The organism is Streptomyces sp. NPDC058307, assembly GCF_042880295.1.
In the GTDB taxonomy this organism is placed as follows: Bacteria; Actinomycetota; Actinomycetes; order Streptomycetales; family Streptomycetaceae; genus Streptomyces.
Genome location: NZ_JBHVYZ010000023.1, coordinates 42,474 through 98,592 on the forward strand (window position 1 = coordinate 42,474; position 56,119 = coordinate 98,592).

A 56,119-nucleotide genomic window follows, 5' to 3' on the forward strand; every position below is an offset into this window, starting at 1 on the left:
ACGTTGCCCGCCTTGTCGACGGCCCGGTAACGCACCGTGTGGCTGCCCACCTGGTCGACGACGACCGGGGCGGTGTACGGCTGCCAGGCGCCCGTGTCCCCGATCGCGTACTCGACCCGGTCGACGCCGGAGCCGCCGGCCTCGTCGGTCGCCGTGAGGGCCACGCTCGCCGAACCGACGTACTGGCCCTGCGCGTTCTGCGTGCCGGTCACCTGCGCCCCGGTCGTCGGCGCGGTGGTGTCCTCGCCGGTGCCCTCGGTCACCACGAGGATGCCCTGCATCTGACCGTGGCCCGGGATCGTGCAGTGGTAGAAGTACCGGCCCGGCGTGAGCGTGACCTCGGCGGTGTGACGGCCGCCCATGTCGTCGTTGGGGTTGGCGAGGATGTTGAGCTGCACGTCGTTGTTGAACTCGGGGTCACTGGTCACGAAGGTCAACGTGTGCGGCATACCGGTGGTGTTGCCGGTGGCCGCGCTGTTCTCGAAGACGATCGTGGCCGTGCCGGCGACTGCGGTCGCCGGGGCGGAGCCGTACTTGGTGATGTCGTCGCCGGCGGTCCAGGTGAGTGTCCGGGCCGCCGCAGGGACCGTGTCGGGCCGTGCTGCGGACATCGACTGGAGGCCGAGCATCATCAGCAGGGCGGCCACCAGGACGGTCAGAGCAGTTCGGGGTCGGGGTCGGGGGCGCATCACTGCCCTCCTCTCGCCAGCTGTCCGGCGGCCGGCGTCGGGCCGCCGCCCGTGTAAGTGACCCGCCACAGAGCCGACTTGGCGTCCGAGGTGAAGAACCCGCGCCCGTAGTCGAGGACGTACAGCGCGCCGTCCGGACCGAACTTCCAGTCCATGAGGTTCTTGATGCCGTCGTTGCCGATCGGCACGATCTTCTTGAGCGACTCCGAGTGGACGGGCAGTCCGCCCTCCCCGTGGTTCTTCGGATCGGTGATGACCGCGTTGCGCGGCTGGTCGGCGTCGTAGAAGTCGCCGACGAACCACTTGCCGTCCCAGTAGGAGGGCCACTTGACGGTGCTGGTGGCCGAGGCGGTGTCGTAGCGGTAGACCGGCCCGTTCATCGCGGCCTGGCCGCCGCCCTTGAGCCACGGCAGCAGATACGTGGCGTCCTCCTGCTTGTAGGAGGGGACGCCGTTCGCGTCGCGGGGGTAGTCCGGGGCGCCGCCCTGGGGCGAGTACCAGATGTTGTTGCCGGTGACCGGTGGGAGATTGACCAGACCGTCGTTGTTGGGCGACTCGTTCTTCGGGTGGTCGCAGTCGTACCACCCCAGCGGCTGATTGGGATCCGGCAGATTGCGGTCCCGGTAGGGCTGCTTGTTGCCCATGCAGTACGGCCAGCCCCGGTTGCTCGCCTTGGTGATGACGGCGAAGGTGTCGTACTTGGCCGGGCCCCAGGTCGTCGAGGGCTCGCTCGCGTCCGGGCCGACCCATCCGGCGTACAGGATGTCGGTCTTCTTGTCGACGAAGATGCGGGCCGGGTTCCGGACCCCCATCACATAGATCTCGCCGCGGGTCTTGCCGCCGCCCTCGGCGGTCTCCTTGCCCGTGAAGAGGTTCCCCTCGGGCAGCGTGTACGTCCCGTCGGGCTCCGGGTGGATGCGCAGGATCTTGCCGTTGAGGTTGTTGGTGTTGCCGGCGGTGCGGCGCGCGTCCGCGAAGGAGACGCCCTTGTAGTTCGGCTGCGGGTTGTTGCCCGAGTAACCGCCGCTGAAGCCGCTGGAGTTGTTGTCACCGGTCGCGATGTACAGGTTGCCCTTGGAGTCCCAGGCCATCCCGCCGCCCGCGTGGCAGCAACTATGCACCTGGACCGGCCACTTGAGCAGGACCTTCTCGCTGCTCAGATCCAGCTTGTTCGTGGCGAGGTCGAGGGTGAAGCGGGAGACCCGCCGCTCGGCGATCCGGGTGTCGCGGTTGAGCCGGGAGTGCGGGGTGTAGTGCAGATACACCCAGCCGTTCTGCTCGAAGCGCGGATCGAGCTCGATGCCGAGCAGCCCCTCCTCGACCTTCACCAGTTCGTCGCCGCCGCCCTTGTTGCCGAAGACGGTCAACTCGCCTGCCAGGGTGGCCTTCTTGGTCGCCGGGTCGTAGACGTGGATCTGGCCCTTGCCCTTGCCGACGTCCGGGTTGTTCCAGTCGGTGATCACCGGCTGGGAGGAGTCGGCGCCACCCCGCCCGATGTACAGGACGCGTCCGTCGGGGGCGGTCACCAGCCCGTGCGGTTCGCCGATCTGGTCGTTCTGCCCCGCCTGGTTGGGCTGGGTCAGACGCTCCGCCTTGTAGTTCCCGTTGATCGTCGCCTTGCAGTCGGCCTGCACGAGCCGTGACGTCCACAGCAGCGCGCCGCGCAGATGGGTCCGGAAGTCGGTCTCGTCGTACGAGGACACCGTGCCGCCCATACCGGTGTAGAAGGACCGGCCGCCGTCGTAGTCCCGGCACCAACTCACCGGGTGGTCCCAGCCGTTGGCGCTCGCTCCCGGCCGGTACGTCGACTCGCGCACCCGGGCCACGGTGTGCACGTCACCGGACGGGTTCTTCGTCCAGTTGAACCACTGGTCGGGGCGCTTCCACTGCACCGGCAGATCCCTGGTCGCCGGATGCTGCCGGTCTCCCACCTCAACGGTGGCGCGCTGTACGGCCGTTGGACTGGAGGCGGCCGGACGGGCGCCCACCAGCCCGGTGAACCAGGCGGAGTACGGCTCGGCGCGGGCCGCGTCATGGATGCCGACGAAACCGCCGCCCGCCTCCATGTAGGCCTCCAGGCCGGCCTCCTGCTCGGCATCGAGGACGTCCCCGCCGCCGGTCAGGAAGACGATCGCGTTGTAACTCCCCAGCGCCCTCTCGTCGGTGAAGACTCTGGCGTCGTCCGTGGCCTCGGTCTCGAACCGCTGGTTCACGGGACCGGACCGCCCGATCTGCTCGACGGTGGCGATCCCGGCGTTGACGACCGGCGACTCGTCCCCGGCCGCCGCGGACCCGTAGAAGACCAGCACTCTCACATCCCCGCCGCCCGGCGGGGACTTGACGGACATCGTTGTCGCGGATCGATCGGGAGCCGGCAGGGCCCCCGCGGCGGGTCCGGACATCAGCCCGGCGGCGACGGCCCCCGCGGTCACGGTGGCCGTCCAGACCCGTCTCCTCGCGCTTCCTCCGCTTCTCGCGCTCAACCCTCGTAAGTGCATGGGCACCTCCTCGGTCACAGCAACAGCGCCATGGAAGCTAGACCCCTTTGCCTCACTCGCCAATACCTATGACCGGGATCGCACGAACTTTGTCCCGAGTGTGGATAAACGACTCGGGGGCCGGTACCGTCTCACAGGTTCATCACAGGTACGTCTCCGCAAAATCCGTATCACGGTGGGGAGTTCTGCGTGGGTGCACTGGACAGACGTGGCTTCAACCGGCGGGTGCTGCTCGGCGGTGCGGCCGTCGCGACATCGTTGTCCCTGGCGCCGGAGGCCCGCAGCGACGCGGGTCCGGCGAAGGCCGCCCCGGGCGGCGGCGAGGTCAAGCGCATCAAGCTGTACGCCGAGAAGCTCGCCGACGGGCAGATGGGCTACGGCCTCGAGAAGGGCAAGGCGACCATCCCGGGTCCGCTCATCGAACTCAACGAGGGCGACACCCTGCACATCGAGTTCGAGAACACCATGGACGTCAGGGCGAGCCTGCACGCCCACGGCCTGGACTACGAGATCTCCAGCGACGGCACGAAGCTGAACAACAGCGACGTCGAACCGGGAGGCACCCGCACCTACACCTGGCGCACCCATCTGCCGGGCCGCCGCAGCGACGGCACCTGGCGGGCGGGCAGCGCGGGCTACTGGCACTACCACGACCACGTGGTCGGCACGGAACACGGCACGGGCGGCATCCGCAAGGGCCTCTACGGGCCGGTGATCGTCCGCCGCAAGGGCGATGTCCTCCCCGACGCGACGCACACCATCGTCTTCAACGACATGCTCATCAACAACAAGCCGGCGCACTCGGGGCCCAACTTCGAGGCCACGGTGGGCGACCGGGTCGAGTTCGTCATGATCACGCACGGCGAGTACTACCACACCTTCCACATGCACGGTCACCGCTGGGCGGACAACCGCACGGGCATGCTCACCGGACCCGACGACCCGAGCCAGGTCATCGACAACAAGATCGTGGGCCCGGCGGACTCCTTCGGCTTCCAGGTGATCGCGGGGGAGGGAGTCGGGGCGGGCGCGTGGATGTACCACTGCCATGTGCAGAGCCACTCCGACATGGGGATGGTGGGCCTGTTCCTGGTGAAGAAGACGGACGGCACCATCCCCGGCTACGAGCCGCACGAGCACAGCGGGCAGGCAGCCGGGCACCAGCAGCAGCACCAGCACTGACAGATCATGGGCGGGTGACTCCTCTCCTCACGCGCGGCGATCTGGAGACGGTGCTGGAGCCGGAGGCTTGCGTCGACGCACTGCGGGACGCCTTCAGCACCGCGGACAGTGAGTTGCCGGCTCCGCCCGTCCCGGCGACGGTCACGGCGTGGCGGACGGGGCGCGCGGCCGCCGTGGGCGCCGCGCCGATCTGCTCGCCGGCCGGGGAGAAGGTGCCGGAGCGATCGGGGCGCCCGTCGGTCCTGGTCCTGGACGGCTCGTCCCTTCCCATCCCGAGAGCGCTCTCACCGGTCACCTCGTCCGGGGCTATCCTGATCCGCAGCCGCCGACGAGGAGCCCCGAAGTGACCGAGACAGCGCCACGCCCCACGCTGGAGGCCGTGGCGGCCCGGGCCGGGGTGTCGCGGGCCACCGTGTCGAGGGTGGTGAACGGCGGGGACGGAGTCAGGGAGCCGCTCGTCGAGCGGGTGCGCAGGGCCGTCGAAGAGCTCGGTTACGTGCCCAACCAGGCCGCCCGCTCTCTCGTCACCCGGCGCCACGACGCCGTCGCCGTGGTCGTGGCCGAGCCGGAGACCCGGGTCTTCGCCGACCCCTTCTTCGCACTGCAACTCCGCGGAATCAGCAAGGAGTTGACCGCCCACGACAATCAACTGGTGCTGCTGCTCACCGAGGGCCGGGACGACCACGCCCGCGTCGGACGCTACCTCGCCGGAGGACACGTCGACGGCGCGCTCGTCTTCTCCCTGCACCTCGACGACCCGCTGCCCGGACTGATCCAACGGGCCGGTGTCCCCACGGTGTTCGGCGGACGGCCCGGCTGGAGCGACGGGACGACGGACGTCGTGTACGTCGACAGCGACAACCGGGGCGGTGCCCGCGAGGCCGTACGGCATCTCGTGGGGCTCGGGCGCAGCCGCGTCGCCCACATCACCGGCCCCCTCGACCAGACCTCTGCGGCGGACCGGCTCGACGGCTACAAGGACGTCCTGGGGGACGCCGACCCGCGGCTTGTCGTGCGGGGCGACTTCACGCCGGCCGGTGGGGAGCGGGCGATGCGGGAGCTCCTCGACACGTTCCCCGACGTGGACGCGGTGTTCGCCGCCAACGACCTCACCGCGTCCGGCGCCCTGCGCGTGCTGCGTGAGCGCGGGCGCCGGGTGCCCGAGGACGTGGCGGTCATCGGCTTCGACGACATGCTGCCGGTCGCCGACCAGACCGATCCACCACTGACGACGGTCCGTCAGGACATCGAGGAAATGGGCCGGTTGATGGCCCGTCTGCTCCTCGGGGGTCTCGACCCCGAAGACGCGGGGGCCGCACCGGCCGGTGTCGTGCTGCCCACCACGCTGGTGCGGCGCGCCTCGGCGTGACCCCTGCCGCCCCTACGGTGTCTGCGGTGCGCTCTTGATCACCGCGAAGCGTGCGCCGTACGGGTCCGCCAGCTTGGCGACCCGGCCGACGCCGGGCACGTCCGTGGCGGGCAGCCGCACGCTGCCGCCGAGCTCCTGCGCCTTCGCCACCGTCCCGTCCGTGTCCGTGACCTCGAAGTACGGCATCCAGTACGCCCCGTCCCGCGCCTCCAGCGGGTCGTCGGCGAGCGGGACGATGCCGCCGAACATGCCGTCCTCGCTCTGCCCGTCCGGCAGCACGGTGGTGTACGTGCCGCCGGGGAATTCGACGCCGTAGGTCTCCAGGCCGAGCGCCGCGCGGTAGAAGTACGCGGCCATCGGCAGGTCGGCCGTGTACAGCTCGACCCAGCACAGCGAGCCCGGCTCCTGGGCGACGTCGAACCCCTTGTGCCGTCCGGGCTGCCAGATGCCGAAGGGCACGCCCGCCTTGTCGGCGAGGATCGCCATGCGGCCCTGGTCCATCACGTCCATGGGCTGCATCAGCACCGAGCCGTGCGCCTCCTCGGCCGCCTTCGCGGTGGCGTCCGCGTCCGGGGTCTGGAAGTAGACGGTCCAGGACGGCGGGCCCTGTTCCGGTGTGGTCCGCATGCCGCCCGCGGCGGTCCGGCCGGCGAGCTGGAAGAAGCCGTAACCGCCGGCTTCGGGCGGGCCCGGCTGGAACTCCCAGCCGAACAGGCCGCCGTAGAAGGTGGTGGCGCCGTCGATGTCGGGGGTGCCGAGGTCGAGCCAGTTGGGAGCGCCGGTGACGTAACGGGTCGTGAGCATCTCTGCCCTCCTCTGAGGAGTCCCGCTGCCTGTACCGCCGAGTCTCGCACCGTCCACTGACAATCGCCGCCGGTACGCCGATGCGGGCCGGTCGGCAGTCGCGGTGGCCGTGGGCCGATGCGAGCCGGGCCGAAGGGGCGCCGCGCGGTGAGTCCTCGGCCGACCAGGGTGGGGGCACGCCGAGGCGACCGGCGACCATCACGGCCGGCGGACGCCGGCACACACCGTGCGAACCGTTTCCGCGCGCCGCCGTGCACCCCCGCGCCGGGCGGAGGACCATCAAGGCGGCTGGGGCCATGAACGTCACCGTTGATCCCGCGTTGATCGAACGTTTTTCGCTGCCCGGCACGATCTCGGCCATGCACATCGACACCATCACCCCGACCGACCCCGCCTGGCAGGCGCAGGCGTTGTGCGCCCAGACCGGGGCGGAGTTCTTCTTTCCCGAGCCGGGCAGCTCGGTGCGGGAGGCGAAGCGCATCTGCGGCATGTGCGAGATGCGCTCGGCCTGTCTCGAGTACGCCCTGGCCAACGACGAACGCTTCGGCGTGTGGGGCGGCCTCTCCGAGAAGGAACGGCTGGCGATCAGGCGGCTGGAAAACCGCTGAGCCGACGGGCCGGGAGTGCGGTGAGGATCCCGGAGCGCACCCGGACGTAGCGCGGAAGCGGACTCGCCGCCTTCTCGGAGGGGCAGGATCACTCGTCGGCGGCAACCCGCCGGCGAGGCCGGAGCGTGGTCACTCGCCGCGGTGGCCTCGGCCGGCGCGGTCGACGAACCGTACGTGCCCGCGGCCCGGTTGGGCGACCGTGGGGCGCACCGCCTCGCGCAGGCGCTGGAGCGGGCGCCGCACGGACGGCTCACCCGGCTGTCCGTCGCGAGCAACGGCATCGGCCCGGCAGCCGCGGCCCGGCTGGTCGCGGCGGCCGCAGGAGCCGGGGTGGAACTGCCGGACCTCGGCCGGGTGCGGGCGGCGGCCGTGCTCGGGGCTCAGGACGACCGGGTCGACCTGCCGGCCGCGGAGGCGATCACGGGCGTCCTCGGGAGGACCGCCGGACACCGGCTCACCCGCCCTCGTCCTCACCCACACCGGTAGGCGCAGCCGGGAGCCCACCCTCTCCTCGACACGGCCCCCCGCTTCGTCCTGGGCGCGGGGGATCGCCGCCACCGTGCGCCCACCGGACTGTACGAAGCGGTGCACGGGCAGGGGGTCCTTGTGGGCCGGCACCCGAAATTCGGGAGCCCCGCGTCACGCCCCCGCGTCACGCCCCCGCGCGGGCCGCCATCCGCGCCTTGCGCGCCGCCAGCTTCTCGTCGAACTTCGACGCCTCCGAGTCCAGGCCGCTCATGTACAGGCCGAGCTCCTCCTGGGCCTTGAGGCCCTCGGGGCTGAGGCCGTCGATCTCGAGGACCTTGAGGAAGCGCAGCACGGGCTGGATGACGTCGTCGTGGTGGATGCGCATGTTGTAGATCTCGCCGATCGCCATCTGCGCGGCGGCCCGCTCGAAGCCGGGCATGCCGTGGCCGGGCATCCGGAAGTTCACGACGACGTCGCGCACGGCCATCATCGTGAGGTCGGGCGCGAGCTCGAAGGCCGCCTTCAGCAGGTTCCGGTAGAAGACCATGTGCAGGTTCTCGTCGGTGGCGATGCGCGCCAGCATGCGGTCGCAGACTGGGTCACCGGACTGGTGGCCGGTGTTGCGGTGCGAGACACGGGTCGCGAGCTCCTGGAAGGCCACGTAGGCCACCGAGTGCAGCATCGAGTGGCGGTTGTCCGACTCGAAGCCCTCGCTCATGTGGGCCATGCGGAACTGCTCCAGCTGGTCCGGGTCCACCGCGCGCGAGGCGAGCAGGTAGTCCCGCATCACGATGCCGTGCCGGCCCTCCTCGGCGGTCCAGCGGTGCACCCAGGTGCCCCAGGCGCCGTCACGGCCGAAGAGCGAGGCGATCTCGTGGTGGTAGCTGGGGAGGTTGTCCTCGGTGAGGAGGTTCACCACCAGGGCGATCCGGCCGATGTCGGTGACCTTGGACTGCCCCTTCTCCCAGGCCTCGCCGTCCTCGAAGAAACCGGGGAAGTTGCGGCCGTCGCTCCACGGCACGTACTCGTGCGGCATCCAGTCCTTGGTGACCTTCAGGTGCCGGTTGAGCTCGTTCTCGACGACTTCCTCCAACGCGTACAGCAGACGGGCGTCGGTCCAGGCCGAGGACGGGCTGCCGAGGTGAGGGGAAGTGATCGTCACAGGTACTCCAGGGGGACGCGGCGAACATTAGGAGGGGGTCGGCGAGCGGCGCCGGCAACTTACGGAATCGTAGGCTACGAAACCGTAGGTTACGAGACCGTAGGTTAAGCGCGCCGTAAAAGATCCCTGATCAGCCGTGTTCCCCGGGCATGACAAGCGACCCCGAATCGCAGGTCGGGGCCGCCGGGATGACGGGGCCGCCCGGTCAGGCGTACAGGTCCCGCAGTCGTACTGAGAGACACGTCACACAGCCTTCGAGCTTCTCGAACTCGCTGATGTCCACCACGACCGGTTCGAATCCGAGGTCGGTGAGCAGCTCCGCGGTCTTCGGCGCGCTCGCGGCCATGAGCAGCTTGGGGCCGCCGAGCAGGACGACGTGGGCGCCGGCCTCCTCGGGCACGGACAGGAAGCGCGGGAAGAGCGCGGGCCGGTCCACCTTGGGGATGTGCCCGATGACGGTCCCGTCGGGCAGCGCGGTGACCGCGGACTTCAGGTGCAGCACCTTGCTCACCGGTACGGCGACGACCCGCGCCCCGAGCGGTTCGAAGGCGGCCCGCAGCTGCTGGACGCCGGCCGCGTTGGTACGCCCGCCCCGGCCCACGTAGATCGTGTCGCCGATCTTCAGCACGTCGCCGCCGTCCAGGGTGCCCGGTTCCCAGACCCAGTTCACCGAGCAGCCCAGACGCGCCACGGCCTCCTCGACGCCGACGGTCTCCTCGCGCCGGGACTCGGCGCCGGAGCGCGCGATCAGGGCGACGTTCTTGTACATGACCACCGTGTCCTCGACGAACACCGAGTCCGGGCAGTCGTCCTCCGGGTCCACCTCGACGGTCTCCCAGCCGTGCGCGCGCAGCGCCTCGACGTACGCCTCCCACTGTTCGTGCGCGAGCTCGACGTCGACCTTCTCCCGCTCGACGTGCGTCACCAGACCTTCGGCGAGGCGGGGGCTGGGGCGGCGGACGAGGGCCTTCTTGCTGGGCACGAGGGAACTCCGTATCGGCGGGACAGGGGCGGCTCCCGTGACGGGCGCCGGTCAGCCATCATGCAGCGCCGGTCCGTGTCGACAAAACCCCCGTACTCAGGCTGTGCCCCTCCTGAGACGCTCCACGGCTCACGATTCCCGTCGCTCGGCACGCGCGCGTGCCGCCTCATGGGCCGCACGCAGCAGCCCCACGACCGTGCCGGTGGTCCGCTCGCCGGGATTCACGACGCAGATCCAGCCGAGGGCGCCGTAGACCGGGTGCGGCAGCACCACGTCGGCCGCCGCGGGGTCGTGCCGTTCCGCTCCGAGGAGTTCCGGCAGCGCCGTACGGCCGACCTGGACGTTGACCCTCCAGCGGCCCGGCGGGTCCAGGTCGGAGGCGGTGTCGTCGGGGTAGTCCTTGGTGACGATCGTCCCGTAGGGCTGGGTGTTGCGGGGCGTCCGGCCGTCCGGGGCGTAGTAGAAGAACGCGTCGCCCCACGCGATCTCGGGGGAGTCCCCACCCGGCGCGGGGACGACCACGAGTGCCCCGTCGAAGCCGCGCACCGTCGCGATGATCTGTTCCATACTCATGGTTCAAGCGTGACCTTCAAGTGCTTATGTGGGGTTGGCCGAACGATGCGCACAGCCGACGTGGCCAGGGAGTCCGGGTACTCGGTGCAGCAGGTGCGCGACCTGGAGCGGCTGGGGGTGATCCCGCCGGCCGTACGGTCGGACAACGGCTACCGCTCCTACACGCCGCTCCACGTGCACGCGCTGCGCGCCTATCGAGGGCTCGCCGCAGCTGTCGGCCCCGTCGAGGCCCGGCGGCTGCTCGCCGAGCTGCGGACGGCGACGATCACGGAGGCGGCCGCTGCGGTCGACGAGGTCCACGCCCGGCTCGCGCGGGAGCGCGCGGAGGTACTGCGCGCCCAGCGGGCACTCCAGGGCATCCGGGACGAAGGGGACGAACGGGACGATCGGGACGGTCAGGACGGTCAGGACGGCGAGAACGGTGACTTCATGACCATCACGCAGCTCGCGGAGGCGCTCGGCGTACGGTCCTCGACCCTGCGGTTCTGGGAGGAGGAAGGGCTGGTCCGCCCGGAGCGGGTGACCACCCTGCGCGCGCGTCGCTACGGCCCCGCGGCGATCAGGGCGGCGCGCCTCGTCGTCGCCCTGCGCGCCGGCGGGTACGGCATCCCGGCCGTGCGCGAGGTGATGGGCTCCCTGGAGAACCGCGACGGCCTCGACGGACCGGAGGACGCCCGGCGCATCCTGCGGGAACGGCTCGACGGGCTCGCCGCCCGCAGCGTGCTGCTGCTCCGGGCGGGCGCTGATCTGGCGGCCGTCGTCACCGCCGCGGACGCTAGCCCGGGAACTCCAGGGTCTCCGGAGTGACCTCCCGCAGCTCCCCGTCCAGCATCAGCCGGCGCGTGATGCCGATCGACTCCAGGAACGGCAGGTCGTGACTGGCCACGACCAGCGCGCCCTCGTACGACTCCAGGGCCGAGGTCAGCTGTCGCACGCTCGCCATGTCGAGGTTGTTCGTCGGCTCGTCGAGCATGAGCAGCTGGGGTGCGGGCTCCGCCAGCATCAGCGCGGCCAGCGTCGCCCGGAAGCGTTCGCCACCGGACAGCGTCGACGCCGGCTGGTCGGCCCGGGCGCCCCGGAACAGGAAGCGGGCGAGACGGGCCCGCACCCGGTTGTTGGTGGCGCCCGGCGCGAACCGCGCCACGTTCTCGGCGACCGACAGTTCGTCGTCGAGGACGTCCAGGCGCTGGGGCAGAAAGCGCAGCGGGACATGGACCGTCGCCTCGCCCGAGACCGGTGGCAGCTCCCCGGCGATCGTGCGCAGCAGCGTCGTCTTGCCCGCGCCGTTGCGCCCGATCAGCGCGACCCGCTCGGGGCCCCGCAGGTCGAAGCCGCCCTTCACCCGTGCGCCGTAGGCGAGTTCCAGGTCCATGAGCGTCAGGACCGTACGGCCTGGCGGTACGGCCGTGTACGGCAGGTCGACGCGGATCTCGTCGTCGTCCCGTACGGCCTCCACCGCCTCGTCGAGCCGGTCCTTGGCCTCAGCGAGCTTCTCCTCGTGCATGATGCGGTGCTTGCCCGCGGAGACCTGGGCCGCGCGGCTCTTGAGCTTCATGACGGCCCGGGGTTCGCGCTTGGTGTCGTACATCTTCTGGGCGTAGCGCCTGCGGTGGGCCAACTTGACCTGTGCGTCCGCCAGTTCGCGCTTCTGCTTGCGGAAGTCGGACTCGGCGACCCGCACCATCCGCTCGGCCGCCTCCTGTTCGACGGCGAGGGCCTCCTCGTAGGCGGAGAAGTTGCCGCCGTACCAGGTGACCTCCCCCGCGCGCAGATCGGCGATCTGGTCGACCAGGTCGAGGAGTTCACGGTCGTGGCTGACCACGACCATGACCCCCGGCCAGGAGGCGACAACCGCGTACAGCCGCCTGCGGGCGTACAGGTCGAGGTTGTTGGTGGGCTCGTCGAGGAGCAGGACGTCCGGTCGGCGCAGCAGCAGCGCGGCCAGCCGCAGCAGCACCGACTCGCCGCCCGAGACCTCGCCGATGCCGCGGTCCAACCCGATGTGGCCGAGCCCGAGTTCACCGAGAGTCGCCAGGGCCCGCTCCTCCACGTCCCAGTCGTCACCGACCGTCTCGAAGTGCTCCACGGCCACGTCGCCCGCCTCGATGGCGTGCAGGGCGGCACGCCGAGCGGCGATACCGAGCGCCTCGTCGACCTTCAGGCCGGTGTCGAGCGCGACGTTCTGCGGGAGGTAGCCGACCGAACCCGCGACGCGCACGGTGCCGTCGGCCGGGGAGAGTTCACCGGCGATCAGCTTCAACAGGGTCGATTTGCCCGACCCGTTGACCCCGACGAGCCCCGTCCGGCCGGGGCCGAAGGCGATGTCGAGACCGTCGAGGACGGGGGTGCCGTCGGGCCAGGAGAAGGCGAGCGAGGTGCAGGTGATGGAAGCAGACATACGGGTCTCCGCGGTTGCTCGAAGCGAGAAGGGGCAAACGCGTATCGAGACACCCGCGACCACGGGAGACGACGGAAAACCGGAGGGGCACGGACAGGGCCCTGCTCGTCGGAACGGCTCGTATGCCGAGGTCGCACGCGGCGCACACACCTCAGGTGTGTGACACGGTGTCTCAGGACCTCAGACGAGCAACGTCCTTCTCCGATCGACGGCAACAGAAGCGTTCTACAACGTACGAGGCGGCCACAGGGCTGTCAACGAGTTAATGCGCCCTAGGAGGCCCCGTGCCCGACGGCCCGCTCTCTCTGCCGACCCACCTCTACCTGCTGGCCTGGGACACCTCCAAGTCCGAGGCCGCCGGTACCGGACAGGTCCCCCAACTGGTGCGGGCCGGTGCCCTGGCCGAGCTGGCCCGGCGCGGTCTGCTCCTCGACGTGGACGGCATCGCCACCCCGGTCGACATGGACGCCGAGACGGGGGATCCCGTGCTGGACGGGCTGCTCGAACTGGTCCGTGAATCCCGGCCGCACCGGTGGCGGGGCTGGGTCACGCCGCACACCCGGATCACCCTGGACGCCGTACGGGAACAGCTCACCGCGGGCGGACAGCTGAGCGCCCGCAAGAGGCGGGCCCTCGGCCTTTTCCCCACGGTGGAGTACGACCTGGCCCGCCCGGTCGTCGTGGAGGCGCTCCAGGAGGAGGCCCGGCAGGTCCTGCGGGGACCGGCGCCGGGCGCGCACGTCTCCGACCGGGACGCGGCCCTGGTCGCGCTCGCCGCCGCGGCCGGGCTGCGGACCCTGCTGCCCCGCGGGGAACATCCCGAGGCGCGCGTCGAGGAGCTGATCGAGGACAGCGGGCCGGTGGCGCCGGTGCTGCGGGAGCTCGTCCACGGGGTGCGCGGGGCGGCGGCCTCGGTCGCGGCGCGCGCCTGAACCTCGATGTCGGATTCCTGCCAGCGCTGTTGGGGACGCGGGTGGTTGAGTGAGGCGCATGACGAACCAGGACACGCTCCGCGACCGCGCCCTCGCCTTCCGTTCCCTGCACGTCCCCGGCACCCCGCTCGTCCTGCCGAACGCCTGGGACCTCACGAGCGCCCGCATCGTCGAGGACGCGGGCGCCGCCGCCGTGGCCACCACGAGCGCCGGGCTCGCCTGGGCCCTGGGCGCGGCGGACGGTGACCGGCTGGACCGGGAGCGGGCCCTGGACGCCGTGGGGCGGATCGCCGCCGCGGTGGGCGTGCCGGTCAGCGCGGACATCGAGAGCGGCTACGCGCGGGACGCGGCGGGCGTCGGCGACACCGTGCGCGCGGTGCTCGCGGCGGGCGCGGTCGGGGTGAACATCGAGGACGCCCTGTACGAGGCCGGGGGTGAACCGCTGCGGCCGGTCGACGAGCAGGCCGAGCGGATCGCCGCGGCCCGGGAGGCGGCCGACACGGAAGGCGTGCGGTTGTTCGTCAACTCCCGTATCGACACGTTCCTGCGCGGCGCCGGAGGGGTGGACCTCACTCTGGAGCGGGCCGCCGCCTTCCTCGCCGCGGGCGCCGACGGGATCTTCGTCCCCGGGGCCGTCGACCCGGGGACCGTCAAGCTCCTCGTCGAGGGGACCGACGCTCCGCTGAACGTCATGGCCGGACCCGGCGCCCCGTCCGTCGCCGAGCTGGCCTCACTCGGCGTGGCCCGCGTCAGCGTCGGCTCGGGCATCGCCCAGGCCGCGCACGCGCTGGCCGACGGGCTCGACTACGGCGAGCTCAACGCCCTGGTGGGCGGCCGGCGTCAGTAGGCGTCGCGCATCAGCTCGGCCAGGTCGTGGTCGAGGTCGAGCTGGAGGTGCTCGAGACCGGTCGGCACGAGGTCGTTCGTCGCCTCCAGGAACCGGCGCAGCTCGCCCGTGCGCACATGCACGACGGCGGTGCCCTCGGGGGCGTGGAACTCGAGAACGGTGCGGTCGTAGCCGTACGGCCGCACCCGGACGTCGCCGTGGCCCTCGGGCTCGTGCAGGCCGGTGGTGAGCAGTTCGCGGCTGAAGGTCCAGCAGACCTCGACGCCCTCCAGGGTGGCCGGGGCGGGGAAGGTCATACGGACGGCGAACGGATCACAGCGGTCGTAGCGCAGGGTGGCGGGAATGCTCGGCATCCGCGGTGCCGCGGCGACGAGACGGGCCTCTACGGGCTGCTCGATGACGGTGGACAACGCCTTGCTCCCTTGTGACGGCTGGTTGGGCTTCCGGGGTGGGACGGGCACTGGAAGAGACGTCGGAATGAGCCAATCCGTGTACACGAAAGTCGAGTGACCTCTGTCACCGTCTTCATGCGCCGGTGTGATCCAGTCCTACTCCCGTGCCCCAGGAGGCACTTGTGACACCCCGCGCACCGCTCGGCGGGCGGCCGAGGGCATCTGGACGGCGCCGGGAGCGTGGGCTAGCTTCGCCCGCCATGAGGCGCTTGGGGAACACGCGAGGCAAGAGACGAACGGGACTGATGTTCCGGACCATCACCGCGGGAGCGGCCTGTGCGGCGGCGCTGGCCGCCCTGACCGCCGTACCGGCCGAGGCGCACGACCCGGACGGCCGTGCACCGCACTGGGAGCTCAAGGACAGCGGCGCCCCCGAGGTGCGGTTCCGCGGGCTGTCGGCGGTCAGCCGGAACACCGCATGGCTGGCCGGCACCCAGGGCACCGTGCTGCGCACCACGGACGGCGGGGCGAGCTGGCGAAACGTCTCACCGCCCGGTGCCGCCGAACTCCAGTTCCGCGACGTCGAGGCCTTCGACGCGCGCCGGGCGGTGGTGCTGGCCATCGGGGAGGGCGAGGCGTCCCGCGTCTACCGGACCGAGGACGGCGGCGCGACCTGGACCGAGTCCTTCCGCAACACCGACGCCAAGGCCTTCTACGACTGCCTCACCTTCTTCGACCACCGCCACGGCCTCGCCGTGAGCGACCCGGTGGACGGGAAGTTCCGCGTCCTGTCGACCTCCGACGGCGGCCGCTCCTGGAAGGTGCTGCCGGACAAGGGCATGCCGGCCGCGCTCGACGGCGAGGCGGGCTTCGCGGCGAGCGGCCAGTGCCTGGTCAGTTCCGGGCCCCGGGACGTCTGGCTGGCCACCGGTGGCGCCGCACGCGCGCGTGTCCTGCACTCCGCCGACCGGGGGCTGACCTGGACGGCGTCCGACACGCCGATCCCGGCGGGCGACCCGGCCAAGGGCGTCTTCGCGCTCGCCTTCCGCGACCGCGCGCACGGACTCGCGGTCGGCGGCGACTACCGCCCCGACCAGAGCTCTCCGCAGGCCGCCGCCCGGACCGGCGACGGGGGCGCGACCTGGCGGCCCGCCGCGGCCCCGGTGAGCGCCTACCGCTCCGGCGCGGCCTGGCTCCCGCACAGCCGCGCCGCCGCCCTCGCGGTCGGTCCCACCGGCACGGACCTCACCGGGGACGGCGGCCGGACCTGGCGGACCGTGGACACCGGCTCGTACGACACCGTGGACTGCACGGCCGACGGCGGCTGCTGGGCGGCCGGGGAGAGGGGACGGGTGGCTCGCCTGGAGAAATGAGTGGAGAAATGAGTGGCGGAATGCGGGTACCCGGTCGCCGACGGCGAAAGGAGTGATCCCCCATGCCAGCCGGCTCCAACTCGAAGCGCGAACGCCAGTACGAGCACATCAAGGAGAGCGCCCAGGACCGGGGCGAGAGCACCGGACGGGCCAAGGAGATCGCGGCGCGGACGGTCAACAAGGAGCGCGCCCGCTCCGGCGAGTCCAAGACCGCCAGCCGTACCTCGACCAAGGACATGTCCTCGGGCAAGCGGGGCGGCCAGCGGTCCGGCAAGGGCTCGCAGGGCCCGACGTACGACCAGCTCTACGAGGAGGCCAAGCGCAAGGGCGTCAAGGGCCGTTCGGACATGAACAAGAGCCAGCTCCAGCGCGCCCTCGGCAACAAGGGCTGACCCGTCAGCCGGGCGTCTGCCGGTACGGCTCCAGTGCCGGAGCCGTCTTCGTCGCGGCGAACTCGGTGACGCGGTACGCGCACACCCCGGCCGCGACGAACGGGTCGCCCGCGGTGACCTCCTCGATCCGCGCACGGTCCTCCGCGACGGCGATGATCACCCCGCCGTCGCGGGGGTGCTTGGCCCCGGACGCCAGGAACAGGCCCTTCTCGTACTGCGCGTCCAGCCAGGCGACATGCGCCGGCAGCACGGCGTCCACGGCATCGAGCGGGGCGGTGTAGGTCAGTTCCAGTACGAACATGATCGCGAGCCTACGCCGCCCCGCCGTACGCTCGTCCCCACCATGACGACAGCGGACATTCCCGCGGGCTGGCCCGCGACCGAGGAGCAGGCCCGCGCGGTACAGGACGAGTTGAGGGCGAGCACGGTCCTCGACGAGCCGGGCCCGCCGCCGGGCACCGGCCACGTCACCGGGGTCGACGTGGCCTACGACGACGAACGGGACGTCGTGGCGGCGGCGGCCGTGGTGCTGGACGCGGCAACTCTGGAGGTCCTCGCCGAGGCGAACGCGGTGGGCCGGATCTCCTTCCCGTACGTCCCGGGCCTGCTCGCCTTCCGTGAGATCCCCACGGTCCTCGCCGCCCTCGACGCCCTGCCGTGTCCGCCCGGCCTGGTCGTCTGCGACGGCTACGGCCTCGCCCACCCCCGCCGCTTCGGCCTCGCGAGCCACCTCGGCGTCCTCACCGGCCTGCCGACGATCGGCGTCGCCAAGAACCCGTTCACCTTCACGTACGACGATCCCGGCGCCCGGCGTGGCGCGTGGACGCCGCTGCTGGCGGGCTCCGAGGAGGTCGGCCGCGCCCTGCGCACGCGCGAGGTGGTCAAGCCGGTCTTCGTCTCGGTCGGCCACCGCGTGAGCCTCGACAACGCCTGCGCCCACACCCTCGCGCTCACGCCGGCCTATCGCCTGCCGGAGACGACGCGCAGGGCGGACGCGCTGTGCCGACGGGCGCTGCGGGAGGCGACGGCCCGGCAGGAGGCCTGAGGGGGCCTGAGGGGGTACTGAGTACGTCGTCTGAGTATCTGTACGGATGTGCGTGCCCCGGAGTGCTCGGCAGGCTGTCCCGCATGACGACGACGCACCGCGTGACCCACCACCGTTCGCCCAAGCCCCTCGCCGACCCGAACCGGCCCGTCGAGCGCGCCGTGACCGCCGCGCTGGTCCTCGGCGTGCTCGCGGGGCTCGGCTGGATCGTGGGGATGATCTACACGGTGGCGGGCTGGTCCTTCTAGGCCCGGTTCACCGGCTCGACGCCACCCGGAAGGTGATTCCGGCCCGTCGCAGCCGCTCGATCAGCGCGTTCCCCATCGCCACCGCCGTCGTGACCTGACCGGACGTCTCCGGAAGGTCGTCGAGGGCCAGGGACAGGGCCGACTCGGCGAACATCTTGGCCGTCTCGTCATAGCCGGGATCGCCGCCCGCGACCTCCGTGAACACGCGCCGGCCACCGCCCTCGCCGACGAAACGCACCGAGAACCAGCTCTTCGCGCGCTTCTGCGCGCTCGGCCCGTCCCCCGGCTCCAGCCGCGCGGACAACCAGCGTCGGGCGGGCGCCAGTTGGGCCGCCGTGACGAGCGCACCCATAGCCGCCACTCCGCCCAGCGCGACCGGCAGACGCCGTACGGCCGCGTAGTGGCGGTAGCGGAAGTCGGGGCCGTAGCGATCGAGCGCCTTCGCCGACCGGTGCACGATCTGCGGGTCGATCGTCGGCAGCGGCAGCGCCCACGCGCCGATCTCCCTGGCGAACCGGGGCGCGCCCGTCGGCGCGGCGGCACGCCGGCCCACCAGGCGCGGCTCGTGCCGCCGCCGGTCCCGCTCGGCGGCCAGCATCGGCCGCAGCCGCGAGAACTGGTTCAGCGCCGACGCGAAGGTACCGCCCGAGAAGGTGGCGTCGGCGGTGACGAACCCGTCGACCGTCAGCGGCACTCCCTCCGGCAGCTGCTGGACGGTGAAGTAGGCGCCCAGGTCGTGCGGGATCGAGTCGAACCCGCAGGCGTGCACAAGGCGTGCGCCGCTCTCCCGCGCGCGTGCGTCGTGCCGGACGTACGTCAGGTCCACGAACTCCGGCTCACCGGCCAGATCAAGGTAGTCGGCGCCGGTGTCCGCGCAGGCGGCGACGAGGTCCTCGCCGTAGCTCACGTACGGCCCCACGGTCGTGGCCACCACGCGCGCTTGTTCGGCGAGTTCACGCACCGAGTCCGGCTCGGCCACGTCGGCGCGCAGCACCCCGACGCTCTCGCCGGCCGGCAGCCGTTCGCGCAACTGCTGCAGCTTCCGCTCGCTGCGGCCCGCGACGGCCCAGCGCAGCCCCTCGGGCGCGTGCGCGGCGAGATACTCCGCGGTCAGCGTGCCGACGAAGCCGGTGGCTCCGAAGAGCACGATGTCGTACGGACGATCCGTTTCATTCAGCCTGCTCATGACACCCCTCGGTCCGCACCACGCGCCGTTGTCGGTGGCCGAGGCTAGCGTGAGGAGTGCGGAGCCCGACGACGAGCCCGGAGGTGGACGGTGGCCGTGCCCGAAAACGCCCTCAAGAAGAGGGAGAAAGTGCGTGAATTCGCCCTTGGGCTGCCGGGTGCCGTCGAGGAGTTCCCGTGGGGTGAGAGCGTAGCGAAGGTCAAGGGGAAGGTGTTCGTCTTCCTCGGCGTCGACGACGGCAGCCACCCGCCGGGCATGACGGTGAAGCTCACCGACGAGGCCGTCCACACGCACGCACTGACCTGTCCCGGCGCGGCGCCGTCCGGGTACGGGCTGGGCAGGGCCGGCTGGGTGCGCGTCCCGCTGGAGGGCAAGGGCGCTCCGCGCGCGGAGCTGCTGTGCGACTGGGTGGAGGAGAGCTACCGCGCGATCGCGCCGAAGCGGCTGATAGCCGAGCTGGACGGACGCTGACCCCCGACAATTGGCTAAGCGCTTGCTCGCTCAGCTCTTGTGCTCGGTTGAACACGTTCTTAGCATCACTGGTGTTACATCGGTTGTGTCATACCTGTGGGACTTTCTGGGGGCCGGATGGCGACGACGCCAGGACAGGGGCCGCTCACCGGCGTGCGCGTCGTCGAGCTGGCCGGGATCGGGCCGGGCCCGTTCGCCGCGATGCTCCTGGCCGACCTGGGCGCCGACGTCGTGCGCGTCGACCGGCCCGGCGGAGTCGGCCTGGCGATCAAGCAGGAGTACGACGTCACCAACCGCAACAAGCGTTCCGTGGTGGTCGACCTGAAGTCCCCGGACGGCCCCGCCCGCGTCCTCGACCTCGCCGCCCGCGCCGACATCCTGATCGAGGGCAACCGACCCGGTGTCGCCGAGCGCCTCGGCGTCGGCCCCGAGGACTGCCACGCGCGCAACCCCGCCCTCGTCTACGGCCGCATGACCGGCTGGGGCCAGGAGGGGCCGCTGGCCCAGCGCGCGGGGCACGACATCGCCTACATCGCCGTCACCGGCGCCCTCGGCCTGATCGGCGAACCTGGCCACCCCCCGGCCGTCCCCGCCAACCTCCTCGGCGACTACGCGGGCGGCTCCCTCTACCTCGTCGTCGGTGTCCTCGCCGCCCTGCACCACGCGCGCGCGACCGGCACCGGCCAGGTCGTGGACGCCGCCATCGTCGACGGCACCTCCCACCTCTCCGCGATGCTCCACGGCATGTCGGCGGCCGGCGGCTGGCAGGACCGGCGCGGCGCCAACCTCCTCGACGGCGGCTGCCCGTACTACGGCACCTACGAGACCGCCGACGGGAAGTACATGGCGGTGGGCGCGCTGGAGCCGCAGTTCTACGACCTGTTCCTGGACCTGCTGGGCCTCCCGGACTTCGCGGACGCCCGCAAGGACTGGACCCGCTGGGGCGACCTGCGCGAGGCGGTCGCGGCCCGCTTCCGCGGCCGTACGAGAGACGAGTGGACAGCCGTCTTCGAGGGCACCGACGCGTGCGTGGCGCCCGTGCTGTCGCTGCGCGAGGCCCCGCACCACCCGCACCTCGCCGCCCGCGGCACCTTCACCGACCACGGCGGCATCACCCAGCCCGTCCCCGCACCCCGCTTCTCCGCGACCCCCACGGCCGTCCGCACCGGACCCGCCCGGGCCGGCGCCCACACCGCGGACGTGGCACGCGACTGGGACGTACCGGACCTGCTGAAAGGCCCGGATGAAGGCCCGGATAGAGGCATGGATGAATGCCCGGTTGAAGGCCCTGAATGAAAGGCCCCCGATGAAGCGGCAGCTCTTCGCCCCCGAGCACGACGCGTTCCGCGCGACCGTGCGCGCCTTCCTGGCCAGGGAGGTCCTGCCGTACTACGCGCAGTGGGAGAAGGACGGCATCGTCTCCCGCGAGGTCTGGCGGGCGGCCGGCAAGCAGGGCCTCCTCGGGCTCGCCGTGCCCGAGGCGTTCGGGGGCGGCGGCACCACCGACTTCCGCTACGCGACCGTCCTGGCCGAGGAGTTCACGCGCGCGGGCACCCCCGGACTCGCCCTGGGCCTGCACAACGACGTCATCGGGCCCTACCTCACCGGCCTCGCCACCGAGGAGCAGAAGCGCCGCTGGCTGCCCGGCTTCTGCGACGGCTCGCTCGTCACCGCCATCGCCATGACCGAACCCGGCGCGGGCTCCGACCTCCAGGGCATCCGCACGCGCGCGGAGGAGCGCGGCGACCACTGGGTGCTGAACGGTTCCAAGACGTTCATCTCCAACGGGATCATCGCCGACCTGGTGATCGTCGTCGCGAGGACCACCCCCGAGGGCGGGGCCCGGGGACTGTCGCTGCTGGTCGTCGAGCGCGGCATGGAGGGCTTCGAGCGCGGCCGCAACCTCGACAAGATCGGCCAGAAGGCCCAGGACACGGCCGAGCTGTTCTTCCACGAGGTGCGCGTGCCCAAGGAGAACCTCCTCGGCGAGCGCGACGGCGCCTTCGGGCACCTGATGACCAACCTGGCGCAGGAGCGCCTGAGCATCGCCGTCGCCGCGATCGCCGCCGCCGAGCACCTCCTGGAGATCACCACCGAGTACGTCAAGGAGCGCGAGGCGTTCGGCCGGCCGCTCGCCACCAAGCAGCACATCCGGTTCGAGATAGCCGAGATGGCCACGGAGTGCGCCGTCACGCGGACGTTCGTCGACCGCTGCGTCGAGGACCACTGCGACGGGGGACTGGACGCCGTCCACGCCTCCATGGCCAAGTGGTGGGCGACCGAGCTCCAGAAGCGGGTCGCGGACCGCTGCCTGCAACTGCACGGCGGCTACGGCTACATGAGCGAGTACCCGGTCGCGCGGGCCTTCACCGACGGCCGGATCCAGACCATCTACGGCGGCACGACCGAGATCATGAAAGAGATCATCGGCCGTTCCCTGCTGAGCTGACCCTCATTGAAAGGCTTCCTCGTGAGCACCGAAGCGTACGTGTACGACGCGATCCGCACCCCGCGCGGCCGCGGCAAGGCGAACGGCGCCCTGCACGGCACCAAGCCCATCGACCTGGTCGTCGGACTCATCCACGAGATCCGCGCCCGCTTCCCGGACCTGGACCCGGCGGCGGTCGACGACATCGTGCTCGGCGTCGTCGGCCCGGTCGGCGACCAGGGCTCCGACATCGCTCGCATCGCCGCGATCGCCGCGGGCCTCCCGGACACGGTCGCGGGCGTGCAGGAGAACCGCTTCTGTGCCTCGGGCCTGGAGGCCGTCAACATGGCGGCCGCCAAGGTGCGTTCGGGCTGGGAGGACCTGATTCTGGCGGGCGGTGTCGAGTCGATGTCCCGGGTGCCGATGGCCTCCGACGGCGGCGCCTGGTTCAACGACCCGATGACCAACCTCGCCGTCAACTTCGTGCCGCAGGGCATCGGCGCCGACCTGATCGCCACGATCGAGGGATTCTCGCGGCGTGACGTCGACGAGTACGCGGCCCTCTCCCAGGAGCGCGCGGCGACGGCCTGGAAGGAGGGCCGCTTCGACCGCTCCGTCGTTCCGGTGAAGGACCGCGCCGGGCTGACCGTCCTCGACCACGACGAGCACCTGCGCCCCGGCACCACCGCCGACTCCCTCGCGGGGCTCAAGCCGTCCTTCGCGGACATCGGCGACCTGGGCGGCTTCGACGCCGTGGCCCTGCAGAAGTACCACTGGGTCGAGAAGATCGACCACGTCCACCACGCGGGCAACTCCTCCGGCATCGTGGACGGCGCCTCGCTGGTCGCGATCGGCTCCCAGGAGGTCGGCGAGCGCTACGGCCTCACCCCGCGCGCGCGGATCGTCTCCGCCGCGGTCTCCGGCTCCGAGCCCACCATCATGCTCACCGGCCCCGCGCCCGCCACCCGCAAGGCGCTCGCCAAGGCCGGGCTGAGCATCGACGACATCGACCTCGTCGAGATCAACGAGGCCTTCGCGGCGGTCGTCCTGCGCTTCGTCAGGGACATGGGCCTGTCGCTCGACAAGGTCAACGTCAACGGCGGCGCGATCGCGCTCGGCCACCCGCTCGGCGCGACCGGCGCCATCATCCTGGGCAGCCTGATCGACGAACTGGAGCGCCAGGACAAGCGGTACGGCCTCGCCACGCTCTGTGTGGGCGGCGGCATGGGCATCGCCACCATCGTCGAACGCATCTGACCCCCTCCCACGGATACGACGGATCACACGGAGCACTTCCACATGAGCACTCAGTCCACGACCATCCGCTGGGAACAGGACCGCACGGGCGTCGTCACCCTCGTCCTCGACGACCCCAACCAGTCCGCCAACACCATGAACCAGGCGTTCCGCGACTCCCTCGCGGTGATCACCGACCGCCTGGAGGCCGAGAAGGACACCATCCGCGGTGTCATCATCACCTCCGCCAAGAAGACCTTCTTCGCCGGCGGCGACCTGCGCGACCTCATCCGGGTCACACCCGAGACCGCCCAGGAACTCTTCGACGGCGGCCTCGCGATCAAGCGCAATCTGCGCCGCATCGAGACCCTGGGCAAGCCGGTCGTCGCCGCCATCAACGGAGCGGCGCTGGGCGGCGGTTACGAGATCGCCCTGGCCTGCCACCACCGCATCGCCCTCGACGCGCCCGGCTCCAAGATCGGCTGCCCCGAGGTCACCCTGGGCCTGCTCCCGGGCGGCGGCGGCGTGGTCCGCACGGTCCGCCTCCTGGGCATCGCGGACGCCCTCCTGAAGGTTCTGCTGCAGGGCACGCAGTACGCCCCGCAGCGCGCCCTGCAGAACGGCCTCGTCGACGATGTGGCCACCACACAGGACGAACTCCTCGCCAAGGCCCGCGCGTTCATCGAGGCCAACCCCGAGTCCCAGCAGCCCTGGGACAAGCCGGGCTACCGCATCCCCGGCGGCACCCCCGCCAACCCGAAGTTCGCGGCCAACCTGCCCGCCTTCCCGGCGAGCCTGCGCAAGCAGACCAACGGCGCCCCCTACCCGGCCCCGCGCGGCATCCTCGCGGCCGCGGTGGAAGGCGCCCAGGTCGACTTCGAGACCGCGCAGGTCATCGAGGCGCGGTACTTCGTCGAGCTGGCCGCAGGGCAGACCTCGAAGAACATGATCCAGGCGTTCTTCTTCGACCTCCAGGCGGTCAACTCCGGTGCGAACCGCCCCAAGGGCGTGGCACCCCGCCAGGTCCGCAAGGTGGCCGTGCTCGGCGCCGGGATGATGGGCGCGGGCATCGCGTACTCCTGCGCCCGCGCGGGCATCGACGTGGTCCTCAAGGACGTGTCCCCGCAGGCGGCGGCCAAGGGCAAGGCGTACTCGGAGAAGCTCTGCGCGAAGGCGGTCTCCCGAGGCCGCACGACCCAGGACAAGGCGAACGCGCTCCTGGCCCGCATCACGCCGACGGCGGACCCGCAGGACCTCGCGGGCTGCGACGCGGTCATCGAGGCGGTGTTCGAGGACACGGCGCTGAAGCACAAGGTCTTCCAGGAGATCCAGCACATCGTCGAGCCGGACGCGCTGCTGTGCTCCAACACCTCCACCCTGCCGATCACCGCGCTGGCCGAGGGCGTGGAGCGCCAGGACGACTTCATCGGCCTGCACTTCTTCTCGCCGGTCGACAAGATGCTGCTGGTCGAGATCATCAAGGGCAAGCGGACGGGCGAGGAAGCTCTCGCGCGGGCCTTCGACCTGGTGCGGCAGATCAAGAAGACGCCGATCGTCGTCAACGACTCCCGCGGCTTCTTCACCTCCCGCGTGATCGGCCACTTCCTCAACGAGGGCGTGGCCATGGTCGGCGAAGGCATCGAGCCCGCCTCGATCGAGCAGGCGGCCGCGCAGGCGGGCTACCCGGCGAAGGTCCTCTCCCTGATGGACGAACTGACGCTGACGCTCCCGCGCAAGATCCGCAAGGAGACCAGGCAGGCGGTGGAGGAGTCGGGCGGCACCTGGACGCCCCACCCCGCCGAGGCGGTCATCGACCGCATGGTCGACGAGTTCGGCCGCACCGGCCGCAGCGGGGGCGGCGGCTTCTACGACTACGGCGACGACGGCAGGCGCACGTCCCTGTGGCCGGGCCTGCGCGAACACTTCACGCGCGCGGGTGCGGAGAACGCCGTCGAGACGGTGCCTTTCAGGGACATGCAGGAACGCATGCTCTTCTCCGAGGCCCTGGACACGGTCAAGCTCCTGGAGGAGGGAGTCCTGACCTCGGTCGCCGACGCCAACATCGGCTCCGTCTTCGGCATCGGCTTCCCCGGCTGGACGGGCGGCGTCCTCCAGTACATCAACGGCTACGAGGGCGGCCTGCCGGGCTTCGTGGCACGCGCGCGTGAACTGGCGGACCGGTACGGCGAGCGCTTCACGCCTCCGGCGCTGCTGGTCGAGAAGGCGGAGAGCGGGGGCCGTTTCGCGGACGAGTGAGACGGACGCCGCGCACGCCGGGCGGGCGATCTCGGCCCGCCCGGCGTACGGGGGCACACCTCACCGTTTCAGGACGCCCCGCCCACCTCTGACGTCCACTCCCGCAGCTCCTCCTTCAGGGACCGCTGGAACGTCGTCAACAGGGCCTGCACGACCAGGGGCTCCATGTGCGCGGACAGCGACCTCACGTCCTGCGCGTCCCGCTGTGCCACCTCGCCCCGGAACAGCTGCGACAACTCGTGCGCGGCGGACCGGGAGTGCTCGATGAGCACCTTCCGCGAGGCGAGGATCGCCTCCTGCGACAGCGGGACGTCGAGCAGTGCGACGCCGAGCCGGAGCAGGCCCAGGTCGACGCGGTAGCCGTCGCCGTCCCGCCGTACGACGTCCATCGCGGCGAGCCGCTCCAGGTCGTCGTCGCTCAGCGCCCGCCCCGCCCGCCGCCGGAGCTCCTCGCGCGTCACCCGCTCCACGACATCCGGGGCCCAGGAGGCCACGACCGCCCGGTGGATCGCGAGGTCATGGGCGCTCAGGCCGGCAGGGAGCTGCTGCATGTACCGCTCGATCGCCGCGAGCGTCATCCCCTGGTGCTGGAGCTCCTCGATCAGCGCGAGGCGCGCGAGGTGCTCGCGGCCGTAGTGACCGACCCGGCGCGGACCGATCACCGGCGGGGGCAGCAGTCCTCGGGTGCTGTAGAAGCGGATGGTGCGGACCGTGACCCCCGCCCGCGCGGCCAGCTCGTCGACGGTGAGGGCCGGCTCCTCGGCGTCGGCGTCGGCGTCGGCGTCGGCATCGGGGGAGGGGTCGGTCGTCATGTGCAGCAGTATCGCTGTCTCACCAGTGCTGTGACACCCGATGGGCAAGCTCCTCTCCGATCATGCGAGGCGCCTCCCGCTGTGACGCCCGCCACCGTGTGCGGGGGTGCTTCCGGGGAAGGCGAGCCCTCGGCCGGTGCCTTGTGCCAGGAGGCAGGGGCCGCCGCACGTCCGGAGACCCGGGCGAGACCTGCCGGGGCGCACCAGAGAGTGGAACCACCTGTGAGCAAGGACGCCGTGCAATCGGCACAGCAGGCCGCCTCCCGCACCGATGTGGCCCAGGTGCCCGCCGACGCGGGCGACGCCGGATACAGCAAGGACCTCAAGGCCCGCCACGTCAACATGATCGCCATCGGCGGCGCGATCGGCACCGGCCTCTTCCTGGGCGCCGGAGGACGGCTCCACACCGCGGGCCCGGCGCTGGCGCTGGCCTACCTGGTCTGCGGCGTCTTCGCCTTCTTCGTCGTCCGCGCCCTGGGCGAGCTGGTCCTCTACCGCCCCTCCTCGGGCTCCTTCGTGTCGTACGCGCGCGAGTTCCTCGGCGAGAAGGGCGCGTACGTCGCCGGCTGGATGTACTTCCTGAACTGGTCGACGACCGGCATCGCCGACATCACCGCGATCGCGCTCTACACGCACTACTGGAGCCTGTTCACCGACATCCCGCAGTGGACCCTGGCGCTCATCGCTCTCGCGGTGGTGCTGACCGTGAACCTGATCTCGGTGAAGATCTTCGGCGAGATGGAGTTCTGGTTCGCCATCATCAAGGTCGCCACCCTGGTCGGCTTCATGCTGATCGGCATCTTCCTGCTGGCCACCCAGCACGAGGTGGGCGGCGGGACACCGGGCCCGAGCGTGATCACCGACAACGGCGGCGCCTTCCCGCACGGCGTGATGCCGGTCGTCCTCGTCATGCAGGGCGTGATCTTCGCGTACGCCGCGCTTGAACTGGTCGGTGTCGCGGCGGGGGAGACGGCCGAGCCGGAGAAGGTCGTCCCGCGCGCGGTGAACTCGATCATGTGGCGGGTGGCCCTGTTCTACGTCGGCTCGGTCGTCCTGATGGCCCTGCTCCTGCCGGGCTCGGTCTACTCGGCCGACGAGAGCCCCTTCGTCACGGTCCTGTCGAAGATCGGGGTCCCGGCGGCCGGTGACGTGATGAACCTGGTGGTCCTGACGGCGGCCATGTCCTCGCTGAACTCGGGCCTGTACTCCACGGGCCGCATCCTGCGCTCGATGGCGACGGCGGGCTCGGCGCCGAAGTTCACGGCCCGCATGAACCGCAGCCAGGTCCCCTACGGCGGCATCCTGCTCACCTGCGCGGTCTGTGTCCTCGGCGTGGTCCTGAACTACCTGATGCCGAGTCAGGCCTTCGAGATCGTGCTGAACGTCGCATCCCTCGGCGTCATCAGCACCTGGGTGAACATCATGGTCTGCCACCTGGTCTTCGTCCGCCGCGCGCGGTCGGGCCTGCTCACCCGCCCCGCCTTCCGCCTGCCCTTCAGCCCGGTCACTGAGATCACCACGATCGCCTTCCTGCTGGCCTGCCTGGGCATGATGTGGAACGACCCCGAGGTCGGCCGCAGGACACTCCTGCTCATCCCGGTGATCGCGGTACTCCTGGTGGCCGGCTGGTTCGGCATCCGCCGCAGGGTCGAACAGACATCGACCCGCGAGCTGACCGACCTCACGGACTGACGGGGCGCGCTGGTCGACGCACGGTGAGGACGCGCCCTGAAGGGCGCGGGGCTGTACCGAGATCCGGCTCCGCCGCGTGGGCGCGACCAGCCACAACCGACCCGGCCGCCCACGGCGTGACCGGCCCACAACACCGCGAAGCTTGACCCGCGCCGCGACATCGACGTGCTCATGCCGGGCGGCTGCCACATGACCGCCCCCTGCATCCGCACGCCCGCCGGACACACCGGACTCCAAGCCGGTCGGGACGGCCCGCACCTCGACCGGCGTCGAAGGACAGGCCGCCCCGAGCCGCCCCCAACCCCTAGTCGCCGTGCACGTCGTTCGTCGCCGCGATCTGCTTCCACGACTTCGGCTGTACGGGAGCCTGCGCCGTCCTCGCGATCGACGCGCCCCGCGCCGCGGGCGCCCCCGGCTTCGACGGCTGGAACAGCCACGTGTCGAACAGCGCGGCCAGCGGCTGTCCCGAGACCTCCTCGGCGTACTTCTGGAAGTCGGCGACGGAGGCGTTGCCGTAGGCGTGCTTCTGCGGCCAGCCCTTCAGCACCGCGAAGAACGCGTCGTCGCCGATCTCGTTCCGCAGCGCCTGCAGGGCCAGCGCACCCCGGTCGTAGACGGCGATGTCGAACTGGTTCTCCGGCCCGGGGTCACCCGGCTTCACCGTCCAGAACGCGTCGTCGGCCGGATGCGAGGCGTACACGTAGTCGGCGAGCTCCTGCGCGGTCCCCTCGTCCTCGTGCTCGGACCACAGCCACTGCGCGTACCGCGCGAAGCCCTCGTTGATCCAGATGTCCTTCCAGCCCTGCACGGACACCAGGTCGCCGTACCACTGGTGGGCCAACTCGTGCACGACCACGGAGGTGTTGGACCCGTTCGCGAACTGGCGCGGGCTGTAGAAGGGCCGCGTCTGTGTCTCCAGCGCGTACCCGGTGTTCGTGTTCGGCACATAGCCGCCGAGCGCGTCGAAGGGATACGGCCCGAAGTACCCGCTCAGCCAGTCGGCGATCTCCCCGGTCCGCTCGACGCTGGCCCGCGCCGCGCCGTAGTTGGCCCCGAGGTCCTTGCTGTAGGCGTTGACGACCGGAATCCCACCGTCTGTCGTCCCGGTGGTGAGGTCGAACTTCCCGACGGCGAGCGTCGCGAGATACGTGGCCTGCGGCTTGTCGGAGCGCCAGTTCCAGCGGGTCCAGCCGAGGCGCGAACTCGTCGACTGCAGCGTGCCGTTGGAGATGGCCTGGCTGCCGTCCGGCACGAGGACCGACACGTCGTAGGTGGCCTTGTCGAGCGGGTGGTCGTTGCTGGGGAACCACCACCAGGCCGCCTCGGGCTCGTTCGCCCCGACCCCGCCGTCCGGAGTGCGGTGCCAGCTCGTGAAGCCGTACGCCTGCTTCGACGACGGCACCCCGCTGTAGCGGACCACCACCGTCAGGGAAGTGTCCTTCGCCAGCGGCGACTTCGGCGTGATCTCCAGCTCGTGCTCACCAGAGGTGGCGAACGACGCCTTGGCGCCGTTGACCCGCACCTCGCTCACATCGAGCAGAAAGTCCAGATCGAACCGCGACAGATCCTGTGTGGTGCGCGCCAGAAGTGTCGCCGTACCCTCCAACTCGTCCGCCGCCGGCTGGTACTTCAGCCGCAGGTCGTAGTGGGAGACGTCGTATCCGCCGTTGCCGTAGTCCGGGTAGTAGGGGTCGCCGATGCCCGGAGCGCCGGGGGAGAAGCCCGCCGCCGACGCCGGGATCGCCAGCATCAGGGAGGCCGCCGCGAATGCGCCCGGTGCGATGAGTCTGCGGTGCACGAAAGCTCCAAGTCGTGGGGGAATGAAGTCTGTTCGCAGCCTATTCACCACCTGTGAGCCGCACGTGTCCACGGCCACTCCTGTCACACGATCGCCATTCGGCCTTCATGGACTCAATGGGCCCTCTTTTGTGCGGGAGTTGACCGCTGTACCGTCCGCGCATGTCGATACGCACGCGCTTCACGACCTGGAGACCGCTCGCGACAGCCGCCGCGGCCACCGCCGCCCTGCTGGCGACCTTCCTCGCGCCCGCGACCGCACAGGCACAGACCCTGACGGCCCCGCGCGAGAGCCAACCGATCTACTCGTACGACAACGCCGTCCGCGAGGCCGTCTGGGTGGACACCCGGCTCGACGGCGACGGTGACGGAAAGACCGACCGCGTCGCCGTCGACATCGTCCGGCCCCGCGAACCCGCCCAGCGGGGCCGCAAGGTCCCGGTCATCATGGACGCCAGTACTACTCCTGCTGCGGACGCGGCAACGAGAGCCAGCTGAAGACGTACGACAGCCAGGGCGATGTCGTCCAGATGCCGCTGTTCTACGACAACTACTTCGTGCCCCGCGGCTACGCCTTCGTCGGTGTCGACCTCGCCGGCACCAACCGCTCCGACGGCTGCGTGGACGTCGGCGGCCGCTCCGACATCCAGTCCGCCAAGGCGGTGGTCGACTGGCTCAACGGCCGGGCCACCGCGTACACCAGCCGCACGGGGACCGAGACGACCAGGGCCACCTGGACCAACGGCAGGACCGGCATGATCGGCAAGAGCTGGGACGGCACCATCGCCAACGGCGTCGCCGCCACCGGCGTCAAGGGACTGAAGACCATCGTCCCGATCAGCGCCATCTCCACCTGGTACGACTACTACTTCTCCCAGGGCGCCCCGCTCTACGACTCCGGCCCCGACTGGCTCTCCGACTACGTCGACAGCCCCGACGCCCGCGCCAGGTGCGCCGCCGTCCAGCGGAAACTCGTCGACCAGGCGCCCCGCACCGGTGACTGGACCCCGCTGTGGACCGAGCGCGACTACGTGAAGGACGCGCGCAAGGTCAAGGCCAGCGTCTTCCTCGTCCACGGCATGCAGGACCTCAACGTCCGTCTCCAGCACGTCGGTCCGTGGTGGGACGCCCTCGCGAAGAACGGCGTCGAGCGCAAGGTCTGGCTCTCCCAGACCGGCCACGTCGACCCCTTCGACTTCCGGCGCGCGCAGTGGGTCGACACCCTGCACCGCTGGTTCGACCACGAACTCCTCGGCTACGACAACGGCATCGACCGCGAGCCCATGGCCGACATCGAACGCCACCCCGACCAGTGGGTCACCTCCAAGTCCTGGCCCCCGCGCGGCACTTCGGCGACCACTCTGCGCCCCGCGAAGGGCACTCAGCCAGGCGTCGGCACCCTCGGCCTCACCAAGGCCAAGGGCGCCGAGACCTTCACCGACGACCCCGCGCTGAGCGAGACCGACTGGGCCGCCCGGATCGACACCCCGACCCCCGGCAAGGCGGGCTTCACCACCGGCACCCTCACCGAGGACCTCCGCCTGTCCGGCCCCTCCAAGGTCACGGTCACGGCGACCCCGAACACCTCCACGGCCCATCTCTCCGCCGTACTCGTGGACCTCGGCCCCGACACCATCCGCGACTACGCGGCCGGCGGCGAGGGCATCACCACCCTCACCGACCGCACCTGCTGGGGCGCGAGCACGACCGGCGACAGCGCCTGCTTCAGGGAGACCCGGGCGAAGACCACCGCGGTCGACTACACGGTGGTCAGCCGCGGTTGGGCCGACCTGGGCACCTACGCCTCGGCCCGCAAGGGCGTCCCGCTCACCCCGGGCAAGGCGTACACCATCACGCTCGACCTCGGCGCCACGGACCACGTCGTCCCGGCGGGCCACCGCCTCGCCCTGATCGTCGCGGGCACCGACAAGGACCTCATCGACCCGCCGTCCACCACGCCCACCCTCACCATCGACCTGACCCGCACCTCCGCCCGCGTCCCGCTGGTCGGTGGCGCCGCCGCCTTCGCGCACGCGACGAAGGGCGCCGACACGGTCGTACCGCATCAGGCACGAGCCCTCGACGGTGTCCGCGCTCCGCGCACCACCCAGCGTGTCCCGGAGGCGGGCCAGTGATCGGAGCCGTCACCGTCGGGGAGCCCGACACCGGCTGCTGAATCGGTCGAGATCTGCGGCACCTGTGGTAGGTCCTGGGGAACTGTGTGAAAACCGGCGTACCCACCGCTCCAGGGGAAGGTGCCGCAGATGACTGAAGACCTGAAGAAGAGAGGCGGCCGGGAAGGTGCGGCGGGCATCCTCGGCCACGAGACCGACCGGGTGGTGTTCGGTGTCACCGCCGTCATCACCCTGGCTTTCGTTATCTGGGGCTGGGCGGCGACGGACTCCCTGGAGGGCGTCTCCACCACCATGCTCAAAGGGCTGATCCACAACGGCGGTTGGGCCTTCATGCTGGCCGCCTCGTGCTTCGTGGTGTTCGCCCTGTGGCTCGCGATGAGCCGCTACGGCCGCATCCACCTGGGCGCCGAGGGCGAGGAGCCCGAGTTCAGGACGGTGTCCTGGGTCGCGATGATGTTCAGCGCCGGCATGGGCATCGGCCTGATGTTCTACGGCGTCAGCGAGCCCCTCTCGCACTACACGACCCCACCCCCGGGCACGAACCCCGCCAACTCCGGTGAACGCATGGAGACGGCGATGGCCACCACCCTCTTCCACTGGACCCTGCATCCCTGGGCGATCTACGCGGTGGTCGGCCTCGGCATCGCCTACAGCACCTTCCGCAAGCGCCGGCGGCAGACCATCAGCGCCGTGTTCACCCCGCTCATCGGGGAGAAGCACGCGAACGGCACCGTCGGCCGGGTGATCGACATCCTCGCGATCATCGCCACCGTCTTCGGCTCCGCGGCCTCCCTGGGCCTCGGCGCCCTCCAGATCGGCTCCGGTTTCCGGGAACTTAACTGGATGCACGACGTCAGCACCGGCCTGCTCGTCACGATCATCGCCGTGCTGACCCTGGCCTTCGTGCTCTCGGCCGTCTCCGGCGTCGAGCGCGGCATCCAGTGGCTGTCCAACACCAACATGGTGCTCGCCCTGGTCCTCGCCGTGTTCGTGTTCATCGCGGGCCCCACGATCATCGTGCTCGACCTGCTGCCCACGTCGGTCTTCTCCTACCTCGGCGACCTGCCCCAGCTCGCCGGCCGCACGGAGGCGAGCGGCGGCAAGGGCGTCGCGGACTGGCTCGGCAGCTGGACCGTCTTCTACTGGGCCTGGTGGATCTCCTGGACGCCCTTCGTCGGCATGTTCATCGCCCGCATCAGCCGCGGCCGCACCATCCGGCAGTTCGTCGGCGGCGTCATCCTCGTGCCCAGCACGGTCAGCCTCGTCTGGTTCGCGATCTTCGGCGGTACGGCCATGAAGCTGAAGGAGGGCGGCGCGCTGGCCGGCGAGTCGACTCCGGAGGGCCAACTCTTCGGCGTACTCCAGGAGTTCCCCCTCGCCACCGCGACGAGCCTGCTCGTGATGATCCTGGTCGGCATCTTCTTCGTCTCGGGCGCGGACGCCGCGTCCATCGTGATGGGCACGCTCTCCCAGCGGGGCGCCCTCGAACCCGGCCGTTTCGTCGTCGTGTTCTGGGGTGTGGTCACCGGAGCGGTCGCCGCCATCATGCTGCTCGTCGGCAGCGGCCAGGGCGACGCGCTCACCGGCCTGCAGAACCTCACCATCCTGGCCGCCGCGCCCTTCGTCCTGGTGATGATCGGCATGTGCGTCGCCCTCATGCGCGACCTGCGCAAGGATCCGCTCATCGTGCGCGGCGAGATGGGCTCCGAGGCCGTCGAACTCGCCGTGATCGAGGGCCACCGGAAGTACGACGGCGACTTCGGGATCCAGATCGGCCCGGGCCCCGGCACCGAGACGGAGGGCGACCCGCTGGGCCACGACCACAGCTGAGAGCCGCGCACGCCGAGGAGGAGGTCACACCCTCTCCGACCGGTCCTCCTTCGACCATGCGTACGCCGCTGACGCCGGGCCGCGCCGCCAACTTCCCGCATTCGCCGAGGCGTACGTCGGACGACCGCGCCGCCCGGCGTGAGCGGAATGACCCATGCCGTGCTCAGACCGGCCCAAAGCCGGGAATACTCACACCATGTCTGCCGCCTACGCGACCTTCGGCCTGGCACCGGCGATGCGTGCCGGTGGAGTCCTCGCCAACGGTGACTTCCAGGTACACCGGGACTTCGTGGACTTCATCGTCGACGGCCGTCCCCTCCTCTTCCGGCTCTCCGACCTCGACGCCGTCTCCCCGCTCGCCTCCGACGTCCCACCCGCGATCTTCACCGCCCAGGTCCGCAGCCTCCTGGGCGAGACGGACGCCCCGCTTTCGAGCGGTCGTCACGTCATCTACGGCTGCCCCGAGTGCGAGGACCTCGCCTGCGGAGCCGTCACCGCCGTCATCGAGCGGGACGGCGACGACTTCGTCTGGAAGGACTTCGCCTGGCAGAGCGCCGAGGACGTGGACCTGAGGCTCAACGGCTACCACGGCATCGGGCCGTTCCGTTTCCGGGGCGCCGAGTACCGCGCGGCGCTCGACTCCCTGCTCCGAGGAGCCACCGATCCGGAGGGCGCCCGCCGCCGTGTTCTGCTCATCGGCGCCCGCGTCGCCGTCCTCGCCAAACTCGCCGCCGCCCTGCGCACCATCGGCATCGGCGCCGACATCACCCACGAGGTGGGAGCCGTCCACGCCGACGAACTGCGCGGCTACGGCGCCGTCGCCTTCGGCCGCGCGGTCACCGAGGAGGAACGTGCCGCCGTACGCCGCTCCTTCGACCGCGCGGGCGTCGACGTGGCCTACGTCGACGGTCTCGCGCCGATCGTCCCGCTGCTCGTGGCCCAGATAGAGCACGCCCTCGACCGCAGCCCCGCCGCACAGCGCCGCCTGACCCGGCTGGTCGCCGCCGCCGGCGAGGCGGGCGTCGAGGTCAGCTCACCGTGCCGGGTGCGCCTGACGGCGTACCGCCTCGACCGCCTCTACCGCACCCACGCCCAGGAGGTCTTCGACGGCGTCCTGGAGGCGGGCCTGCACCGGATCGCGCTGGACGCCAAGGCGGTGAAGGGAGAATCGTTCGTGGTGGCGCGGACCTCGGGAAGTGTCCTGGTGGAGGCGATGGCCCGCTGAGAAACCCGCGCGCCGGGCAACCGCCACCGCCGTTAGGATCGACGGTCTGATGACTGCCACCCTCGTCGCCAAGAACCTCGCCGCCGGCCACGGCGACCGTTCCCTGTTCAGCGGGCTCGACCTCGTCGTCGCGCCCGGAGATGTGATCGGCCTGGTCGGGGCCAACGGCGCGGGCAAGTCCACGCTGCTCAGGATGCTCGCGGGCCTGCTCGCGCCGGAGGAGGGGGAGCTCAGGCTCTCCCCGCCGACGGCCACCGTCGGGCACCTCCCCCAGGAGCCGGAGCGGCGCCCGGGCGAGACCGTGCGCGAGTTCCTCGCCCGCCGCACCGGAGTCGCCGAGGCCCAGCGGGTCATGGACGAGGCGACCCAGGCCCTGGTCGACGGGGCGCCGGGCGCCGACGACGCGTACGCCACCAGCCTGGAGCGCTGGCTGGACCTCGGCGGCGCCGACCTCGACGAACGGGCCGAGGAGGTCGCCGGCTCCCTGGGCCTCGCCGTCGACCTGGACCTGCCCATGACCTCCCTGTCGGGCGGCCAGGCGGCCCGCGCCGGCCTCGCCTCCCTGCTGCTCTCCCGCTACGACGTCTTCCTCCTCGACGAGCCGACCAACGACCTCGACCTGGACGGCCTGGAGCGCCTGGAACGGTTCGTGAAGGGCCTGCGGGCCGGCACGGTGGTGGTCAGCCACGACCGCGAGTTCCTCACCCGCACGGTCACCAAGGTCCTCGAACTCGACCTGGCCCAGCAGCGGATCACCCTCTACGGCGGCGGTTACGAGGCCTACCTGGAGGAGCGCGAGGTGGCCCGCCGGCACGCCCGGGACGACTTCGAGGAGTACGCCGACAAGCGGTCCGCCCTCCAGGACCGGGCGCAGATGCAGCGCTCGTGGATGGACAAGGGCGTGAAGAACGCGCGCCGCAAGGCGAGCAACGACAACGACAAGATCGGCCGCAAGTTCCGCAGCGAGGCCAGCGAGAAGCAGGCCGCCAAGGCCCGCCAGACCCAGCGCATGATCGAACGCCTCGATGTCGTCGAGGAGCCGCGCAAGGAGTGGGAACTGCGGATGGAGATCGCCTCGGCCCCCCGCTCGGGCGCGGTCGTCGCGACCCTGCGGGACGCCGAGGTACGCCACGGCGACTTCGTCCTCGGTCCGGTGTCCCTCCAGATCGACTGGGCGGACCGGGTGGCGGTCACGGGCGCGAACGGCGCCGGCAAGTCCACCCTGCTCGGCGCCCTGCTGGGCCGGGTGCCGCTGACCTCCGGCCAGTCCTCCCTGGGCTCCGGCGTCCTGATCGGCGAGGTCGACCAGGCCCGCGCGCTCTTCCACGGCGAGGAGTCCCTGCTGGACGCCTTCTGCGCGGCCGTCCCCGACACGGAACCGGCGGAGGTCCGCACCCTCCTGGCCAAGTTCGGCCTCAAGTCCGACCACGTCACGCGCTCGGCGGCGACGCTGTCACCGGGGGAGCGGACGAGGGCAGCCCTGGCACTGCTCCAGGGCAGGGGCGTCAACCTCCTGGTCCTGGACGAACCGACCAATCACCTCGACCTACCGGCGATCGAACAGCTGGAAACGGCGCTGGACGCCTACGAGGGCACCCTGCTGCTGGTCACCCACGACCGCAGAATGCTGGACGCGGTCAGGGTGACGCGCCGCTTGGAGGTCGTATCGGGAAAGGTGACGGAGACTCCTTAGGGGCGCGGGGAACTACGCGACCAGCCACAACGGGCCCGCAGTTCCCCACGACCTGAGTCAGCGCTTGCCGTTCTTCGGATTGAGCAGCCCCGCCTTGCGCAAGGCGTCAGCCATCGCACTGTTGCCCGGGGCAGGCGCCTGCTGCTGACGCGGTTGCTGCCGCTGCTGAGGCGGCCGCCCACCCCGCTGCGGCTGACGACGCTCCCCACCGGAGGGCTTCGCCGCGGCCTCGTCATCCAGCCGCAGCGTCAACGAGATCCGCTTCCGCGGGATATCGACCTCCAGCACCTTCACCTTGACGATGTCGCCGGGCTTCACCACATCCCGCGGATCCTTCACGAACGTCTTCGACAGTGCGGAGACATGCGCCAGACCGTCCTGGTGGACACCGACGTCGATGAACGCCCCGAACGCCGCCACGTTCGTCACGACCCCCTCCAGCACCATCCCGGAGACGAGGTCGGAGATCTTCTCGACGCCCTCCTTGAAGGTTGCAGTCTTGAAGGCGGGCCGAGGGTCGCGGCCCGGCTTCTCCAGCTCCTTGAGGATGTCCGTCACCGTGGGCAGACCGAAGGTCTCGTCCACGAAGTCCTGCGGCCGGAGCGAGCGCAGCACACCGGTGTTGCCGACGAGGGAGGCGACGTCCTGGCCCGCCGTCTTCACCATGCGCCGCACCACCGGGTACGCCTCGGGGTGGACGCTGGAGGAGTCCAGCGGGTCGTCGCCGCCGCGGATCCGCAGGAAGCCCGCGCACTGCTCGTACGCCTTGGGGCCCAGCCGGGCCACCTTCTTCAGCGCGCTGCGGGACGTGAAGGGGCCGTTGGCGTCCCGGTGCGACACGATGTTCTCGGCCAGCCCGGACGTGATCCCGGAGACCCGGGCGAGCAGCGGGGCGGACGCCGTGTTGACGTCGACACCCACGCCGTTCACACAGTCCTCCACCACCGCGTCCAGGGAGCGCGAGAGCTTCACCTCGGACAGGTCGTGCTGGTACTGGCCGACGCCGATCGACTTCGGGTCGATCTTCACGAGTTCGGCCAGCGGGTCCTGGAGCCGGCGCGCGATGGACACCGCGCCGCGCAGTGACACGTCCATGTCCGGCAGCTCCTGCGAGGCGAACGCGGACGCCGAGTACACGGAGGCGCCCGCCTCGGACACCATCACCTTGGTGAGCTTCAGCTCCGGGTGCTTGCTGATCAGTTCACCGGCGAGCTTGTCGGTCTCGCGGGACGCCGTGCCGTTGCCGATCGCGATCAGCTCGACCGCGTGCTGCTTGGCCAGCCGGGCCAGCTTGGCGATCGCCTCGTCCCACTTGTTCGCCGGCACATGCGGGTAAATGACGTCCGTGGCGACGACCTTGCCGGTCGCGTCGACCACGGCGACCTTCACGCCCGTACGGAATCCGGGGTCCAGGCCCAGCGTCGCGCGCGTGCCGGCCGGGGCGGCGAGCAGCAGGTCGCGGAGGTTCGCCGCGAACACGTTGACCGCCTCGTCCTCGGCGGCCGTCCGCAGCCGCAGCCTGAGGTCGATGCCGAGGTGCACGAGAATGCGGGTCCGCCAGGCCCAGCGGACCGTGTCCGTCAGCCACTTGTCGCCCAGGCGGCCGCGGTCGGCGATGCCGAACTTCGCGGCCACGATCCCCTCGTACGAGGAAGGACCGGGCTGCTCGGACGGCTCCTCGGGCTCCAGGACGAGGTCGAGGACCTCCTCCTTCTCGCCGCGCAGCATCGCCAGGATGCGGTGCGAGGGCAGATTCGTGAAGGGCTCGGCGAAGTCGAAGTAGTCGGCGAACTTGGCGCCCGCCTCCTCCTTGCCGTCCCGCACCTTGGCGACCAGCCGCCCGCGCACCCACATGCGCTCGCGGAGCTCGCCGATCAGGTCGGCGTCCTCCGAGAAGCGCTCGGTCAGGATCGCCCGGGCGCCGTCGAGCGCGGCCTGCGCGTCCGGGACGCCCTTGTCGGCGTCGACGAACGCGGCGGCCGCGGCGAGCGGTGCGACACCCGGGTCCCCGAGCAGGCCCTCGGCGAGCGGCTCCAGACCTGCCTCGCGGGCGATCTGCGCCTTGGTGCGGCGCTTCGGCTTGAACGGCAGGTAGATGTCCTCCAGGCGCGCTTTGGTCTCCGCGCCCCGGATCTGCGCCTCCAGCTCCTCGGTGAGCTTGCCCTGCTCGCGCACCGAGTCGAGGATCGCCGTCCGCCGCTCCTCCAGCTCCCGCAGATACCGCAACCGCTCCTCGAGCGTGCGCAGCTGCGCGTCGTCGAGCATCTCGGTCGCTTCCTTGCGGTAGCGGGCGATGAAGGGAACCGTGGAACCGCCGTCGAGCAGATCCACGGCAGCCTTCACCTGCCGCTCCCGTACGCCGAGTTCCTCGGCGATCCTGCCTTCGATCGACCCTGCGCTGGTGGACCCGCTGGACCCGGGTGTCGTCACGATCCCGTACCGCCTTCTCACTGAGGTTGCGCGGCAATTGTGGCAGGTGGCACCGACAGTCGGGATCAGGGCGCGGTCATCAGGCCGTCATCGGGCCGTGGTCGTCAGGCCCTGCGGCTCCTCGTGGAGCCGGACGCACCGCCGAAGAGCCGGGCCACGGCCCGGAAGGGCAGGGTCACCACGGTGGCGATGGCGCCACCGATCTGGCGCAGGACGTCTGCGATCGCGCGGAACATGTGTATCCCCGTTCCTCTCCCGGCCGCGACGGCCGGGAGAGGAACGGGTACCTCCGAGACGGCCGGGCAATCTTCGTGGCCGCTGTGTTTCAGCGCTTGCAGACGGCGTGGTTCAGCGCTTGCCGATCAGGTCCGAGGGATAGGCCCCCGCGGTCATCGCGGCCCGCGCGAACCCCACCGCGAGCTCCGTCAGCCGTCGTACGCCCTCGGCCCCGAGGTGCTCGTACGGGGCCCGGTCCAGGCGGTCCGTCTCCGCCTCGATCTGCTCCCGTAGGGCGACCCCCGGCTCGGTCAGCTCCCCGTCGGAGTCCAGCAGTCCGCGCCCTTCGAGCCGTCCGACGGCCGCGTCCCACTCCTGGCGGGTCCACCCGCGCGTGGTGAACACCCAGGAAGGCGTCATGCCCCGGCCCGTCGCGGTGTGGGTCACCAGGGCCTCCAGACCGTCCAGCTCCGCGGACATCAGGGCGGCGAGATGCCCGTCGCCCCGGTGCTCGCGCAGCAGCGTCGCGGCGTGCCAGAACGCCAGGTGGGGTGCCTCGGGCACCGGCAGGTCGGCGTGCGCGGAGTACAGCGGGCGCGCGGCGCGCGAACAGGCCTCGGCGGCCCGCAGCGCGAGCCGCGCGGCCTCGGCCATCCCCTCCGATGCCACGGTCTCGTCGCCCAGCAGGCGGCGCAGGGTCGAGTCGACGGCACGCGTGCGTGCCGCCAGGACCTGTTCGGGCGTGGCGGTCCGCCACACGGCGGGCACGTGCTCGGCGACCAGCTCGTGCTTGTAGTTGTAGAACGCCGCCGTGACCGCCCCCGCGCCGACCGGGCCCAGCGCGGCGGCCCGCACCGCGAAGTTGACGGCTCTCGGATGGGTGACGCCGATCGCGGCCAGCTCCTTGCCCAGGTCGGGAGAGAAGTAGTGCGCCGCGTGCAGGGAGTTGAGCGGGTTGTGACAGCGGCGGCCGGCACGTGTTTCCAGGGCGGCAGTAGTCATGACGAGCAGGTTACCGACCGCTTGGTATCCGTTCGAGGGGTGTACCGGGCATGGCAGGAAAGGTGGGACGAACTGCGGAAGTCCGGGATCGAGCCGACGGGGGAGCGGGTGGTGACCGACGGCAAGTACGTCACCGCGGCCGGCGTCTCCTCCGGCATCGACATGGGGCTCGCGCTGATCGGCCGCATGGCCGGCGAGTTCGTCGCCCAGGCCGTACAACTGGGCATCGAGTACGACCCGCAGCCGCCCTACGACGCCGGAGCCCCGCAGAAGGCGCCCGCCGACGTCGTCGAGCTGATCCGGTCGAGGAGCCGGTTCATCCTGGGCCGGGAACCGACCACGTGAACCGCGGCTGACGGCGCTCCAGGAACGCGGCAACCCCCTCCGCGGTGTCGCCGCTGCCCCGCGCCTGCCCGCTCCAGTAAGCGTCCCGGTCCGTACGGCCGTCCGTGAACTCCTTCGCCGCGGCCTGCGTGAGCTGCGAACGGGACGCCAGGATCCGGGTGAACTCCCCGACCCGCTTGGCCAGTTCGCCCTCCGGTAGCACCTCGTCCACCAGGCCCGTGCGCAGCGCCCGCTCCGCGTCGATCAACTCGCCGGAGAACAACAGGTACTTGGCGGTGGCCGGGCCGACCAGTGACACCAACCGCCGGGTGGAGGACGCCGGATACACGATCCCGAGCTTCGACGGTGTCACCCCGAACAGCGCGCCCTCCTCGGCGAACCGCAGATCGCACGCCGCCGCGAGCTGCGCACCGCCGCCCACACAGTGCCCCCGGATCGCCGCCAGCGTCGGCTTCGCAAACGCGGCGAGGGCCTCCTCGGCGCGCACCGCGAGCCCCTGCGCATCCTCGGGCGATTCCCGCAGCGTGGAGATGTCGGCGCCCGCGCAGAAGGTCCCGCCCCGACCGGTCAGCACGAGTGCCCGGACGTCCGGATCGGCGGCCAGCGTGTCAAGCAGCGGCGGCAGCGCCCGCCACATCGCGGCCGTCATGGCATTGCGCTTGGCCGGATGGTGCACTACGACGGTAGCGACCGAGTCGGTGACGGTGTGCAGCAGCTGCGGCTCCGGGAGCTCCATGCGTCGGATGCTAGCCCCACGCCCCGACCGTACGATCAAGAAGGGGTGCGCAGTGCGAGGAGGGCCCGCATGACAGTGCACAAGGCGGAGAACCCCGAGACGGCCAAGCTCAGCCGTGACTTCGGCTGGCTCGCGGCGCTCGGCGTGATCCTGGTGCTCGCCGGACTCGTCGGGCTGATCTACACCGGGGTGGCCACGCTCACCTCGATGATCCTGTTCGGCTGGCTGCTGCTGATCGGCGGCGTGGTCGGCCTGCTGCACGCGGTCCAGGCCCGGGACTCCAACTTCTTCTGGCTCGGTGCCGTGGTCGCCGCCCTGAACATCGCGGCCGGCGTCGTCGTCATCGGGCGACCGGAGGCGGCGGCAGCGGCGCTGACCATGTTCGCAGCGCTGCTCTTCCTGACCGGCGGGGTGTTCCGGCTGGCCGGCAGCCTGGTGGTGCGCGGACCGCAGTTCGGATGGACGCTCGTGCAGGGCGCCTTCGACCTGCTGCTCGGGATCCTGGTGCTGGCGTCCTGGCCGAGCAGCAGCAAGTACGTGATCGGCTGCTTCTTCTCGCTCGCCCTGCTCTTCGACGGCCTCGGCCTCGTCGCCACCGGCTTCGGTGGACGCAAGGTCGTCGGCATGGTCACCGAGCGGCAGAAGGCGGCCGCGAAACCGACACACCTTGAGTAGTTCCATGCGGAAAGAGTCAGAGGCGCTCGATATGCGCTGACTTCTGTTCAGTTCGGCGGGTCGGAGTGACGTGCTGCCAACACTCGACGTGTGGTGACAATCGAGCGCAAGGGTGGCGACCGAAGAATGGACGACCATGGGCGTGGGTCCGGCCCTCGCCCAGCGGACAGCGGAGAAGACCCCCTCGAACCGGGCCCTTTCGAACGGGACCCTCTCGAACCGGATTCCGACGGCTCGGATCCCCGCGAACCGGATCCCCGAGAACCGGGCTCCCTCGACCCGGGCACACCGGATCCGCTGCCGTACGAGGGCGTGTGGCGGTTCACCGCCCCCGCCGTCGACGCCTCGGTCCCCCAGGCGCGGCACGCCGTGCGGGACCTGCTGTACCGCCAGGCGGTGCCCGTCTCGGACGACCTCGTCCAGGGCCTCCTGCTGATCGTGTCCGAGCTCGTCACGAACGCCGTCCGGCACGCGGCCCTGCTCTCGCCGATGCTCGCCGTGGAGGTGGCCGTCGGCGCGGAGTGGGTGCGGGTGTCCGTGGAGGACAACCACCCCTACCGGCCGACCGCCCTGGAGGCCGCGCACAGTGAGACCGGGGGCCGGGGACTGCTGCTCGTGCGCGAGATCACCCGGGAGGCGGGCGGGGTCTGCGACGTCGAGCACACGGCCGGCGGCGGCAAGGTGATCTGGGCCGCCCTGCCGCTCATGGCCGTGCGCGTGTCCTGAGGGCCCGAGAGCCCCTCACCAGCCGGCGGACGGGCCCGTCAGCTCCCTGACCGCGGGACGGGCCGCGTCCAGCACCGTCATGAACCACGCCGAGAAGACGTCCTTCGCGTGCCGCTCCGCCAGCTCGGCCGGGGTCACGAAGACGGTCGTGGCGACCTCCTCCGGGTCCGGGGCGAGCGAGGACTGCACCATGCCGACGAAGAGGTGGTTGTACTCCTGCTCGACCAGGCCCGAGTCCGGGTCCGGGTGGTTGTAGCGGACCGAGCCCGCCTCGGCGAGCAGCGACGGCGAGACCCCCAGCTCCTCGTACGTCCGCCGGGCCGCCGCCGCGAAGGGCGCCTCGCCCGGGTAGGGGTGACCGCAGCAGGTGTTGGACCACACGCCGGGGGAGTGGTACTTGCCCAGCGCGCGCTGCTGGAGGAGCAGCCGGCCCCGCTCGTCGAAGAGGAACACCGAGAAGGCCCGGTGCAGTTGTCCCGGCGGCTGGTGCGCGGCGAGTTTCTCCGCGGTGCCGATCGTCACACCGTGCTCGTCGACCAGTTCCAGCAGGATCGCGTTCGCGGCGCCGTTCGACGGAGTGTGCGTCGTGGTGGCAGGTGTGGTCGGCATACCCATCCTTCACATCGGTCTTCGCGCCCCAAGTGTGCCGCACGGATCCGGCACTCCCGGCAGTTGATCGTGCCCGGCGCGGCGGGCGGGGAACCGCTCGGGGCGGTGCTGTGCGGTGGAGGACGCAAAGGTCCGCCGGATCGCTGCATTCCGTCAGAACGGGCGTTTCATGCACCGTACACGTGTGTCACTGGCGCAGCCGTCAGTGGCACAGATGCGCCTCGTGCTCCGCGTGCCCGCCCGGCTCCAGCTGGAAGGTGCAGTGCTCCACGTCGAAGTGGTCGCCGAGGCAGTTCTGGAGTTCGTGCAGCATCTTCTCGTGGCCGATGGCGCTGAGCACGTCGGAACGCACCACCACGTGCGCGGACAGCACCGGCATCCCCGAGGTGATCGTCCAGGCGTGCAGGTCGTGGACGTCCTCCACGCCGTCCAGGGCCAGCATGTGGGTCCGTACCTCCGTCATGTCGACGTCCTTGGGCGCCGACTCCAGCAGGACGTCGAGGGTCTCGCGCAGCAGCTTGAAGGTACGCGGCACGATCATCAGGCCGATGACGAGCGAGGCGATCGGGTCGGCGGCCTGCCAGCCCGTGGTCAGGATCACCGTCGCCGAGACGATCACCGCGAGCGAGCCCAACGCGTCCGCCGCGACCTCCAGGAACGCCCCGCGCACGTTCAGGCTCTCCTTCTGGCCACGCATCAGCAGGGTCAGCGAGATCATGTTCGCGACCAGACCGATCGCACCGAACACGATGGTCAGCCCGCCCTCGGTGTCGGCCGGAGTGACGAACCGCTGGATCGCCTCGTACAGGACGTAGCCGCCGACTCCGAGCAGCAGCAGACAGTTCGCGAGGGCTGCGAGGATCTCCGCGCGGGCGTACCCGAAGGTGCGGTTGCCGGTCGCCGGGCGGTTCGCGAAGTGGATCGCGAGGAGGGCCATGCCGAGACCCAGCGCGTCCGTCGCCATGTGCGCCGCGTCCGCGACCAGGGCGAGGGAGTCCGCGACCATGCCGCCGACGATCTCGACCACCATGACGGTGAGCGTGATCGACAACGCCACCCGCAGCCGGCCGACGTACGCCGCGGTCGCCGTACCACCGGCCGACGCATGTGAGTGCCCGTGATCGTGCCCTGCCCCCATGGAAGCCGCCTCCTGCGCGTTGATCCGGAACACCCGGCCGGGATCACAGTGAACTACGGGCGGGGGGTATCCGGCAACGCGGCACTGAACACCGTTGTCATGTGCCCTGACCTGCGGAAACGAATCGCAGGTCAGGTTGCCTCAGTTGTGGTGCAGCAGCCATCCGCACCAGGCGGACTCGATCATCTCGCGCACTCCTCGCCGCGCGCTCCAGCCGAGGGTCTCGGCGGCCCGCGCGGCCGAGGCCACCGACACGGGCGCGTCCCCGGGGCGCCGGGGCTCCACTACCGCGGGCCGCCGGTCTCCCGTCACCTCGCCGATCACCGTGACCATCTCGCGTACGGAGACGCCCTCGCCGCGACCGATGTTGACCGTCAGGTCACCGTGCCGTCCGCCCTCGGACAGTCGCCGGGCCGCCGCGAGATGCGCCTCGGCGAGGTCGGACACATGGATGTAGTCACGGACGCAGGTGCCGTCCGGCGTCGGATAGTCGTCGCCGAAGATCCGCGGGGCCTCGTCGCGGGTGAGGCGGTCGAAGACCATGGGCACGATGTTGAAGACGCCGGTGTCCGCGAGCTCCGGCGCCGCGGCCCCGGCGACGTTGAAATAGCGCAGGCAGACGGTGGAGATCCCGTGTGCCTGTCCGGCCGCCCGCACCAGCCACTCCCCGGCGAGCTTCGTCTCGCCGTAGGGGTTCACCGGGGCGCACGGCGTCTCCTCCGTGATCAGTTCCGTGGCGGGGTTGCCGTAGACCGCCGCCGAGGAGGAGAAGAGGAAGCGCTCGATCCCGGCCTCCGCGACCGCCTCCAGGAGGGTCGCGAGACCGCCGACGTTCTCCTGGTAGTAGCGGGCCGGCTGCGCCACCGACTCGGCGACCTGCTTGCGCGCCGCGAGATGCACCACACCCGTCACCGCGTGCTCGGCCAGCATCCGCTTCAGCAGGCCGCCGTCCAGCGAGGAGCCCCGCACCAGCGGCACCCCGGCGGGCAGCCGCGCGGGCACTCCTGCCGACAGGTCGTCCAGGACGAGCACCCGCTCCCCGGCCCCCGTCATGGCCCGCGCCACATGCGCCCCTATGTACCCGGCACCGCCGGTGATCAGCCACGTCATGGTCGCCCACCCTATGCCGACGCTCCCGGACCTCTCGCGTTGTCCCGGATGTCCGCTCTGTGGAGCGCAGTTTGTGGGCGGGGGCCCGGATCACCGATGATGATCGCGGCAAAGGCCGGGGGAGACGGTGTTGATCGGCCCGTGAACGGGCGGTGAACGCGGCCTTCTTGGCATCCGATAGCCTCTGCCGACATGCCGCCCGCCTGGCCCGGCCAAGGGGCGCCCCCATCGTGCACATGACCGGCGCCCGCGCGTCGGCACCCAGGGAGTGAGTTCGGTTGTCGACCGCCATCCTCACCGGTCAGCCGGTCCCCGGATCGTCGATCGAGGGTGATCTGCGGTCCCTCGGTTTCGACGTGCGGGTCGCCGCGGACGCCGCCGACGCCGAGCGGCTGGTCGCCGAGGCAGCCGGCGACCAGCGCGTCGCCGTCGTCGACGCCCGGTTCGTCGGCCACGTGCACGCACTGCGCCTGGGCCTGACCGACCCTCGCTTCTCCCTCGCCGCGCTGCCCGGCGCCGTCACCGCACAGCCCGACGGCCGTACGACCCTCACCCGCGCGCTGGCCCGCGAGAACTCCGCGGGCGGCGGCACAGCCGTCGCGGTGGACAGCCTTCCCGACCGCATCGTCACCGCGCTGGCCGACGACGGCGCCGAGGTGTACCGCCCCGAGCTCGGCAGCCTGGTCGCCGCCGTCCCCGCCGACCCGCAGGCCCGCAACGAGGCACGGCAGGCCGTCGCGGACGTCGACGACGAGGCCGTACGCCTGAAGTCCGCCGTGAAGTCCCGCGACGGCTTCTTCACCACCCACTTCATCAGCCCCTACTCCCGCTACCTCGCCCGCTGGTGCGCCCGTCGCGGCCTGACCCCGAACCAGGTCACCACGGCCTCGCTGATCACCGCGCTCATCGCGGCGGCGTGCGCGGCCACCGGCACCCGCGGCGGGTTCATCGCCGCCGGCGTCCTGCTCATCGCGTCCTTCGTCCTGGACTGCACCGACGGCCAGCTCGCCCGCTACTCGCTGCAGTACTCCACCCTCGGCGCCTGGCTCGACGCGACCTTCGACCGGGCCAAGGAGTACGCCTACTACGCCGGCCTCGCCCTGGGCGCGGCCCGTGGCGGCGATGACGTCTGGGCCCTCGCGCTCGGCGCGATGATCCTGCAGACCTGCCGGCACGTGGTCGACTTCTCCTTCAACGAGGCGAACCACGACGCGACCGCCAACACCAGCCCCACGGCGGCCCTTTCGGACAAGCTCGACAGCGTGGGCTGGACCGTGTGGGTCCGGCGGATGATCGTCCTGCCCATCGGGGAGCGCTGGGCGATGATCGCGGTGCTCACCGCGGTCACGACTCCCCGGATCACCTTCTACGCCCTTTTCGTCGGGTGCGCCTTCGCTGCGACGTACACGACGGCGGGCCGGGTGCTGCGGTCGCTGACCCGCAAGGCGCAGCGCACGGACCGGGCGGCACAGGCGCTGGCGGACCTCACGGACTCGGGCCCGCTCGCGCAGGGCATCGCGGGGCTCCTCAAGGCTCCCGCGCGCCGCCTGCCCGGTTTCGCCGCCCCTGCTCTGGCCCTGCTCGGCGGTCTCGTCCTCGTCGGTCTCGCCTGGCAGCCCGGCTTCGGCGGACCGCTGACAGTGGTCGGAGCCGTGATCTACGCGGTCACCTCGGCCCTGGCCGTGGCCCGCCCCCTCAAGGGCGCCCTCGACTGGCTGGTCCCGCCCTTCTTCCGCGCCGCGGAGTACTGCATCGTCCTGCTGCTCGCGGCCGAAGCGGACGTGAACGGGGCCCTTCCTGCGGCTTTCGGCCTGGTGGCCGCCGTCGCCTACCATCACTACGACACGGTGTACCGCATCCGCGGCAACGCCGGAGCGCCCCCGGTCTGGCTGGTGCGTGCCGTCGGAGGGCAGGAGGGGCGGACACTTCTCGTCGCCGTTCTGGCCGCGGCGCTCACCGCTTCGCAGTTCACGCTCGCGCTCACGGTCCTGGCCGTGGCCGTGGCCCTGCTGGTGCTCGTCGAGAGCATCCGCTTCTGGGTGTCCGCTGGGGCGCCCGCCGTACACGATGAAGGAGAACCCGCATGATCGGCCTCGTGCTGGCGGCCGGCGCCGGACGCCGTCTGCGCCCCTACACCGACAGCCTTCCCAAGGCTCTGGTGCCGGTGGGCCCCGCGGGCATAGAGGGCGAACCCACGGTTCTCGACCTCACGCTCGGCAACTTCGCCGAGATCGGTCTGACCGAGGTCGCGGTCATCGTCGGCTACCGCAAGGAGGCCGTGTACGAGCGCAGGGTGGCGCTGGAGGCGAGGTACGGCCTCAAGCTCACCCTCATCGACAACGACAAGGCCGAGGAGTGGAACAACGCCTACTCCCTGTGGTGCGGCCGTGACGCCCTCAAGGACGGCGTGATCCTCGCCAACGGCGACACCGTGCACCCGGTTTCCGTCGAGAAGACACTGCTCGCCGCCCGTGGTGAGGGCAAGCGGATCATCCTCGCCCTGGACACCGTGAAGTCCCTGGCGGACGAGGAGATGAAGGTCGTCGTCGACGCCGAGAAGGGCATGACGAAGATCACCAAGCTGATGGACCCGGCCGAGGCCACCGGCGAGTACATCGGTGTCACCCTCATCGAGGGCGACGCCGCCCCCGAACTGGCCGACGCCCTGAAGACGGTCTGGGAGACCGACCCGCAGCAGTTCTACGAGCACGGCTACCAGGAGCTCGTGAACCGCGGCTTCCGCATCGACGTCGCGCCGATCGGCGACGTCCCGTGGGTGGAGATCGACAACCACGACGACCTCGCCCGTGGACGGGAGATCGCGTGCCGCTACTGACAAGGCTGATTCCCTCGCCGGTCGTCGTGGACATCCGCCCGGGTGCCCTCGACGACCTGGCGGGTGTGCTCGCCGACGAGCGCATCTCGCACTCCGGCAAGCTGGCCGTCGCCGTCAGCAACGGCTCCGGCGCCAGGCTGAAGGAGCGGCTTGCTCCCGCCCTGCCCGGCGCCACCTGGTACGAGGTCGGCGGCGGCACCCTCGACGACGCGATCCGGCTGGCCGGCGAGATGAAGGCCGGCCACTACGACGCGGTCGTGGGACTCGGCGGCGGCAAGATCATCGACTGCGCCAAGTTCGCCGCGGCGCGCATCGGCCTGCCCCTGGTCGCCGTACCGACCAACCTCGCGCACGACGGCCTGTGCTCGCCCGTCGCGACCCTCGACAACGACGCGGGCCGCGGCTCGTACGGCGTGCCGAACCCGATCGCGGTCGTCATCGACCTCGACGTCATCCACCAGGCCCCGGCCCGCTTCGTGCGCGCCGGCATCGGCGACGCGATCTCCAACATCTCCGCCATCGCCGACTGGGAGCTCGCCCACCGCGTCAAGGGCGAGAAGATCGACGGCCTCGCCGCCGCGATCGCCCGCCAGGCCGGCGAGGCGGTCCTCCGGCACCCCGGCGGCATAGGGGACACCGACTTCCTCCAGGTGCTCGCCGAGGCGCTGGTGCTCAGCGGTATCGCCATGTCCGTGTCGGGGGACTCCCGGCCTTCCTCCGGCGCCTGCCACGAGATCAACCACGCGTTCGACCTGCTCTACCCCAAGCGCGCCGCCGCCCACGGCGAACAGTGCGGCCTGGGCGCGGCCTTCGCGATGTACCTGCGCGGAGCCCACGAGGAATCGGCGTACATGGCCGGGGTACTGCGCCGGCACGGACTTCCGGTGCTGCCGGAGGAGATCGGCTTCACGCCCGCGGAGTTCGTGCGCGCCGTGGAGTTCGCCCCGCAGACCCGCCCCGGCCGCTACACCATCCTCGAACACCTCGACCTCAAGACCGACCAGATCAAGGACATCTACGCCGACTATGTCAAGGCCATCGGTAGCTGAACTCCGTCCGGTCGTCCACCCCGCAGGGGTCAAGGACCGGCGCAGCGGTGAGCACTGGATGGGACGCCTCTACATGCGTGAGGTGTCCCTGCGGGTGGACCGCTACCTGGTGAACACCAGGGTCACGCCCAACCAGCTCACGTACCTGATGACCGTCTTCGGGGTCCTCGCGGCCCCGGCGCTGCTGGTGCCGGGGATCCCGGGGGCCGTGCTCGGTGTGGTGTGCGTCCAGATGTATCTGCTGCTCGACTGCGTCGACGGCGAGATCGCGCGCTGGAAGAAGCAGTACTCGCTCAACGGCGTGTACCTGGACCGCGTGGGCGCGTACCTGACCGACGCGGCCGTGCTCGTCGGCTTCGGTCTGCGCGCCGCCGACCTGTTCGGCAGCGGCCGTATCGACTGGCTGTGGGCCTTCCTCGGCACGCTGGCCGCGCTCGGCGCGATCCTCATCAAGGCCGAGACCGACCTGGTCGGCGTCGCCCGCCACCAGACCGGGAAGCCGCCGGTCCAGGAGGCGGCCGCCGAGATGCGCTCCTCCGGCATGGCACTGGCCCGCCGGGCCGCCGCCGCGTTCAAGTTCCACCGGCTGATCCTCGGCATCGAGGCGTCCCTGCTGATCCTGGTCCTCGCGTTCGTGGACCAGGCGCGCGACGACCTGTTCTTCTCCCGGCTCGGCGTTGCCGTGATGGCGGGCATCGCGCTGCTCCAGACGCTGCTGCACCTCGTGTCGATCCTCGCCTCCAGCAGGCTGAAGTGAGTACCGGTGTGAAGGTCGGCGCGGTCATCATCACCATGGGCAACCGCCCCGAGGAGCTGCGTGCCCTGCTCGACTCGGTCGCCAAGCAGGACGGTGACCCGGTCGAGGTGGTCGTCGTCGGCAACGGCTCGCCCGTCCCGGACGTCCCGGACGGCGTGCGGACCATCGAGCTGCCCGAGAACCTCGGCATCCCCGGCGGCCGCAACGTCGGCATCGAGGCCTTCGGCCCCAGCGGTCGCGACGTCGACATATTGCTTTTCCTGGACGACGACGGTCTCCTCCCGAACCACGACACCGCCGAACTGTGCCGCCAGGCGTTCACCGAGGACCCCCGGCTCGGCATCGTCAGCTTCCGCATCGCCGACCCCGACACCGGGGTCACCCAGCGCCGGCACGTCCCCCGGCTGCGGGCCGCCGACCCGATGCGCTCCTCCCGGGTGACCACCTTCCTCGGTGGCGCCAACGCCGTACGCACCCAGGTCTTCGCCGAAGTCGGCGGCCTCCCGGACGAGTTCTTCTACGCCCATGAGGAAACGGACCTCGCATGGCGGGCCCTCGACGCGGGCTGGATGATCGACTACCGGTCCGACATGGTGCTGTACCACCCGACGACCGCGCCCTCGCGGCACGCGGTCTACCACCGCATGGTCGCCCGCAACCGTGTCTGGCTCGCCCGCCGCAACCTGCCCGCGCTGCTCGTCCCGGTCTACCTGGGTGTCTGGATGCTGCTCACCCTGGTGCGCCGCCCCTCACGGCCCGCCCTGAAGGCATGGTTCGGCGGCTTCCGGGAAGGCTGGAGCACGCCGTGCGGACCGCGCAGGCCGATGAAGTGGCGTACCGTCTGGCGCCTGACGCGACTGGGCCGGCCCCCGGTCATCTGACAAGCTCGTCCTGAGAGCGGCCGGCCGCACCGCGGCTCCACGCCCATGCCCTGCCCGTACCGGCCGCGCATCCCGCAGCATCCCGAAGCATCCCGAAGAGGAAAGCTATCCATCAGTGAGTGAGACAACGCACGACGGCACGGTCGCGGTGAGCGCGCCCGCGTCGCCCGACGAGGGCCTCACGGCGGCACAGCTCGCCGGCCGGTACGGCCTGACCGTGAGCGGCGCCCGGCCCTCACTCGTCGAGTACGTCCGCCAGCTCTGGGACCGGCGCCACTTCATCCTCGCGTTCTCGCGGGCGAAGCTGACCGCCCAGTACAGCCAGGCCAAGCTCGGCCAGCTGTGGCAGGTGGCGACGCCGCTGCTGAACGCGGGCGTGTACTTCTTCATCTTCGGCGTCATCCTGAACGCCAGCCGGGGCATGTCGAAGGACGTGTACATCCCGTTCCTGGTCACGGGTGTCTTCGTGTTCACCTTCACGCAGAGTTCCGTCATGGCGGGCGTCCGCGCCATCTCCGGCAACCTCGGCCTGGTCCGCGCACTGCACTTCCCGCGGGCGTCCCTGCCGATCTCCTTCGCGCTCCAGCAGCTCCAGCAGCTGATGTTCTCGATGGTCGTGCTCTTCGCCGTGGCGATCGGCTTCGGCCACTACCCGGACCTGTCCTGGGCGCTGATCGTCCCGGTGCTGATCCTCCAGTTCCTCTTCAACAGCGGCCTGGCGCTGATCATGGCCCGCGCGGGTGCCAAGACCCCGGACCTGGCGCAGCTCATGCCGTTCGTGATGCGCACCTGGATGTACGCGTCCGGCGTGATGTTCTCGATCCCGATCATGCTCGCCGACAAGCCGCAGTGGGTCGCCACGGTGCTCCAGTGGAACCCGGCGGCCATCTACATGGACCTGATGCGTTTCGCCCTGATCGACGAGTACGGCGGCGAGAACCTGCCCGACCACGTCTGGGCGGCGGCGGGCGGCTGGGCGGCGCTCTTCGCGCTCGGCGGTTTCGTGTACTTCTGGAAGGCGGAGGAAAGGTACGGCCGTGGCTGAGGACACCAGGGACGAGCAGAACCCCACGGTCACCGCGGATGCGCAGACCCCGACCGTCATCGCGGACGAGCTGCACATCGTCTACCGCGTCAACGGCGCCAAGGCCGGCAAGGGCAGCGCGACCGCCGCGCTGAGCCGCATCCTCAAGCGAGGCTCCGACGATGCGGCGCGGGGCGTGCGCAAGGTGCACGCCGTCAAGGGCGTCTCCTTCGTCGCCTACAAGGGCGAGGCGGTCGGCCTGATCGGTTCCAACGGCTCCGGCAAGTCGACGCTGCTGCGCGCCATCGCCGGTCTGCTGCCCGCCGAGAGCGGCCGCGTCTACACCCACGGCCAGCCGTCTCTTCTCGGCGTCAACGCGGCCCTGATGAACGACCTCACCGGCGAGCGCAACGTCATCCTGGGCGGGCTCGCGATGGGTATGACGCGGGAGCAGATCAAGGAGCGCTACCAGGAGATCGTCGACTTCTCCGGGATCAACGAGAAGGGCGACTTCATCACCCTTCCGATGCGCACGTATTCCTCCGGCATGGCGGCCCGTCTGCGCTTCTCCATCGCCGCGGCCAAGGACCACGACGTCCTGATGATCGACGAGGCCCTGGCCACCGGTGACCGCAAGTTCCAGAAGCGTTCCGAGGAACGTATCCGGGAACTGCGCAAGGAGGCCGGCACGGTGTTTCTCGTCAGTCACAACAACAAGTCGATCCGTGACACCTGCAACCGCGTCCTGTGGCTGGAGCGCGGGGAACTTCGCATGGACGGCCCGACCGACGAGGTCATCAAGGAGTACGAGAAGTTCACGGGCAAGTAGTCCACTGCGCCGCGGACGAAAACGACCGCTCCGCTCGACCTGGCTCCGCCGGAACTGTTTCGGCGGGGCCACACGTCTGCAAAGGAAGCGTCAACTTCGGCGCCCCTTAGGAATCTTGGGGCCAATCGGTGTGTTGTTGTGATGTGCAGGACACCCCGACGATCCTTGCCGCGTTGTACAACGTAAGCTGTAGCGGTGCCCAATCGCGGCAAGTGGGGCGATAATGCGCAGCACCCGATCACGGGGACGCCGCGCGGACGGCCGGGCGGCGTGTCCGAAATAGTGTGCCTTGGGTCGGCGGTGTAGAACGGGAGATGTGACGGCGATGGCTACGGAAACTCCCCAGCTCAACGCAGCACGTGCCGTCCCCGCCGCGGGCAGGCAGCGATGACGGAGACCGGCACGACGCGCCCCGGAGTCACGGAGCGCGGAACGCTCGACAAGGCCGCGGCGGAGAACTTCCCCGTGGCTCCGTTCTTCCTGCCCAAGGACTGGCGCACCGACCTCATGGCGGTCTACGGCTTCGCGCGCCTCGTCGACGACATCGGCGACGGCGATCTGGCCCCCGGCGGCGCCGACGCCGACCTGCTCGGCGTGTCCCCCGCGGAGGCCGGGGACCGGCTGGTCCTGCTGGACGCCTTCGAGGCCGACCTGCACCGCGTCTTCTCCGGAGCGCCCCGCCACCCGCTGCTGCGCCGCCTCCAGCCCACGGTCCGCCGCCGCTCCCTCACCCCCGAGCCCTTCCTCGGCCTGATCGCCGCCAACCGCCAGGACCAGCTCGTCACCCGCTACGAGACCTACGACGACCTGCTCGCCTACTGCGAGCTGTCCGCCAACCCCGTCGGCCGTCTCGTGCTCGCCGTCACCGGCACCTCGACCCCCGAGCGGATCCGTCTCTCGGACGCGATCTGCACGGCCCTCCAGATCGTCGAACACCTCCAGGACGTCGCCGAGGACCTCGGTCGCGACCGGATCTACCTCCCCGCCGAGGACATGAAGCGCTTTCACGTCCAGGAGACGGATCTCGCCACGAAAACCGCGGGCGCATCGGTGCGCGCTCTGATTGCATACGAGGCGCAACGCGCCAGCGAACTCCTGAATGAAGGCGCCCCCCTGGTGGGTAGCGTCCACGGCAGACTGAAGCTGCTGCTCGCAGGGTTCGTGGCGGGGGGAAGGGCGGCGCTCCGCGCGATCGCCGCCGCCCAGTACGACGTACTTCCCGGCCCGCCCAAGCCCGGCAAGCTCCAACTGCTGCGCGAGGTGGGCGTCGCTCTGCGAGGAGAGGGGTGATCCGGACCGTGGAGTCACCACCGCACGTGCCCGCACCGGTACTCGCCGCCTACAGCTACTGCGAGACCGTGACCGGACAGCAGGCCCGTAACTTCGCGTACGGCATCAGGCTGCTGCCGACGTCCAAGCGGCGTGCGATGTCGGCGCTCTACGCGTTCTCGCGGCGCGTCGACGACATCGGCGACGGCGCCCTGGCGGACGGCGTCAAGGCCGCGAGACTCGAGGACACCCGGGCGATGCTGACCCGGGTGCGTGAGGGCGCCGTCGACGAGGACGACACCGATCCGGTGGCCGTCGCCCTCGCCCACGCCGCCGAGACCTTCCCGATCCCGCTGAGCGGCCTGGACGAACTGATCGACGGCGTCCTGATGGACGTACGCGGCGAGACCTACGAGACCTGGGACGACCTGAAGGTCTACTGCCGCTGTGTGGCGGGCGCCATCGGACGCCTCTCGCTCGGCGTGTTCGGCACCGAACCCGGGGCGCGCGCCGCCGAACGCGCGCCGGAGTATGCCGACACGCTCGGTCTCGCGCTCCAGCTCACCAACATACTGAGAGACATCCGTGAGGACGCCGAGGGCGGGCGCGTCTATCTGCCCGCCGACGACCTCGCGAAGTTCGGCTGCTCGGCCGGCTTCAAGGGGCCGAAGCCACCGGAGGGCGCCGACTTCGCGGGCCTCGTGCACTTCGAAGTGCGACGGGCCCGCGCCCTTTTCGCCGAGGGCTACCGGCTGCTGCCCATGCTCGACCGGCGCAGTGGTGCCTGTGTCGCCGCCATGGCCGGCATCTACCGCCGCCTCCTCGACCGCATCGAACGCGACCCCGAGGCGGTGCTGCGCGGCCGGGTCTCGCTGCCCGGACGCGAGAAGGCGTACGTCGCCGTCCGGGGCCTCTCGGGCCTGGACACCCGGCACGTGACGCGGCAGGCCGTCAGGAGGCGCGCTTGATGGACGGCGTGGACAATTCGGTCCAAGGTGATGCCACCGGAGAAAAGCGGCACGCAACCCTCCGCTCGAGGACGGCGTCCCTGACTGCAACGGCCGGCCGTGCACCGTTCGAGCACCACGGCGTCCGGGCAGGGGAGGGTGTGCGATGACCGACGGACAGCAGTCCGGGCGGGACGCGGTCGTGATCGGCGGTGGGCTCGCCGGTATCACCGCCGCGCTCGCGCTCGCCGACGCCGGGGTGCGCGTCACCCTCCTCGAAGGCAGACCGCGCCTGGGCGGACTCGCCTTCTCCTTCCAGCGCGGCGAACTGACCGTCGACAACGGACAGCATGTCTACCTGCGCTGCTGCACCGCCTACCGCTGGTTCCTCGACCGCATCGAGGGGACGGCGCTGGCACCGCTGCAGGACCGTCTCGACGTGCCCGTACTCGACGTGGCCCGGCCCGCGGGCCGACGGCTCGGCAGACTGCGGCGCGACGCGCTGCCGGTGCCCCTGCATCTGGGACGCAGCCTCGCGACCTATCCGCATCTCTCGCTCGCCGAGCGGGCCAGGGTGGGGCGTGCCGCGCTCGCGCTCAAGGGGCTCGACCTCGCCGATCCGAGCCTGGACGCACAGGACTTCGGCAGCTGGCTGACCGCGCACGGTCAGTCGGCGCGTGCCGTCGAGGCCCTGTGGGACCTGGTCGGGGTCGCCACCCTCAACGCGGTCGCGCGCGACGCCTCGCTGGGGCTCGCCGCGATGGTGTTCAAGACCGGTCTGCTGTCCGACCCGGGCGCGGCCGACATCGGCTGGGCG

General features: G+C 70.9%; 53 protein-coding genes and 2 pseudogenes (1 of these 55 running past the window's edge). 36 read left to right on the top strand and 19 right to left on the bottom strand.

Annotated elements, in window-relative coordinates; translation table 11 throughout:
- A partial coding sequence (locus tag ACFVYN_RS18500; RefSeq protein ID WP_389999467.1) for an OmpL47-type beta-barrel domain-containing protein occupies positions 1–689 on the bottom strand: 689 nt, incomplete at its 3' end.
- Entirely contained in the window at positions 689–3,187 is a 2,499-nt protein-coding gene (locus ACFVYN_RS18505) for a ThuA domain-containing protein (protein ID WP_389999470.1), read from the bottom strand. The genes ACFVYN_RS18505 and ACFVYN_RS18500, both read right to left, overlap by 1 nt.
- 198 nt (positions 3,188–3,385) lie before the next feature.
- On the opposite strand from ACFVYN_RS18505, the gene ACFVYN_RS18510 reads away from it, so the two are divergent.
- From ACFVYN_RS18510 to ACFVYN_RS18520, 3 genes are read left to right on the top strand one after another with little or no spacing between them, the layout of a single operon-like run.
- A complete protein-coding gene (locus tag ACFVYN_RS18510; protein ID WP_389999625.1) occupies positions 3,386–4,369 on the top strand; it encodes a multicopper oxidase domain-containing protein in 984 nt (327 codons plus the stop codon).
- Positions 4,370–4,383: 14 nt separating this feature from the next.
- The gene (locus tag ACFVYN_RS18515) at positions 4,384–4,716 is read left to right on the top strand and encodes a hypothetical protein (protein ID WP_389999472.1); all 333 of its coding nucleotides are present in this window, start codon (positions 4,384–4,386) and stop codon (positions 4,714–4,716) included.
- Positions 4,713–5,738 (top strand): LacI family DNA-binding transcriptional regulator, encoded by a 1,026-nt coding sequence (locus ACFVYN_RS18520; protein WP_389999475.1) that lies wholly within the window; start codon positions 4,713–4,715, stop codon positions 5,736–5,738. Before ACFVYN_RS18515 ends, ACFVYN_RS18520 begins: the two co-directional genes overlap by 4 nt.
- A 12-nt stretch (positions 5,739–5,750) precedes the next feature.
- Here the strand turns inward: ACFVYN_RS18520 and ACFVYN_RS18525 are convergent, their stop codons facing one another.
- Complete coding sequence (locus ACFVYN_RS18525; protein ID WP_389999478.1) at positions 5,751–6,542, bottom strand: VOC family protein; 792 nt, start codon at positions 6,540–6,542, stop codon at positions 5,751–5,753.
- 359 nt (positions 6,543–6,901) lie between these two features.
- On the opposite strand from ACFVYN_RS18525, the gene ACFVYN_RS18530 reads away from it, so the two are divergent.
- Both ACFVYN_RS18530 and ACFVYN_RS18535 read left to right on the top strand, forming a co-directional pair.
- A complete protein-coding gene (locus tag ACFVYN_RS18530; RefSeq protein ID WP_389999627.1) occupies positions 6,902–7,150 on the top strand; it encodes a WhiB family transcriptional regulator in 249 nt (82 codons plus the stop codon).
- A 141-nt stretch (positions 7,151–7,291) separates the two neighbouring features.
- On the top strand, positions 7,292–7,636 hold the full coding sequence (locus ACFVYN_RS18535) for a hypothetical protein (protein ID WP_389999481.1): 345 nt from the start codon (positions 7,292–7,294) through the stop codon (positions 7,634–7,636).
- Between the two features lie 166 nt (positions 7,637–7,802).
- Here the strand turns inward: ACFVYN_RS18535 and ACFVYN_RS18540 are convergent, their stop codons facing one another.
- From ACFVYN_RS18540 to ACFVYN_RS18550, 3 genes are all read right to left on the bottom strand, one after another.
- On the bottom strand, positions 7,803–8,780 hold the full coding sequence (locus tag ACFVYN_RS18540) for an acyl-ACP desaturase (RefSeq protein WP_389999484.1): 978 nt from the start codon (positions 8,778–8,780) through the stop codon (positions 7,803–7,805).
- A gap of 205 nt (positions 8,781–8,985) precedes the next feature.
- Positions 8,986–9,762 (bottom strand): dimethylargininase, encoded by a 777-nt coding sequence (gene ddaH / locus ACFVYN_RS18545; RefSeq protein WP_389999487.1) that lies wholly within the window; start codon positions 9,760–9,762, stop codon positions 8,986–8,988.
- Between the two features lie 129 nt (positions 9,763–9,891).
- The gene (locus tag ACFVYN_RS18550) at positions 9,892–10,329 is read right to left on the bottom strand and encodes a DUF6194 family protein (protein WP_389999630.1); all 438 of its coding nucleotides are present in this window, start codon (positions 10,327–10,329) and stop codon (positions 9,892–9,894) included.
- Between the two features lie 51 nt (positions 10,330–10,380).
- On the opposite strand from ACFVYN_RS18550, the gene ACFVYN_RS18555 reads away from it, so the two are divergent.
- Positions 10,381–11,142: a MerR family transcriptional regulator gene (locus tag ACFVYN_RS18555; RefSeq protein ID WP_389999490.1), complete on the top strand. Its 762-nt coding sequence runs from the start codon at positions 10,381–10,383 to the stop codon at positions 11,140–11,142.
- On the opposite strand, the gene ACFVYN_RS18560 is transcribed toward ACFVYN_RS18555, so the two are convergent.
- Positions 11,111–12,733, bottom strand: a complete 1,623-nt coding sequence (locus tag ACFVYN_RS18560) for an ABC-F family ATP-binding cassette domain-containing protein (RefSeq protein WP_389999493.1) — start codon at positions 12,731–12,733, stop codon at positions 11,111–11,113. The two genes, ACFVYN_RS18555 and ACFVYN_RS18560, sit on opposite strands and share 32 nt — an antisense overlap.
- A 284-nt stretch (positions 12,734–13,017) precedes the next feature.
- On the opposite strand from ACFVYN_RS18560, the gene ACFVYN_RS18565 reads away from it, so the two are divergent.
- Positions 13,018–13,665: a GPP34 family phosphoprotein gene (locus tag ACFVYN_RS18565; RefSeq protein ID WP_389999496.1), complete on the top strand. Its 648-nt coding sequence runs from the start codon at positions 13,018–13,020 to the stop codon at positions 13,663–13,665.
- Positions 13,666–13,723: 58 nt separating this feature from the next.
- Positions 13,724–14,512, top strand: coding sequence for an isocitrate lyase/phosphoenolpyruvate mutase family protein (locus ACFVYN_RS18570; RefSeq protein ID WP_389999499.1), 789 nt, complete (start codon positions 13,724–13,726; stop codon positions 14,510–14,512).
- Here the strand turns inward: ACFVYN_RS18570 and ACFVYN_RS18575 are convergent.
- Entirely contained in the window at positions 14,506–14,922 is a 417-nt protein-coding gene (locus ACFVYN_RS18575) for an SsgA family sporulation/cell division regulator (protein ID WP_389999502.1), read from the bottom strand. The two genes, ACFVYN_RS18570 and ACFVYN_RS18575, sit on opposite strands and share 7 nt — an antisense overlap.
- 287 nt (positions 14,923–15,209) lie before the next feature.
- Here ACFVYN_RS18575 and ACFVYN_RS18580 point away from each other — a divergent pair, with 287 nt between their 5' ends.
- On the top strand, positions 15,210–16,277 hold the full coding sequence (locus ACFVYN_RS18580) for a WD40/YVTN/BNR-like repeat-containing protein (protein ID WP_389999505.1): 1,068 nt from the start codon (positions 15,210–15,212) through the stop codon (positions 16,275–16,277).
- A gap of 62 nt (positions 16,278–16,339) precedes the next feature.
- Positions 16,340–16,669, top strand: a complete 330-nt coding sequence (locus ACFVYN_RS18585) for a plasmid stabilization protein (RefSeq protein ID WP_389999508.1) — start codon at positions 16,340–16,342, stop codon at positions 16,667–16,669.
- Positions 16,670–16,673: 4 nt separating this feature from the next.
- Here ACFVYN_RS18585 and ACFVYN_RS18590 read toward each other — a convergent pair whose 3' ends face one another.
- A complete protein-coding gene (locus ACFVYN_RS18590) occupies positions 16,674–16,970 on the bottom strand; it encodes a YciI family protein (protein ID WP_389999511.1) in 297 nt (98 codons plus the stop codon).
- Positions 16,971–17,012: 42 nt separating this feature from the next.
- Here ACFVYN_RS18590 and ACFVYN_RS18595 point away from each other — a divergent pair, with 42 nt between their 5' ends.
- Positions 17,013–17,714: an endonuclease V gene (locus tag ACFVYN_RS18595; protein WP_389999513.1), complete on the top strand. Its 702-nt coding sequence runs from the start codon at positions 17,013–17,015 to the stop codon at positions 17,712–17,714.
- Positions 17,715–17,815: 101 nt separating this feature from the next.
- Complete coding sequence (mmpA, locus tag ACFVYN_RS18600; RefSeq protein ID WP_389999633.1) at positions 17,816–17,962, top strand: morphogenic membrane protein MmpA; 147 nt, start codon at positions 17,816–17,818, stop codon at positions 17,960–17,962.
- A gap of 7 nt (positions 17,963–17,969) precedes the next feature.
- Here the strand turns inward: mmpA and ACFVYN_RS18605 are convergent, their stop codons facing one another.
- Positions 17,970–19,148, bottom strand: a complete 1,179-nt coding sequence (locus ACFVYN_RS18605) for a saccharopine dehydrogenase family protein (RefSeq protein ID WP_389999515.1) — start codon at positions 19,146–19,148, stop codon at positions 17,970–17,972.
- Positions 19,149–19,238: 90 nt separating this feature from the next.
- Between ACFVYN_RS18605 and ACFVYN_RS18610 the strand changes: the two genes are divergently transcribed.
- The 5 genes from ACFVYN_RS18610 (at position 19,239) to ACFVYN_RS18630 (ending at position 25,539) form a co-directional block, all read left to right on the top strand.
- On the top strand, positions 19,239–19,619 hold the full coding sequence (locus tag ACFVYN_RS18610) for an MmcQ/YjbR family DNA-binding protein (RefSeq protein ID WP_389999517.1): 381 nt from the start codon (positions 19,239–19,241) through the stop codon (positions 19,617–19,619).
- Between the two features lie 117 nt (positions 19,620–19,736).
- On the top strand, positions 19,737–20,915 hold the full coding sequence (locus ACFVYN_RS18615; protein WP_389999519.1) for a CaiB/BaiF CoA transferase family protein: 1,179 nt from the start codon (positions 19,737–19,739) through the stop codon (positions 20,913–20,915).
- A gap of 10 nt (positions 20,916–20,925) precedes the next feature.
- Positions 20,926–22,068: an acyl-CoA dehydrogenase family protein gene (locus ACFVYN_RS18620; protein ID WP_389999522.1), complete on the top strand. Its 1,143-nt coding sequence runs from the start codon at positions 20,926–20,928 to the stop codon at positions 22,066–22,068.
- Between the two features lie 21 nt (positions 22,069–22,089).
- Positions 22,090–23,304 carry an acetyl-CoA C-acetyltransferase gene (locus ACFVYN_RS18625; protein ID WP_389999524.1) on the top strand — a complete coding sequence of 405 codons (1,215 nt, stop codon included), beginning with the start codon at positions 22,090–22,092 and terminating at the stop codon, positions 23,302–23,304.
- A gap of 42 nt (positions 23,305–23,346) precedes the next feature.
- Positions 23,347–25,539 (top strand): 3-hydroxyacyl-CoA dehydrogenase NAD-binding domain-containing protein, encoded by a 2,193-nt coding sequence (locus tag ACFVYN_RS18630; protein ID WP_389999527.1) that lies wholly within the window; start codon positions 23,347–23,349, stop codon positions 25,537–25,539.
- Between the two features lie 68 nt (positions 25,540–25,607).
- Here the strand turns inward: ACFVYN_RS18630 and ACFVYN_RS18635 are convergent, their stop codons facing one another.
- The gene (locus ACFVYN_RS18635; protein WP_389999529.1) at positions 25,608–26,351 is read right to left on the bottom strand and encodes a MerR family transcriptional regulator; all 744 of its coding nucleotides are present in this window, start codon (positions 26,349–26,351) and stop codon (positions 25,608–25,610) included.
- A 222-nt stretch (positions 26,352–26,573) separates the two neighbouring features.
- Between ACFVYN_RS18635 and ACFVYN_RS18640 the strand changes: the two genes are divergently transcribed.
- Positions 26,574–28,043: an amino acid permease gene (locus ACFVYN_RS18640; protein ID WP_389999532.1), complete on the top strand. Its 1,470-nt coding sequence runs from the start codon at positions 26,574–26,576 to the stop codon at positions 28,041–28,043.
- A gap of 304 nt (positions 28,044–28,347) precedes the next feature.
- On the opposite strand, the gene ACFVYN_RS18645 is transcribed toward ACFVYN_RS18640, so the two are convergent.
- Positions 28,348–29,841: a M1 family metallopeptidase gene (locus tag ACFVYN_RS18645; protein WP_389999534.1), complete on the bottom strand. Its 1,494-nt coding sequence runs from the start codon at positions 29,839–29,841 to the stop codon at positions 28,348–28,350.
- A gap of 161 nt (positions 29,842–30,002) precedes the next feature.
- Between ACFVYN_RS18645 and ACFVYN_RS18650 the strand changes: the two are divergent.
- From ACFVYN_RS18650 to ACFVYN_RS18665, 4 genes and pseudogenes are all read left to right on the top strand, one after another.
- Positions 30,003–31,975 (top strand): annotated as a pseudogene (locus ACFVYN_RS18650) (Xaa-Pro dipeptidyl-peptidase).
- A 129-nt stretch (positions 31,976–32,104) separates the two neighbouring features.
- Positions 32,105–33,805, top strand: a complete 1,701-nt coding sequence (locus tag ACFVYN_RS18655; RefSeq protein ID WP_389999537.1) for a BCCT family transporter — start codon at positions 32,105–32,107, stop codon at positions 33,803–33,805.
- 196 nt (positions 33,806–34,001) lie between these two features.
- Positions 34,002–35,030, top strand: a complete 1,029-nt coding sequence (locus ACFVYN_RS18660) for an oxidoreductase (RefSeq protein WP_389999540.1) — start codon at positions 34,002–34,004, stop codon at positions 35,028–35,030.
- Between the two features lie 49 nt (positions 35,031–35,079).
- The gene (locus ACFVYN_RS18665; RefSeq protein ID WP_389999543.1) at positions 35,080–36,723 is read left to right on the top strand and encodes an ABC-F family ATP-binding cassette domain-containing protein; all 1,644 of its coding nucleotides are present in this window, start codon (positions 35,080–35,082) and stop codon (positions 36,721–36,723) included.
- A 57-nt stretch (positions 36,724–36,780) separates the two neighbouring features.
- Here the strand turns inward: ACFVYN_RS18665 and ACFVYN_RS18670 are convergent, their stop codons facing one another.
- The 3 genes from ACFVYN_RS18670 to ACFVYN_RS18680 all read right to left on the bottom strand — a co-directional run bounded on the left by ACFVYN_RS18670 (position 36,781) and on the right by ACFVYN_RS18680 (position 40,371).
- On the bottom strand, positions 36,781–39,153 hold the full coding sequence (locus ACFVYN_RS18670; protein WP_389999546.1) for a Tex family protein: 2,373 nt from the start codon (positions 39,151–39,153) through the stop codon (positions 36,781–36,783).
- Between the two features lie 104 nt (positions 39,154–39,257).
- Positions 39,258–39,389 (bottom strand): LPFR motif small protein, encoded by a 132-nt coding sequence (locus tag ACFVYN_RS18675; RefSeq protein ID WP_272920826.1) that lies wholly within the window; start codon positions 39,387–39,389, stop codon positions 39,258–39,260.
- A 112-nt stretch (positions 39,390–39,501) separates the two neighbouring features.
- On the bottom strand, positions 39,502–40,371 hold the full coding sequence (locus tag ACFVYN_RS18680) for a hypothetical protein (protein ID WP_389999549.1): 870 nt from the start codon (positions 40,369–40,371) through the stop codon (positions 39,502–39,504).
- Between the two features lie 66 nt (positions 40,372–40,437).
- Here ACFVYN_RS18680 and ACFVYN_RS18685 point away from each other — a divergent pair.
- Positions 40,438–40,716 (top strand): annotated as a pseudogene (locus ACFVYN_RS18685) (DJ-1/PfpI family protein); the annotation flags it as partial.
- Here the strand turns inward: ACFVYN_RS18685 and ACFVYN_RS18690 are convergent.
- Positions 40,688–41,452: an enoyl-CoA hydratase/isomerase family protein gene (locus ACFVYN_RS18690; RefSeq protein WP_389999552.1), complete on the bottom strand. Its 765-nt coding sequence runs from the start codon at positions 41,450–41,452 to the stop codon at positions 40,688–40,690. The pseudogene ACFVYN_RS18685 and the gene ACFVYN_RS18690 sit on opposite strands and share 29 nt — an antisense overlap.
- A 69-nt stretch (positions 41,453–41,521) precedes the next feature.
- On the opposite strand from ACFVYN_RS18690, the gene ACFVYN_RS18695 reads away from it, so the two are divergent.
- On the top strand, positions 41,522–42,127 hold the full coding sequence (locus ACFVYN_RS18695; protein ID WP_389999555.1) for an HdeD family acid-resistance protein: 606 nt from the start codon (positions 41,522–41,524) through the stop codon (positions 42,125–42,127).
- A 126-nt stretch (positions 42,128–42,253) separates the two neighbouring features.
- Entirely contained in the window at positions 42,254–42,853 is a 600-nt protein-coding gene (locus tag ACFVYN_RS18700; RefSeq protein ID WP_389999558.1) for an ATP-binding protein, read from the top strand.
- Between the two features lie 15 nt (positions 42,854–42,868).
- On the opposite strand, the gene idi is transcribed toward ACFVYN_RS18700, so the two are convergent.
- The 3 genes from idi to galE form a co-directional block, all read right to left on the bottom strand.
- Positions 42,869–43,462 (bottom strand): isopentenyl-diphosphate Delta-isomerase, encoded by a 594-nt coding sequence (idi, locus tag ACFVYN_RS18705; RefSeq protein ID WP_389999560.1) that lies wholly within the window; start codon positions 43,460–43,462, stop codon positions 42,869–42,871.
- A gap of 202 nt (positions 43,463–43,664) precedes the next feature.
- Positions 43,665–44,600 (bottom strand): cation diffusion facilitator family transporter, encoded by a 936-nt coding sequence (locus tag ACFVYN_RS18710; RefSeq protein ID WP_389999563.1) that lies wholly within the window; start codon positions 44,598–44,600, stop codon positions 43,665–43,667.
- A gap of 141 nt (positions 44,601–44,741) precedes the next feature.
- Entirely contained in the window at positions 44,742–45,710 is a 969-nt protein-coding gene (gene galE / locus ACFVYN_RS18715) for a UDP-glucose 4-epimerase GalE (protein ID WP_389999565.1), read from the bottom strand.
- A 278-nt stretch (positions 45,711–45,988) separates the two neighbouring features.
- Between galE and ACFVYN_RS18720 the strand changes: the two genes are divergently transcribed.
- The 11 genes from ACFVYN_RS18720 to hpnE form a co-directional block, all read left to right on the top strand.
- Entirely contained in the window at positions 45,989–47,797 is a 1,809-nt protein-coding gene (locus ACFVYN_RS18720) for a DUF5941 domain-containing protein (protein WP_389999569.1), read from the top strand.
- Positions 47,794–48,546 (top strand): sugar phosphate nucleotidyltransferase, encoded by a 753-nt coding sequence (locus tag ACFVYN_RS18725; RefSeq protein ID WP_389999572.1) that lies wholly within the window; start codon positions 47,794–47,796, stop codon positions 48,544–48,546. Before ACFVYN_RS18720 ends, ACFVYN_RS18725 begins: the two co-directional genes overlap by 4 nt.
- Positions 48,534–49,595, top strand: coding sequence for an iron-containing alcohol dehydrogenase family protein (locus ACFVYN_RS18730; protein WP_389999575.1), 1,062 nt, complete (start codon positions 48,534–48,536; stop codon positions 49,593–49,595). The genes ACFVYN_RS18725 and ACFVYN_RS18730 overlap by 13 nt, the downstream gene beginning before the upstream one ends.
- A complete protein-coding gene (locus ACFVYN_RS18735; protein ID WP_389999577.1) occupies positions 49,573–50,352 on the top strand; it encodes a CDP-alcohol phosphatidyltransferase family protein in 780 nt (259 codons plus the stop codon). The genes ACFVYN_RS18730 and ACFVYN_RS18735 overlap by 23 nt, the downstream gene beginning before the upstream one ends.
- A complete protein-coding gene (locus tag ACFVYN_RS18740) occupies positions 50,349–51,233 on the top strand; it encodes a glycosyltransferase family 2 protein (RefSeq protein ID WP_389999580.1) in 885 nt (294 codons plus the stop codon). The genes ACFVYN_RS18735 and ACFVYN_RS18740 overlap by 4 nt, the downstream gene beginning before the upstream one ends.
- 115 nt (positions 51,234–51,348) lie before the next feature.
- Positions 51,349–52,278 carry an ABC transporter permease gene (locus tag ACFVYN_RS18745; RefSeq protein ID WP_389999582.1) on the top strand — a complete coding sequence of 310 codons (930 nt, stop codon included), beginning with the start codon at positions 51,349–51,351 and terminating at the stop codon, positions 52,276–52,278.
- The gene (locus tag ACFVYN_RS18750; RefSeq protein ID WP_389999585.1) at positions 52,271–53,086 is read left to right on the top strand and encodes an ABC transporter ATP-binding protein; all 816 of its coding nucleotides are present in this window, start codon (positions 52,271–52,273) and stop codon (positions 53,084–53,086) included. Before ACFVYN_RS18745 ends, ACFVYN_RS18750 begins: the two co-directional genes overlap by 8 nt.
- Positions 53,087–53,473: 387 nt before the next feature.
- Positions 53,474–54,376: a squalene synthase HpnC gene (gene hpnC / locus ACFVYN_RS18755; RefSeq protein ID WP_389999588.1), complete on the top strand. Its 903-nt coding sequence runs from the start codon at positions 53,474–53,476 to the stop codon at positions 54,374–54,376.
- Entirely contained in the window at positions 54,373–55,323 is a 951-nt protein-coding gene (gene hpnD / locus ACFVYN_RS18760; protein WP_389999590.1) for a presqualene diphosphate synthase HpnD, read from the top strand. Before hpnC ends, hpnD begins: the two co-directional genes overlap by 4 nt.
- Positions 55,323–55,472, top strand: a complete 150-nt coding sequence (locus ACFVYN_RS18765; RefSeq protein ID WP_389999592.1) for a DUF6380 family protein — start codon at positions 55,323–55,325, stop codon at positions 55,470–55,472. Before hpnD ends, ACFVYN_RS18765 begins: the two co-directional genes overlap by 1 nt.
- Positions 55,469–56,119 carry the 5' end (the start) of a hydroxysqualene dehydroxylase HpnE gene (hpnE, locus tag ACFVYN_RS18770; protein WP_389999594.1) on the top strand. The gene runs 744 nt beyond the window's last position, so only the first 651 of its 1,395 coding nucleotides appear in the window; its start codon is at positions 55,469–55,471; the stop codon falls past the right edge of the window. Before ACFVYN_RS18765 ends, hpnE begins: the two co-directional genes overlap by 4 nt.

What these genes read in the sequence shown, in the direction of transcription:
- ACFVYN_RS18675 (WP_272920826.1), bottom strand. Translation starts at nt 39,389, where the DNA reads ATGTTCCGCGCGATCGCAGACGTCCTGCGCCAGATCGGTGGCGCCATC.
- ACFVYN_RS18765 (WP_389999592.1), top strand. Translation starts at nt 55,323, where the DNA reads ATGGACGGCGTGGACAATTCGGTCCAAGGTGATGCCACCGGAGAAAAG.
- ACFVYN_RS18555 (WP_389999490.1), top strand. Translation starts at nt 10,381, where the DNA reads ATGCGCACAGCCGACGTGGCCAGGGAGTCCGGGTACTCGGTGCAGCAG.
- ACFVYN_RS18550 (WP_389999630.1), bottom strand. Translation starts at nt 10,329, where the DNA reads ATGGAACAGATCATCGCGACGGTGCGCGGCTTCGACGGGGCACTCGTG.
- ACFVYN_RS18725 (WP_389999572.1), top strand. Translation starts at nt 47,794, where the DNA reads ATGATCGGCCTCGTGCTGGCGGCCGGCGCCGGACGCCGTCTGCGCCCC.
- ACFVYN_RS18580 (WP_389999505.1), top strand. Translation starts at nt 15,210, where the DNA reads ATGTTCCGGACCATCACCGCGGGAGCGGCCTGTGCGGCGGCGCTGGCC.
- ACFVYN_RS18735 (WP_389999577.1), top strand. Translation starts at nt 49,573, where the DNA reads ATGTCAAGGCCATCGGTAGCTGAACTCCGTCCGGTCGTCCACCCCGCA.
- ACFVYN_RS18710 (WP_389999563.1), bottom strand. Translation starts at nt 44,600, where the DNA reads ATGGGGGCAGGGCACGATCACGGGCACTCACATGCGTCGGCCGGTGGT.
- galE (WP_389999565.1), bottom strand. Translation starts at nt 45,710, where the DNA reads ATGACGTGGCTGATCACCGGCGGTGCCGGGTACATAGGGGCGCATGTG.
- ACFVYN_RS18570 (WP_389999499.1), top strand. Translation starts at nt 13,724, where the DNA reads ATGACGAACCAGGACACGCTCCGCGACCGCGCCCTCGCCTTCCGTTCC.
- ACFVYN_RS18615 (WP_389999519.1), top strand. Translation starts at nt 19,737, where the DNA reads ATGGCGACGACGCCAGGACAGGGGCCGCTCACCGGCGTGCGCGTCGTC.
- ACFVYN_RS18605 (WP_389999515.1), bottom strand. Translation starts at nt 19,148, where the DNA reads ATGAGCAGGCTGAATGAAACGGATCGTCCGTACGACATCGTGCTCTTC.
- ACFVYN_RS18665 (WP_389999543.1), top strand. Translation starts at nt 35,080, where the DNA reads ATGACTGCCACCCTCGTCGCCAAGAACCTCGCCGCCGGCCACGGCGAC.
- ACFVYN_RS18680 (WP_389999549.1), bottom strand. Translation starts at nt 40,371, where the DNA reads ATGACTACTGCCGCCCTGGAAACACGTGCCGGCCGCCGCTGTCACAAC.
- ACFVYN_RS18655 (WP_389999537.1), top strand. Translation starts at nt 32,105, where the DNA reads ATGACTGAAGACCTGAAGAAGAGAGGCGGCCGGGAAGGTGCGGCGGGC.
- hpnC (WP_389999588.1), top strand. Translation starts at nt 53,474, where the DNA reads ATGACGGAGACCGGCACGACGCGCCCCGGAGTCACGGAGCGCGGAACG.
- idi (WP_389999560.1), bottom strand. Translation starts at nt 43,462, where the DNA reads ATGCCGACCACACCTGCCACCACGACGCACACTCCGTCGAACGGCGCC.
- ACFVYN_RS18530 (WP_389999627.1), top strand. Translation starts at nt 6,902, where the DNA reads ATGCACATCGACACCATCACCCCGACCGACCCCGCCTGGCAGGCGCAG.
- ACFVYN_RS18690 (WP_389999552.1), bottom strand. Translation starts at nt 41,452, where the DNA reads ATGGAGCTCCCGGAGCCGCAGCTGCTGCACACCGTCACCGACTCGGTC.
- ACFVYN_RS18585 (WP_389999508.1), top strand. Translation starts at nt 16,340, where the DNA reads ATGCCAGCCGGCTCCAACTCGAAGCGCGAACGCCAGTACGAGCACATC.
- ACFVYN_RS18620 (WP_389999522.1), top strand. Translation starts at nt 20,926, where the DNA reads ATGAAGCGGCAGCTCTTCGCCCCCGAGCACGACGCGTTCCGCGCGACC.
- ACFVYN_RS18635 (WP_389999529.1), bottom strand. Translation starts at nt 26,351, where the DNA reads ATGACGACCGACCCCTCCCCCGATGCCGACGCCGACGCCGACGCCGAC.
- ACFVYN_RS18695 (WP_389999555.1), top strand. Translation starts at nt 41,522, where the DNA reads ATGACAGTGCACAAGGCGGAGAACCCCGAGACGGCCAAGCTCAGCCGT.
- ACFVYN_RS18525 (WP_389999478.1), bottom strand. Translation starts at nt 6,542, where the DNA reads ATGCTCACGACCCGTTACGTCACCGGCGCTCCCAACTGGCTCGACCTC.
- ACFVYN_RS18590 (WP_389999511.1), bottom strand. Translation starts at nt 16,970, where the DNA reads ATGTTCGTACTGGAACTGACCTACACCGCCCCGCTCGATGCCGTGGAC.
- ACFVYN_RS18660 (WP_389999540.1), top strand. Translation starts at nt 34,002, where the DNA reads ATGTCTGCCGCCTACGCGACCTTCGGCCTGGCACCGGCGATGCGTGCC.
- ACFVYN_RS18700 (WP_389999558.1), top strand. Translation starts at nt 42,254, where the DNA reads ATGGACGACCATGGGCGTGGGTCCGGCCCTCGCCCAGCGGACAGCGGA.
- ACFVYN_RS18595 (WP_389999513.1), top strand. Translation starts at nt 17,013, where the DNA reads ATGACGACAGCGGACATTCCCGCGGGCTGGCCCGCGACCGAGGAGCAG.
- ACFVYN_RS18630 (WP_389999527.1), top strand. Translation starts at nt 23,347, where the DNA reads ATGAGCACTCAGTCCACGACCATCCGCTGGGAACAGGACCGCACGGGC.
- ACFVYN_RS18560 (WP_389999493.1), bottom strand. Translation starts at nt 12,733, where the DNA reads ATGTCTGCTTCCATCACCTGCACCTCGCTCGCCTTCTCCTGGCCCGAC.
- ACFVYN_RS18505 (WP_389999470.1), bottom strand. Translation starts at nt 3,187, where the DNA reads ATGCACTTACGAGGGTTGAGCGCGAGAAGCGGAGGAAGCGCGAGGAGA.